This is a genomic window from Spirosoma fluviale, assembly GCF_900230225.1.
In the GTDB taxonomy this organism is placed as follows: domain Bacteria; phylum Bacteroidota; class Bacteroidia; order Cytophagales; family Spirosomataceae; genus Spirosoma; species Spirosoma fluviale.
Genome location: NZ_OCNH01000002.1, coordinates 999,573 through 1,057,243 on the forward strand (window position 1 = coordinate 999,573; position 57,671 = coordinate 1,057,243).

The 57,671-nt window shown below is 50.8% G+C and carries 45 protein-coding genes and 1 pseudogene (2 of these 46 cut by a window edge); 19 read left to right on the top strand and 27 right to left on the bottom strand.

The window, feature by feature from the left end; translation table 11 throughout:
• The 4 genes from CRO74_RS14750 to galU all read left to right on the top strand — a co-directional run.
• Positions 1-48 carry the 3' portion of a transcriptional regulator gene (locus CRO74_RS14750; RefSeq protein WP_097126797.1) on the top strand. It extends 327 nt beyond the left edge of the window, so only the last 48 of its 375 coding nucleotides appear in the window; the start codon falls outside the window, past its left edge; it ends in the stop codon at positions 46-48.
• Between the two features lie 113 nt (positions 49-161).
• Positions 162-644, top strand: a complete 483-nt coding sequence (locus CRO74_RS14755; protein WP_097126798.1) for a hypothetical protein — start codon at positions 162-164, stop codon at positions 642-644.
• 161 nt (positions 645-805) lie between these two features.
• Entirely contained in the window at positions 806-1,801 is a 996-nt protein-coding gene (locus CRO74_RS14760) for a mevalonate kinase family protein (protein WP_097127114.1), read from the top strand.
• Between the two features lie 74 nt (positions 1,802-1,875).
• On the top strand, positions 1,876-2,739 hold the full coding sequence (gene galU / locus CRO74_RS14765; RefSeq protein WP_097126799.1) for a UTP--glucose-1-phosphate uridylyltransferase GalU: 864 nt from the start codon (positions 1,876-1,878) through the stop codon (positions 2,737-2,739).
• 114 nt (positions 2,740-2,853) lie between these two features.
• Here the strand turns inward: galU and CRO74_RS14770 are convergent, their stop codons facing one another.
• The 3 genes from CRO74_RS14770 to CRO74_RS14780 all read right to left on the bottom strand — a co-directional run bounded on the left by CRO74_RS14770 (position 2,854) and on the right by CRO74_RS14780 (position 16,744).
• Positions 2,854-8,100, bottom strand: a complete 5,247-nt coding sequence (locus tag CRO74_RS14770; RefSeq protein ID WP_097126800.1) for a DUF11 domain-containing protein — start codon at positions 8,098-8,100, stop codon at positions 2,854-2,856.
• 201 nt (positions 8,101-8,301) lie between these two features.
• The gene (locus CRO74_RS14775) at positions 8,302-13,575 is read right to left on the bottom strand and encodes a DUF11 domain-containing protein (protein WP_097127115.1); all 5,274 of its coding nucleotides are present in this window, start codon (positions 13,573-13,575) and stop codon (positions 8,302-8,304) included.
• A gap of 196 nt (positions 13,576-13,771) precedes the next feature.
• A complete protein-coding gene (locus CRO74_RS14780) occupies positions 13,772-16,744 on the bottom strand; it encodes a sialate O-acetylesterase (RefSeq protein WP_097126801.1) in 2,973 nt (990 codons plus the stop codon).
• 225 nt (positions 16,745-16,969) lie between these two features.
• Between CRO74_RS14780 and CRO74_RS14785 the strand changes: the two genes are divergently transcribed.
• Positions 16,970-18,454, top strand: a complete 1,485-nt coding sequence (locus CRO74_RS14785) for a sulfatase family protein (RefSeq protein ID WP_245877848.1) — start codon at positions 16,970-16,972, stop codon at positions 18,452-18,454.
• A gap of 109 nt (positions 18,455-18,563) precedes the next feature.
• On the opposite strand, the gene aspS is transcribed toward CRO74_RS14785, so the two are convergent.
• The 4 genes from aspS to CRO74_RS14805 all read right to left on the bottom strand — a co-directional run bounded on the left by aspS (position 18,564) and on the right by CRO74_RS14805 (position 23,286).
• On the bottom strand, positions 18,564-20,333 hold the full coding sequence (gene aspS / locus CRO74_RS14790) for an aspartate--tRNA ligase (RefSeq protein ID WP_097126803.1): 1,770 nt from the start codon (positions 20,331-20,333) through the stop codon (positions 18,564-18,566).
• Between the two features lie 134 nt (positions 20,334-20,467).
• Positions 20,468-21,943, bottom strand: a complete 1,476-nt coding sequence (locus tag CRO74_RS14795; RefSeq protein ID WP_097126804.1) for an amidohydrolase — start codon at positions 21,941-21,943, stop codon at positions 20,468-20,470.
• Positions 21,944-22,277: 334 nt separating this feature from the next.
• Positions 22,278-22,619: a hypothetical protein gene (locus CRO74_RS14800; protein WP_097126805.1), complete on the bottom strand. Its 342-nt coding sequence runs from the start codon at positions 22,617-22,619 to the stop codon at positions 22,278-22,280.
• A gap of 235 nt (positions 22,620-22,854) precedes the next feature.
• A complete protein-coding gene (locus CRO74_RS14805) occupies positions 22,855-23,286 on the bottom strand; it encodes an RrF2 family transcriptional regulator (RefSeq protein ID WP_097126806.1) in 432 nt (143 codons plus the stop codon).
• A 217-nt stretch (positions 23,287-23,503) separates the two neighbouring features.
• Between CRO74_RS14805 and CRO74_RS14810 the strand changes: the two genes are divergently transcribed.
• Together CRO74_RS14810 and CRO74_RS14815 are read left to right on the top strand one after the other, a co-directional pair.
• Positions 23,504-24,940 carry an amino acid permease gene (locus tag CRO74_RS14810; protein WP_097126807.1) on the top strand — a complete coding sequence of 479 codons (1,437 nt, stop codon included), beginning with the start codon at positions 23,504-23,506 and terminating at the stop codon, positions 24,938-24,940.
• A gap of 7 nt (positions 24,941-24,947) precedes the next feature.
• Positions 24,948-26,231, top strand: coding sequence for an APC family permease (locus CRO74_RS14815; RefSeq protein ID WP_097126808.1), 1,284 nt, complete (start codon positions 24,948-24,950; stop codon positions 26,229-26,231).
• Positions 26,232-26,298: 67 nt separating this feature from the next.
• Here CRO74_RS14815 and CRO74_RS14820 read toward each other — a convergent pair whose 3' ends face one another.
• On the bottom strand, positions 26,299-29,208 hold the full coding sequence (locus tag CRO74_RS14820) for a M16 family metallopeptidase (protein WP_097126809.1): 2,910 nt from the start codon (positions 29,206-29,208) through the stop codon (positions 26,299-26,301).
• Between the two features lie 79 nt (positions 29,209-29,287).
• Here CRO74_RS14820 and CRO74_RS14825 point away from each other — a divergent pair, with 79 nt between their 5' ends.
• Entirely contained in the window at positions 29,288-30,418 is a 1,131-nt protein-coding gene (locus CRO74_RS14825) for an LLM class flavin-dependent oxidoreductase (protein ID WP_097127116.1), read from the top strand.
• Between the two features lie 88 nt (positions 30,419-30,506).
• On the opposite strand, the gene CRO74_RS14830 is transcribed toward CRO74_RS14825, so the two are convergent.
• Together CRO74_RS14830 and CRO74_RS14835 are read right to left on the bottom strand one after the other, a co-directional pair.
• A complete protein-coding gene (locus CRO74_RS14830) occupies positions 30,507-31,508 on the bottom strand; it encodes a type I glyceraldehyde-3-phosphate dehydrogenase (protein WP_097126810.1) in 1,002 nt (333 codons plus the stop codon).
• 110 nt (positions 31,509-31,618) lie between these two features.
• A complete protein-coding gene (locus CRO74_RS14835) occupies positions 31,619-32,167 on the bottom strand; it encodes an RNA polymerase sigma factor (RefSeq protein ID WP_097126811.1) in 549 nt (182 codons plus the stop codon).
• A 333-nt stretch (positions 32,168-32,500) separates the two neighbouring features.
• On the opposite strand from CRO74_RS14835, the gene CRO74_RS14840 reads away from it, so the two are divergent.
• Positions 32,501-32,908, top strand: coding sequence for a response regulator (locus CRO74_RS14840; RefSeq protein WP_097126812.1), 408 nt, complete (start codon positions 32,501-32,503; stop codon positions 32,906-32,908).
• Positions 32,909-32,998: 90 nt separating this feature from the next.
• On the opposite strand, the gene glf is transcribed toward CRO74_RS14840, so the two are convergent.
• Complete coding sequence (gene glf, locus CRO74_RS14845) at positions 32,999-34,120, bottom strand: UDP-galactopyranose mutase (RefSeq protein WP_097126813.1); 1,122 nt, start codon at positions 34,118-34,120, stop codon at positions 32,999-33,001.
• Between the two features lie 951 nt (positions 34,121-35,071).
• On the opposite strand from glf, the gene CRO74_RS14850 reads away from it, so the two are divergent.
• The 3 genes from CRO74_RS14850 (at position 35,072) to CRO74_RS14860 (ending at position 37,533) form a co-directional block, all read left to right on the top strand.
• Positions 35,072-35,515, top strand: coding sequence for a hypothetical protein (locus CRO74_RS14850; RefSeq protein ID WP_097126814.1), 444 nt, complete (start codon positions 35,072-35,074; stop codon positions 35,513-35,515).
• A 111-nt stretch (positions 35,516-35,626) separates the two neighbouring features.
• The gene (locus tag CRO74_RS14855; protein ID WP_097126815.1) at positions 35,627-35,815 is read left to right on the top strand and encodes a hypothetical protein; all 189 of its coding nucleotides are present in this window, start codon (positions 35,627-35,629) and stop codon (positions 35,813-35,815) included.
• Positions 35,816-36,177: 362 nt separating this feature from the next.
• Positions 36,178-37,533 carry a family 1 glycosylhydrolase gene (locus CRO74_RS14860; protein ID WP_097126816.1) on the top strand — a complete coding sequence of 452 codons (1,356 nt, stop codon included), beginning with the start codon at positions 36,178-36,180 and terminating at the stop codon, positions 37,531-37,533.
• Between the two features lie 98 nt (positions 37,534-37,631).
• Here the strand turns inward: CRO74_RS14860 and CRO74_RS14865 are convergent.
• The 6 genes and pseudogenes from CRO74_RS14865 to CRO74_RS31985 form a co-directional block, all read right to left on the bottom strand.
• A pseudogene (locus CRO74_RS14865) lies at positions 37,632-38,920 on the bottom strand (cytochrome c oxidase subunit I).
• Positions 38,921-38,994: 74 nt separating this feature from the next.
• Positions 38,995-39,864: a glycosyltransferase family 2 protein gene (locus CRO74_RS14870; RefSeq protein WP_097126817.1), complete on the bottom strand. Its 870-nt coding sequence runs from the start codon at positions 39,862-39,864 to the stop codon at positions 38,995-38,997.
• A gap of 28 nt (positions 39,865-39,892) precedes the next feature.
• On the bottom strand, positions 39,893-40,069 hold the full coding sequence (locus CRO74_RS31975; protein WP_245877849.1) for a hypothetical protein: 177 nt from the start codon (positions 40,067-40,069) through the stop codon (positions 39,893-39,895).
• Positions 40,066-40,308: a hypothetical protein gene (locus CRO74_RS31980; protein WP_245877850.1), complete on the bottom strand. Its 243-nt coding sequence runs from the start codon at positions 40,306-40,308 to the stop codon at positions 40,066-40,068. The genes CRO74_RS31975 and CRO74_RS31980 overlap by 4 nt, the downstream gene beginning before the upstream one ends.
• 274 nt (positions 40,309-40,582) lie before the next feature.
• Complete coding sequence (locus CRO74_RS14880; RefSeq protein WP_144035920.1) at positions 40,583-41,008, bottom strand: hypothetical protein; 426 nt, start codon at positions 41,006-41,008, stop codon at positions 40,583-40,585.
• A 75-nt stretch (positions 41,009-41,083) separates the two neighbouring features.
• Positions 41,084-41,281: a hypothetical protein gene (locus CRO74_RS31985; RefSeq protein WP_245877851.1), complete on the bottom strand. Its 198-nt coding sequence runs from the start codon at positions 41,279-41,281 to the stop codon at positions 41,084-41,086.
• Here CRO74_RS31985 and CRO74_RS31990 point away from each other — a divergent pair.
• A complete protein-coding gene (locus CRO74_RS31990; protein WP_245877873.1) occupies positions 41,259-41,366 on the top strand; it encodes a hypothetical protein in 108 nt (35 codons plus the stop codon). The genes CRO74_RS31985 and CRO74_RS31990 overlap by 23 nt on opposite strands.
• 131 nt (positions 41,367-41,497) lie before the next feature.
• Here the strand turns inward: CRO74_RS31990 and CRO74_RS14890 are convergent, their stop codons facing one another.
• The 3 genes from CRO74_RS14890 to CRO74_RS14900 form a co-directional block, all read right to left on the bottom strand.
• Positions 41,498-41,980: a response regulator gene (locus CRO74_RS14890; protein ID WP_097126819.1), complete on the bottom strand. Its 483-nt coding sequence runs from the start codon at positions 41,978-41,980 to the stop codon at positions 41,498-41,500.
• A gap of 193 nt (positions 41,981-42,173) precedes the next feature.
• Positions 42,174-42,614 (bottom strand): response regulator, encoded by a 441-nt coding sequence (locus CRO74_RS14895; RefSeq protein ID WP_097126820.1) that lies wholly within the window; start codon positions 42,612-42,614, stop codon positions 42,174-42,176.
• A gap of 454 nt (positions 42,615-43,068) precedes the next feature.
• Positions 43,069-43,308: a hypothetical protein gene (locus CRO74_RS14900; protein WP_012928631.1), complete on the bottom strand. Its 240-nt coding sequence runs from the start codon at positions 43,306-43,308 to the stop codon at positions 43,069-43,071.
• 361 nt (positions 43,309-43,669) lie between these two features.
• On the opposite strand from CRO74_RS14900, the gene CRO74_RS14905 reads away from it, so the two are divergent.
• From CRO74_RS14905 to CRO74_RS14920, 4 genes are all read left to right on the top strand, one after another.
• Complete coding sequence (locus CRO74_RS14905; RefSeq protein ID WP_245877852.1) at positions 43,670-44,299, top strand: DUF4142 domain-containing protein; 630 nt, start codon at positions 43,670-43,672, stop codon at positions 44,297-44,299.
• A 78-nt stretch (positions 44,300-44,377) separates the two neighbouring features.
• Positions 44,378-44,875, top strand: coding sequence for a DUF2231 domain-containing protein (locus CRO74_RS14910; protein ID WP_097126821.1), 498 nt, complete (start codon positions 44,378-44,380; stop codon positions 44,873-44,875).
• 1,118 nt (positions 44,876-45,993) lie between these two features.
• Complete coding sequence (locus CRO74_RS14915) at positions 45,994-46,383, top strand: LytTR family DNA-binding domain-containing protein (protein WP_097126822.1); 390 nt, start codon at positions 45,994-45,996, stop codon at positions 46,381-46,383.
• Between the two features lie 37 nt (positions 46,384-46,420).
• Complete coding sequence (locus CRO74_RS14920; protein WP_097126823.1) at positions 46,421-48,547, top strand: AAA family ATPase; 2,127 nt, start codon at positions 46,421-46,423, stop codon at positions 48,545-48,547.
• 18 nt (positions 48,548-48,565) lie between these two features.
• On the opposite strand, the gene CRO74_RS14925 is transcribed toward CRO74_RS14920, so the two are convergent.
• The 4 genes from CRO74_RS14925 to CRO74_RS14935 are packed head-to-tail and all read right to left on the bottom strand — an operon-like array spanning position 48,566 to position 53,063.
• On the bottom strand, positions 48,566-50,515 hold the full coding sequence (locus CRO74_RS14925) for a WG repeat-containing protein (RefSeq protein WP_179830199.1): 1,950 nt from the start codon (positions 50,513-50,515) through the stop codon (positions 48,566-48,568).
• Positions 50,516-50,520: 5 nt separating this feature from the next.
• The gene (locus CRO74_RS31585; protein ID WP_179830200.1) at positions 50,521-51,336 is read right to left on the bottom strand and encodes a hypothetical protein; all 816 of its coding nucleotides are present in this window, start codon (positions 51,334-51,336) and stop codon (positions 50,521-50,523) included.
• Positions 51,333-52,325, bottom strand: coding sequence for a vWA domain-containing protein (locus CRO74_RS14930; RefSeq protein WP_097126825.1), 993 nt, complete (start codon positions 52,323-52,325; stop codon positions 51,333-51,335). Before CRO74_RS14930 ends, CRO74_RS31585 begins: the two co-directional genes overlap by 4 nt.
• Before the next feature lie 27 nt (positions 52,326-52,352).
• Positions 52,353-53,063 carry a J domain-containing protein gene (locus tag CRO74_RS14935; protein WP_144035921.1) on the bottom strand — a complete coding sequence of 237 codons (711 nt, stop codon included), beginning with the start codon at positions 53,061-53,063 and terminating at the stop codon, positions 52,353-52,355.
• 193 nt (positions 53,064-53,256) lie between these two features.
• Between CRO74_RS14935 and CRO74_RS14940 the strand changes: the two genes are divergently transcribed.
• A complete protein-coding gene (locus CRO74_RS14940) occupies positions 53,257-53,913 on the top strand; it encodes a hypothetical protein (RefSeq protein ID WP_097126827.1) in 657 nt (218 codons plus the stop codon).
• Positions 53,914-54,219: 306 nt separating this feature from the next.
• Here the strand turns inward: CRO74_RS14940 and CRO74_RS14945 are convergent, their stop codons facing one another.
• Entirely contained in the window at positions 54,220-55,335 is a 1,116-nt protein-coding gene (locus CRO74_RS14945; protein WP_179830201.1) for an anthrax toxin-like adenylyl cyclase domain-containing protein, read from the bottom strand.
• 659 nt (positions 55,336-55,994) lie between these two features.
• Positions 55,995-56,765: a hypothetical protein gene (locus CRO74_RS14950; RefSeq protein WP_097126829.1), complete on the bottom strand. Its 771-nt coding sequence runs from the start codon at positions 56,763-56,765 to the stop codon at positions 55,995-55,997.
• Positions 56,766-56,886: 121 nt separating this feature from the next.
• On the opposite strand from CRO74_RS14950, the gene CRO74_RS31305 reads away from it, so the two are divergent.
• Positions 56,887-57,096: a Tn3 family transposase gene (locus CRO74_RS31305; protein WP_144035922.1), complete on the top strand. Its 210-nt coding sequence runs from the start codon at positions 56,887-56,889 to the stop codon at positions 57,094-57,096.
• Between the two features lie 114 nt (positions 57,097-57,210).
• Here the strand turns inward: CRO74_RS31305 and CRO74_RS14955 are convergent, their stop codons facing one another.
• Positions 57,211-57,671, bottom strand: partial view of a C40 family peptidase gene (locus tag CRO74_RS14955; protein WP_097126830.1) — the 3' portion only. Its footprint extends 157 nt past the window's final position; 461 of the gene's 618 nt are visible here — the last part of the coding sequence; the start codon falls outside the window, past its right edge; the stop codon is at positions 57,211-57,213.

The window sequence follows — 57,671 nt, forward strand, 5'->3', positions numbered from 1 at the left end:
CAACTGCTGGCGGAGGTTAGGAGGGGAGTGGGTGGAGTAGTGGAGTAGGTGGAGTGGCAAAGTGAAAGAACTTCTAACTACTTCACTGACTCCACCACTCCACTAACTCCAAAACAACCCGCCCCTTTTGCCGGTTATAGGGTAAACTAACACGTAACGTTATGGCAACTACATCACCATTCGACCCGGATAAACTCGACCCTGAATATTATTCAAAAGACCCTAATCAACATGGCGATTCTGACTATGGTCGGGAATCGGAAGGGGTTGGTACAAACCAGATCGGTACGACGTCGGGTATGGATATGGATACCGAAAACAGAAACATGACGCACGACACCCGCGAAGCAAATACGGGCGAAGGCCGGGTAGGCGACCCACGTGGCGAAAGCCTGGGCACGTCGCAGGAATGGGATGTCGACGCCGATGCCATTTCTGAAGCACCTAAAGGACATATGATGAGCGACGAAGCCGCGAAAAAGCTGAGCGAAGTGGCAGAAAATCCTTCCGATGATGCACTTTTTCACCGGTCCGATGCAACGTATCTGGAAGAGGGCGATGATCCAAATAAAGGCTACGATCCGCATAATGTCGGCTATACGGGCAAAGACAAGGAAAGTGTGCAGAAAGACGATGTCAAGTAGGCCGTCAGGACAGGTAACTACTATGCGTGAGCGACCGGCTAATAAACCGGTCGCTTTTTTTATTAGCCTGCGGACGGCGCTTTCTATTTTATGATGCCGATTCTTTCGTAAACTTGTCGTTTAATCTATTAGCCAGCGGAGACAAGCTTCGCTATACTATTTTGCTCATCGAAACCCGTGCCTATGCTCGGGCGGGCCTGCTTGGCAATCCGTCCGATGGATTTTTTGGTAAAACCATTGCGATCACCGTCCGAAATTTTGGCGCGTCTGTAACGCTTTACCCGTCGCCCGAACTACACATCGAACCACAGCCACAGGATACGAACGTATTCCGGAGCCTGCACCACCTGCGCGATTCGGTGAGTATGCTGGGGTATCACGGGGGAGTGCCGCTCCTGAAAGCCGCGGTTAAAAAATTTGCCGAATACTGCGAGTCGGAACACATCCGGCTTCCCAATCAGAATTTTTCGATCCGCTATAATACGTCTATACCCCGGCAGGTGGGGTTATCCGGTTCCAGCGCCATCATCGTGGCTACATTCCGGGCGTTGATGCAGTTTTACAACGTAGAGATTCCACGGCCGATATTGCCCAATCTGGTGCTGGCCACCGAAGCAGAGGAGCTGGGTATTACGGCCGGGTTGCAGGATCGCGTTATTCAGTGTTATGAAGGATGCGTGTACATGGACTTTGAGCGCGAAACCATGGAACGCCAGGGGTACGGTCAGTACGAACCCCTCGACTCCCGGCTTTTGCCAAAACTGTACATTGCCTACAACACCGATCTGGGCAAACAATCCGGACGTGTACACAACGACGTTCGGGCACGCTGGCTCAAAGGCGAACCCATTGTGGTCGACACCATGAACGCTATTGCCGACGTAGCCCGCGAAGGTCGGGAGGCCATGCTGAACCAGGATACCAAATTATTGAATGAGCTGGTAAACCGAAATTTCGATCTGCGGGCTCAGATATATTCCATCAGCGACCGAAACCAGAGTTTAATTGAAACCGCCCGCGCCTGTGGCGCATCGGCATCCTTTACGGGTTCCGGCGGTTCCATCATCGGCCTTTACCGCGACGATGCCATGCTCAACCGGCTCTTTGTCGAACTGAAGAAAATCAATGCCCGAGTTATAAAGCCATATGTAGTGTAGAGACGCAATACGTTGCGTCTCTGGCTGACGCATAGGAGACGCAACGTATTGCGTCTCTACATAAAATTTCATTTATGATCAAGAAAGCCGTTATCCCCGCTGCCGGACTTGGAACCCGGTTTCTGCCCGCCACCAAGGCTCAGCCGAAAGAAATGCTCCCGATTATCGACCGCCCTACCATCCAGTACGTTGTGCAGGAAGCCGTCGATTCGGGTATTGAAGACATTCTCATTATTACGGGTAAAGGCAAGCGGGCCATCGAAGACCACTTCGACCGCAACTACGAGCTCGAAATGCGGCTCGAAGAAAAAGAAGATCAGTTGCTGCTCGACGAGATGCGCCGTTTGTCCGACATGGCGAACCTGCACTACGTACGTCAGCGGGAGCTGAACGGCCTCGGCGACGCCATTCGGTATGCCCGTCACCACGTAGGGAATGAACCCTTTGCCGTGCTCCTTGGCGACACCATCATGGATTCGGTTATTCCGGTTACCCAGCAATTGATCGACACTTTTGCGCAGTTTGGCGGCTCGGTCATTGCCGTGGAAGAAGTCCCTCACGACAAGGTGAACCGGTACGGTATTGTAGGGGGGAAATCGTTGGGCGACCGGATTTTTGAACTCGATACGCTGGTGGAAAAACCCGCCCTTGATGAAGCACCATCGAATCTGGCCATTGCCGGTCGGTACATCCTCACCCCCGAGATTTTCGCGATGCTGGAACAAACGCCGGTTGGAAAAAACAACGAAATTCAACTGACCGATGCCCTGTTGCTGTTGCTGAAGCGGGAGAACTTATACGCACATCGCATTGAAGGCAAACGCCACGACATCGGCAATAAACTCGATTTCCTGAAAACGACCGTCGAGTTCGCCCTCAAGCGCCCCGAATTCGCCGACAAGTTTCGGGCCTTCCTCGAAGAGATTGTGAAGAAGTAAATAAAGGTTTTACAAAAACTGTTCAGAATTTCTCAAGGGCCTGTATTGTAGTAAGTGGTTGGGCGTCCAGGCTACGCCCAACCACTTACTACAATAGTCCTGATTTAAAAATTTTCACCTGACACGAAGCTGAATCGTTGCTTCGTCATCTTCCCCTTTGCTATAGCCATTGCCCGGCGTCGAGTCCGAATCGGCCTCACTTGCGTCCAGCACCTGGGCTTTCAGCGTGCCGCTGCCCGTAGCCTGCCACCTCAGCACCAGCGAAGCCGACTGACCCGCGGCCAGCTGGTTGATGTACCCCTTGTAGACTTGCCCACTCACCCCCACCCAGTTCACCTGGCTAACCGGGGAGGCCGTGCCGTTGGGCAGCACCAGCTCCACAATGACCGAAGCCACCGAGGCACCGCCCCGGTTGCTAACCGTTATGCTGGTGCTGAGGATGTCGGTGGTGGTTAGGGTGAGCTTGTCGACACGCAGGCTCAGACTCAGGTCGGCGGTGTTGGGGTCGGTGGCGGGTTGACTGGTCGAGACGACGGGCAGGGGAAGCTGGTTCGGATTGTCCGAACTGGTAAAGGCTCCCGAGCTGGTGGTGCGTAAGTCGACCATGACGGCATCATCCTGACCATCGCCGGTGCCCGAGTTGGGTTGGCTGTCGGGGTCGGGGGTCAGGCTGGCGGTGATCTGGGCCGCCGTGGCAAAGGTGCCGGGCAGGGTGGGTGTGGCCAGGAAGCTGATGGCGCTTTGGCTGTTGGCGGGGATGGTCCCCAGCGTGGCACTGACCAGGCCATTTGCCGCACTAACACCGGGTGACGAGCTACTCACAAAGGAAAGTCCGGTGGGGAGTAGGCTACTAAGCTGGATGCCCTGGGCGTTATCGGGTCCGGCGTTGGTAGCAGAAAGGGTATAGCTGATTACATCGCCCACCCTGGGGGAGCGGTTGCTGACGGCCATGTTGAGGGCTACATCGGCACTGCCGATACCGACCGAAACGCTGGCCTGCCCCGAGGTGATGCCGGTGCCACAGGCATTGATAACCGATGCCAGTTGGTAGGTGGTGTTGGTGGTGGGCGAAACGGTGATGAAGGCCGGATTCTGGTAGGTAGCTGTTATAGACTGGCCGTTGGCCAGGGAAACCGACCAAGGCGCTGGTCCTGTGAAAGCAACGGGCAGTTTGACCGACTGTCCGGCACTGATGAGGGCGTTGCCGGACAGGGTAGCGGTGGTTGCTTCCCCGATTTTTACCTCGACGGGGTCGGATTCGGCCGAGCAGGAGCCATCCTGGACGACAACGGAATAGATGCCGGATTGAGTGGCGTAGAACTGAAAGTTCCTGGCCCCGTCTATGGGTATGCCGTTACGTTTCCATTGTAGTATACCGTTGTAATAAGTAGCTGTTAGAAGTAAGCTATTGTTAGCGCACAACTGTCGATTTACTGGAGTGGTAATTCGTGGCTTGTCTGTTTGTCCATTGTTTATGTTGACATAAATTTCGTTGGAGAGGCCGGTACAACTGCCATTGGTCACCCGTACGGAATAGTTTCCCGATTGGTTGGGGTAGTAATTCGAATTCGTAGCGGTGCTGATTAGTGCCCCATTTAAATACCACCGGTACTGGTAGCCGTTCAAAGAGTAGTAATCGGGGGCTATACTAATAAAGGAACAGGCTGTTTTTGTGTAATTGTTGGAAGAGAATCTGGGCTGAATTGCATTACTAAAGGTGAGCGATACGGGTAGGGAGGTGGCTGAACAAACGCCCCGGGTTATACGAACAGTATAACTACCAGTTGCCGTTGCCGAATACCCATTGCTTGTTGCCCCTGTTATATCAACCCCATCTTTTTGCCACTGAAAACTGCCGCTAATGAAATTAGTGTATAGATAGCGGGACTCACCGGGGCAGAACGACTTGGTGTTGTAATCGTACTTAATGTCGATAGTAAGGGCGGAAGCATCAGCTATAGTTACCGCATTACTGGTTGTTTGACAAGCACCTTGTTTGAGCACATAATAATAGATACCCGGCTGATCAGCGTAATAACTTGAATTTGTGGTTGCCGGATTCGCTTCATAAAGTAATACACCATTGCGATACCATTTGAGCGAATAACCATTTGCCAGATAAGGAAGCGTTGGATAAATGAAAATCCCCGTGTTTGACGCAGTACAAATAAGGGTGTCGCCGGGTGCGTTTGTATAAGCCTTCGCAAAAAGTGACTGGCCAAATTGGAAATAGGCGGGTGATGAATTGAAAACACAAGTGCCATCGGTGATCTGAGCCGCGTATGAACCCGTTAGATTTGTCGTGTATGAGTAACTGGTTGCGCCGGTAATCGCAACTCCGTTACGTGTCCACTGGAAACTCGCCGTTTCGCCAATGTAATCTGTGGCTATTGTTAGCAGACGGTCAGCGCATTGAGGAGCTAAGCCTGTAGGGGCTAGTATTCCGGCGGAGGTAAATGAATTTATATCTAGTTGATATTGAGAGGTAACCGTACAGTTGCCTTGTTTGGCGGAAACGGTGTAATTGCCCGCTTGCCGGGCAATGTACGTCGAAGCCGTGGCACCGGTTACGAGGTTATTGTTTAAGAACCATTGATAGGAGACGTCGCCAGTTGCTGTATTACCATTCGCCAGGATGGCAAGTAATTTAGCCGAACTACCTGTACAGATAAAGCCATTACCATAATTTGAACCGACTTCTACACGCCGGTCATTCAACGAAACATAGGTCAGATTGCCAATAACCAAAGCTCCGCTCGGGCCGCTCTCTACATCAGGATTTGTCGCAACAACTTTTACCTGATAGTTTGTGCCATAGGGCAGCGCATTAGAACCATTTGGTAAAGTTGCTGTAATTGGACTTGTAGTACTACTTCCAATTTTTCGTGCGTTTGTGAAGCTTCCCATTGCGTCCGATAACCACACCTCAAAGGTATTCCCCGCAGTAAATGCCGGTCCGGCGGTACTGAACGACACTGTAAATGTATTACCTCCACAGAGTGTCATATTCGAGACATTCGTAAGGGTAATGCTGGGGAGGGTATAAGGAATGGCAAAGGCATCGGACGAGAATATTCCCCGCCCATAGGTGGCAGCCGCAACACGTCCGTCTGAGGCTCTATACCGTAATTGATTCACCCGGAATGAGCCCATACCCGTGCTCGTAAATGTCCAGCCGGGGTTTGACGTTGTGATGTCGGTAGTTGACCAAACCCCTAATTCTGTTGCCAGTAGCACCTGCCTGCGATTTTGCGGATTAAACAGCGCAGCCCGGACGGGTACATCGGGAAGGCCGTAGTTCGATTGGTCTTTACCTACCCAGCTTTGCCCGCCATCGTTCGTGTACCAGACCGACTGAACGCCGTAATTGGAGAGTGTGACCAGCAGTTCGTTGTCATTGGAGCCTATATCAATACAGGAAACACTCGTGTATTGAGGAAGTGCCCCATTATCGATATAGGTAACCGAGGGCGTACTTTCACTCAGGTTGCTTATTTTGTATAGTTTGCCCGGATAGCTGCCGGCAAATAAAACGGTTCCGGCTTTATTGAGCTTAACAAAACTGGGGGTGTTCGTCAAACCGGCTAAGGGCAATTGAGTTATGGATACATTGGTACCTATGCCGGTTACTTTTCGAATAAAGTACTGACTTGTTGGGTAATTATAATCAGCCGCATAAAGTGTATTCGTTTGGCTATCATAGTCGGCCCCTCCACTGCTTGTGTTAAGCCCGGTTATGTACTGGGTACTTGTTCCATTATACAGATAGACGCTGCCACTGGTAAGAAATACCTGCGATGAAGGGGTATCGTCATCAATGAAACTAAGCCCCATATCGTAGGAGTTCTGGTAAAAGACAGATCCTGCTGATAGGCCATTGGCCGTTAGTTTAAACGCACCATTGCGGCTGGTTCCCAGTAAGTAAGCACTGCCGGGGCTGGATTTCATGGCAACCGAATTGGTTTCGTTTATCCGATAACCATTGTTTCTGTCCAGAATCGTTGGTTGGGTTAGGCTTACGTCATTCCAGTTTGCCGACCAGAAAACGCCTTTGTCGCTACAAAGTGCCGTCGACTGTATATTTCCCGGTTGGAATACCAATGCATAAAAGTTACCATAGGCGTTAGTGAGTGGGTTACTCCAACTGCTACCCCCATCAACCGTCCGGAACCAGTTATAACCTCCAGCGTAAACTGTGTTTGCATCAGATGGATGAACGACTAAACTCAGCGCATAATAGCCGTTCCCATTTGTAAAATGACTGCCCCAGCTAAAGGTCGGAATTTGTACATCAGTCCAGGTACTACCGCCATTTATGCTCTTCTTGAACCACTTCACATCCTGCCCATAGTTTATGTTGTTATAGCCCCTTGATACGCCATAAATCACCTGACTGGCTCCGCTGGTAGAGGGTGCCAGAGCCAGCTCCGTTTGCTCCCCACCTGCTGAGCCTACGGGTGAAATTTCGATCCATGTCGAACCATCTTTGTCCGTCGATTTGAACACCCGGCTGGGGTTGAAACCAACGTAGAATATGCCATCGGTTGCCCATTCGAGGTCCGTAACCAGATCGTTGTAGTAGTTTCCCGTTGCCCCACCTGTTACGCCGATTCCCTGATTGGGCGCTAATGTGTACTGCCAGGTCGTACCGCCATCCCCTGAGCGTACGAGGCCAAGCCGTGTAGCCGCAAACACTTGTCCATTGCTAGTGACCACAATCCGTTGGATGTACCCAAAACTGTAGCTAAGGGCGGGTGGGTTGCCGCCCGGAATGGTGCTGCTCAGCCGTACCCAGCTCGTACCGCCATTGGTCGTTTTCCAGATTCCTCCCCCCGTTACGTAGCCATAAGCGTCACCGGTTCCGGCATACATTATCTGCGGATTAGATGGGTCGGCGGCAATCGACGTCACGACCATACTCTCCCAGACATCGCTGACGGGCGTCCAGACTGCACTGGCGTCGGTAATGTCGTTGGTGTACCAAAGCCCCCCGGCCAAACTACCCGCCCATACTTTCTTACGCGTCGGGTCGTTGGGGTCGAACAGTAGCGCACGGGTACGGCCCCCCACGTTGCTGGGGCCGCGCTCCTGCCAGGTCATGTTTGGGATGCCGCTTTGGGCAACCGGAGCACCGGTAGCCGTTGTGGATTGGTTGTTGAGCTGCCGCCGGGCTTCGTCGAGTCGTTCGTAAGGAACAGTGCCCGTAGCCGGGTCTATCAGTCGTCGCTGTTCCTCTTCAGCCATTCGCCGGAGGGTATCCTGTTGTGGAGCGGGGCCAGGCTGATTTTGAGCATAACTAAATAAGGGTGAGCTGAGCAGAGCCCAGCTCACCAGAAATCGGCAAAGGGTACGAATAGGCATGGAAGACAGGTTACGGATGTCCTGTCTATGTCTGTATACAGGACATCCCTAATATGAAGCAATTTTCAATATGAAGCAATTTTTTATCCTTTTTGCCTGTTTTTTGCCCACACGGGTAATGATGTCCCACTCATAGCCAGTGCCTGAGTTGGGGCGGCAGTCGGGAGACGGCCAGTCAATGATCCTGGTAACAGACGAGGGTTATTTAACCCGCAGACTTAACCGGGCCTCATCGTCTTCGCCTTTACTATAGCCGTTGCCCGGTGTCGAGTCCGAATCGGCCTCACTCACATCCAGCACCTGGGCTTTCAGCGTGCCGCTGCCCGTAGCCTGCCACCTCAGCACCAGCGTCGCCGACTGACCCGCGGCCAACTGGTTGATGTACCCCTTGTAAACTTGCCCACTCACCCCTACCCAGTTCACCTGGCTAGCCGGGGAGGCTGTGCCGTTGGGCAGCACCAGCTCCACAATGATCGAAGCCACCGAGGCACCGCCCCGGTTGCTAACCGTTATGCTGGTGCTGAGAATGTCGGTGGTGGTTAGGGTGAGCTTGTCGACACGCAGGCTCAGACTCAGGTCGGCGGTGTTGGGGTCGGTGGCGGGTTGACTGGTCGAGACGACGGGCAGGGGAAGCTGGTTCGGATTGTCCGAACTGGTAAAGGCTCCCGAGCTGGTGGTGCGCAGATCGACCATGACGGCGTCATCCTGACCATCGCCGGTGCCCGAGTTGGGCTGGCTGTCGGGGTCGGGGGTTAGGCTGGCGGTGATCTGGGCCGCCGTGGCAAAGGTGCCGGGCAGGGTGGGTGTGGCCAGGAAGCTGATGGCGCTTTGGCTGTTGGCGGGGATGGTCCCCAGTGTGGCACTGACTATCCCGTTGGTGACACTCACGCCGGGTGAGGCACTACTCACGAAGGAAAGTCCGTTGGGCAGCAGGCTACTAAGCTGGATGCCCTGGGCGTTATCGGGTCCGGCGTTGGCGGCAGAAAGGGTATAGCTGACCAGATCGCCGACCTTGGGGGAGCGGTTGCTGACGGCCATGTTGAGTGCCACATCGGCGCTGCCGGTACCGACCGAAACGCTGGCCTGCCCCGAGGTGATGCCGGTGCCACAGGCATTGATAACCGATGCCAGTTGGTAGGTGGTGTTACTGGTGGGGGCGACGGTGATGAAGGCCGGATTCTGGTAGGTAGCTGTTATAGACTGGCCGTTGGTCAGGGAAACCGACCAGGGGGCGGGTCCAGTGAAGGTAATGGGCAGTTTGGTGGCCTGTCCGGCGGTGATGAGGGCGTTGCCGGACAGGGTAGCGGTGGTTGCTTCCCCGATTTTTACCTCGACGGGGTCGGATTCGGCCGAGCAGGAGCCATCCTGGACGACAACGGAGTAGATACCGGATTGGGTAGCATAGAAAGTTTCACCTGTTGCTCCTGAAATGACAACACCATTGCGTTTCCATTGTAAACTACCGTTGTTATACTTCGCCGTTAGCTGAAATGAGTTGTTTGCGCATAACTGAGAGTTTGATCGGTTTTTAGAAATAACAGGTTTGGCTTCTTGCATAGTGCTGACATAGATATCCTTCGACATACCTGAACATGCGCCATCGGTAACTTGAACAGAGTAAACTCCGGATTGGCCAGCATAAAAATTGGAACTAGTTGCTCCGCTAATTTTCGCTCCATCTCTTATCCACTGGTATTGATAACTAGTTAATTGATATGGGTCATTGGCATAAAGAAAGGTTCCTGAACAAGATTCTGCTGAAGGGCCGTTGTAATAAACAACAGGTTGAATTGTATTGCTGAACGTAAGCGATACGGGTAGTGAAGTAGCCTGACAGTTTCCTGCTGTTTGAATTCGAACAGTGTATGATCCTGACGACTGAGCCGTGTAATAGTCGCCTGTTGCTCCTGGGATGTCTATGCCATCTTTTTGCCACTGATAACTATTATAATTATTGTTGTCTGAAACATACATGGTCCGTGTTTCACCCAGGCAGGCTGTTTTATTTATGAAAAAGTTCATGATGGTTTGTGGGGCTGGTGCGCCTTGATCAATCACTATTGTGTTACTACGTGTTACACAACTTCCTTGTTTTAATTCAAATGTGTAGGTGCCTGGTTGAAAAGCGTAGTAACCAAGATTGGTAAATCCTGTTTGTAAAACATTATCGCGATACCATTGAATACTATAGGTACCATTAGCTAGTTGATCGAATGAAATCTGCTCCGCAGTCATATATCTATAAAATGGGGGAGTAGGACACAGTAGAGAGTCAATACTGTTGAGAAGTGCCCGAGCAAAAAGTGAGCGGCCAAATGAGAGTTGCTGAGTTGAAGACGTTATGGAGCAGTCGCCATCCGTGATTTGGATGCTATAAGCACCCGACTGAGTAGTTGAAAGGGTACTGGATGTGGCTCCAATTATATTGATACCATCACGTGTCCATTGATAAGTGGCCGTTTCACCCAAATAGCTCGAATTTAACGTTTGCGGTCGATCATCGCATTGAGGTGTGTTACCCACGAGCGAGATTACATGGGCGGATGTGACATTTGAAACCGAAAGCCGATATGCATAGCTACGAACTGTGCAACCCGCCTGTTGAATAATTGCCTGGTAATCACCCGCCTGTTGCGTTGATATAGTCAGTGAGGTTTCACCTACTATAGGGGTGCCATCCAATAGCCACTGATAACTTTCGGCAGCAACTAAACTGAATCCTAAATTCAGGGGCTCAATAGTTAATAAGATTCGACTGTCAGGACAAATTGACCCGTTACTATTTCCTACTCTATCTGTAATAAAAGCATAGCCGAGATTTCCAATAATTATTGGTGCACTCAAATTACTTTCAATTTCGATACTAGGAGCCGTCACCTTAAGGCGATAATTTTTGCTATAGGGTAGGGCATCATAATACCCACTTGGTAAGGTCACCGAAATAGGGCTTGTCGTGCCACTGCCAATTTTTAGTTTGTTAGCAAAGCTGCCTGTGCTATCGGATAGCCAAACCTCAAACGTATTGCCTGTATTAAATGCGGGGCCTGCCGTACTGAACGAAATGGTAAACGTATTACCCGCGCATAGTGTAGCGTTCGAGACACCAGTCAGGGTTATAGTTGGCGTAGGTGCCCAGGCGTCTGTTGTCCAGACGCCACGTCCATGAGTGGCCACGGCAACGCGCCCATCGGCAGGGCGGTAGGTTAGTTTTTTGCAGGGAACAGCCGGTAGGTTCGTTGTTACTTTCTGCCAGAGAGGATTGTTGGCTGTAATATCGTTCGTCAGATAAACGCCCATATCCGTAGCTAGCATGACCTGACTGGGGTTTGATGGGTTGAAAATGCCCCAATTGACGGTTGTATTAGGGAGCCCATGACCTGGTTCATCCTTACTAATCCAGGTCTGTCCGCCATCTGGAGAATACCCAACGGATATAACACTCAGGCTGCTACTATAGGTGACTAACATTTTCTGATCGTTAGCTGCCAGATCAATACTGGTGACAATACCGGGGGTGTATGAAACAGGATTTGGTAGTTTACTGGATTGATTACCAGATAGCTGGGCTATATTCTGTACTTTCAATATTCCTCCAACTATAGAGCCTAGAAATAGGTCTTGCTTATTTTGGCTGAGCTTGGCGCTCGTTGGGGTTAAAAGGCCTGGTAGCAAATCGACTTGAACGTTATTGGTTACTTGTTGGCCACTCCCAACATTCGATACTACCCGAATATGATATGTGCTGTTTTGTAAGTGGAGAGTGAAAAAACGGTTGTTATCACTATCATAATCGGCGACAAAGAATGTGTTGTTTGTATCGAACCGAACGGGTCTACCACCAAGCGAAGTGGCATTATCAGTTGCATCATATAAAGAATAGCCAGCAAACCCGATGTTTGCAATCTTAAGGTTCGGCTGGTCTTGGTCAATTTGACAATAATACCCATATTGATCTGGTTCGGCTTGCTCAAGAAAATTACCGGAACCTGTAACCGATGTCTTGTACACACCGGCACTGCGAACGTCGCTAAGCATCTGCTCACTATTTTTGATGTTCTCCAGCGAGACCGTTAATACCTCGTCTACCCGTAATCCTTTATTTCGTTCGATTAATGTGGGTGAGATTTGCGTACTGATCAGCCAATCCGGCGAAAAGGTAACGCCCCTGTCATGACTAAAAACGGCCTGATTTGTTCCCGGTCTAAAGACAATTCCCTGCTGGTAGTATATAAGCGGAGAGCTGACAAAGGGAAACTGCCAACTCAGTCCACCGTCGATTGAACGCCCCCATTCATGGCCCCCTAAAAAAACGATATCTTTATTACCTGGATCGACAATCAACGATAAACTGTACCAGCCTCTATACTTAACAAATGAATTGTTAGTTGTATAGGCAGGTATTGGTAAGTCAGTCCATGTGGTCCCCCCATTTGTACTTTTCTTAAAGAGATAGACATCATACTCAGAAGCCACCGCATATACGGTTTGTGTAGTGCCCTGTGTAGAATAGGCCAAGGCTAGCTCGGTTCTGTTAGAATGACCGTCCTGACCTTGAATAAATGGTAAAAGGGTAGTCCATGAGGTTCCGGACTGGTTCGTAGACTTAAAGATCAGTCCACCCGTAAAGGCTGCATAGATAGTGCCATCATTAGCTATTTCGATATCAGAGGCATGATTCGCCTGAGAGTTATAGTCAGCCGGTTGCGTAGTGCCAATAGCTTGGCCAGGGTCTAAGACGAACGTCCAGTTACTACCTCCATCAACCGATTTGACAATCCCATATTGGGTAGCGCAAAAAATAGTGCCGGTTTGACTGACCGCTATTTTCTGTACGTACAGAAATGTGTTGCTGATGGTTTGGTCGACACCTGATGGAATGGTGCTTGACAATCGTACCCAGCTCGTACCTCCGTTCGTTGTTTTCCATATTCCTCCCCCAGGCTTCGTCATGGCAAAGTCCGTAATTTCACCAGTTCCGGCATACATCACCTGTGGGTTCGATGGGTCGGCTGCAATGGATGTTACCACCATGTTTTCCCAGGTATCGCTGACGGGCGTCCAACCCGCGTTCGCATCGGTGATGTCGTTGGTGTACCAAAGCCCCCCGGCCAAACTACCCGCCCATACTTTCTTACGCGTCGGGTCGTTGGGGTCGAACAGTAGCGCACGGGTACGGCCCCCCACGTTGCTGGGGCCTCGTTCCTGCCAGGTTACGTTGGGAATGCCGCTTTGCGCAACCGGTGCACCGTTGCTGGTTACTGACTGTTTATTGAGTTGCCGCCGGGCTTCGTCGAGTCGTTCGTAAGGAACAGTGCCCGTAGCCGGGTCCATCAGTCGTCGCTGTTCCTCTTCAGCCATTCGCCGGAGGGTGTCCTGTTGTGGAGCGGGGCCAGGCTGATTTTGAGCATAACTAAATAAGGGGGAGCTGAGCAGAGCCCAATTCACCAGAAATCGGCAAAGGGTACGAATAGGCATGGAAGACAGGTTACGAATGTCGTCTGCATTTGTATACAGAACACCCGTATTATGAAGCAATATTTGTGCCTTTTTACCTGTTTTCGTTTACCTATATTTTGTTCACTTGAGAAACGCTATCCCGCTCGTAGTCGGTGCCTGAGTTGGGGCGGCAGTCGGGCGACGGCCAGTCAATGATCCTGGTAACAGATGAGGGTTATTTAACCCGCAGACTTAACCGGGCCTCATCGTCTTCACCTTTGTTATAGCCGTTGGCCGGTGTCGAATCGGGATCAGCGGGTGAGGCACCCGCTACCTGCGCTTGCAGCGTACCGGCCTGACCTACCTTTACCGACAGCACCAGTGTCCCCGTACTGCCAACGGCAATGGACCCGATGGAACCCGTTACGGTTTGCCCATTGACCGTCAGCCCCGTTGTTGTGGTCAATTGCCAGCCCGTAGGCAAAAGGGCCTGTACCGATACGTTCGTGGCACCTGCCCCGCCCGAGTTACGGACGGCCAGGGGTATATCGATGGTCTGATTGGCAGAAACTACCAGCGTATTCGTAGCAATAGCCAGGCTCAAATCGGCCTTGGTGGCATCTGTTGGCGGCTGGCTGGATTGAACCGGGGGTAGTGGCACCTGACCGGGATTGGGGGATACACTAATGAACGTGCCGGAGTTGGGCGTGCGGAAGTCGACCGTAGCCTCGTCATCCTGCCCACTTCCCGTACCCGAATTAGGCTGGCTGTCGGGGTCGAATTGATTACTGGCGGTAATTTGGGCAGACGTAAAAAAGGTACCGGTTTTACTGGCCTTAATCCGGAAGACAAACGATTTGCTGGCTCCATTGAGCAGGTCACCGGCATTGATGGATACGGTTTTCGCGGCCGCGCTGATGGCTCCCGAGGCCGCATCCACAAAATCCATCCCATCGGGGAGTATGCTGCTTGCCTGCACATTGGTCGCATCCATCGGGCCTGCGTTGGCAAGTACCACCGTCAGCGTAACGGGCTGGCTGGTTTCCAGTGTCCGGTTACTGATAACCATGTTCATGGATAGATCGGCCCCGGCGCAAATGGAAAAGGATTGACTGGGGGCACTGGCCACTGCCGGATTACTGGCAACGACCCGAATACGGTAATTGGCTCCTGCCGGAATTGTTGGCGATAAACTAACCGAAATGGGGCTGGTTGTACCGCTGCCGATGGTAGTTTCATTGGCAAACGAGCCATTGGCAGCGGATAGTTTGACACTGAATACGTTGTCCGTTTTAACGGCACTTTCGGCTACGTCGACGGCCACGGCAAAGGAGTTAACCTGGCAGGGGGCTACCGAGTTAGTGATGGTAAGCACCGGCGGCACAGCACCGATGGGTTCCATGGGATAGTATAGAATGTTTCGGCCGTCGAGTAAGGTCGTTTCAAACCACAAGCCCGGCCCGGTACTGCCCTGCCGCCGGACTGAAAAACGATACCGACCCGGAATAACACCGCCAACACCACCCGAAATAGGCATGTAGAGCCGTATGTAATTGAAGTCGGCAAAGGGGTCATAGTCAGGTGCTTGCGAGCTGGGCGGTGCCAGGTGCCAGTTGGAATCGTTGAAGCCGCTGCCATCCAGACTTTCCAGCCGGACTTCTACCGGCGAACTAGCCTGAATCAGCCCAAAAAAGGCATGAGCACCTGATTCAAAACGGTACCCGAAACGCCTGATGGTTGTATCGGCCGTGCCTCCGCTGACCGGCAGTCGCAGCATCGGTGGCTGAGGCTGGGGGGTGGCATCCTGCTGCACCGCAAACGGTTCGCCCGGAGTGCCCAGAATAGCAGGGTGAGTAGAACGGGTACGCAGGCGATACGACCCGTTGGCCAGTGTGAAGGGTAACACAACGGGAATCGGATTATCCGTACTTGGGCTGGATTCGTACATCAGCGCCCCATCGCTGGCGCGAATAATCTGAGCCACATACTTATTGTCCGATTCATGCGCATCACTGCGGACCGAAGCTACTCCCACCGTCTCACCCGGTCGGCGGGTAAGGGGTATGGTGTAACCGCTTGTAATCAGCGATGCGGAATCGCTTGGCATAACGGGAAGTGCCGTTTGAAAAAAGGAGGCCGTCAGGCTTTCATCCCAGGCACTGGCAAAACGAAAGAGTCCATTACCGCTAAAGTGTAAGTCATCATTCCGGTTGTCGGAACCGGTGATGCCATCGGTAGCGGGTCCCGCAAAGACGTTAAACACGCTGCTGATGAGCTGGTTCTGTGCCGCGATAACAGATGGATTGGTTTGTCCGAAAAAATAGCTTACCCGTGAAACAGCCCAGGCCAGGGGTCTCCCGCCAAGCTGCTGCCGACTTTTTTCAATAACATAATTGATGTTGTTGTAATACGTTTGCATTGAGGTGTGCAGGTCACTTTCTCCCTGATGCCAGAGAACAGCACGGGCTCCTGTTCGGGTAACGTAATGGAGCAAAACGGCCCCCATTCGTCGATAAACGGCAGAATTACGACTGTTACCCATATTGCCGCCCGCTGATTGCCGCCAGTCGTTGCTGCTGGTACCACCCAGGGCAGCACCTAAAAACAGAATAGGGACGTTTAGTCGCTGGGCGAGCTTATCGCCCAGGATGCCGTAAATATGGGGTGGCTGGCTAGGCCCAATGTTAGTACCGTAACTAACGTGGCTAAATTGCAAGGGGAGCAACTGTTCGCTAAGGCTGTCCTGCCGGAAGTCGACACACATAACCCGGTCATCAGCAGCATTGGGCACCCGTTCAAACCCACCATCGGCATTTGATTGCCCGGCAATAATAAATACTTCGCCTACGCCTACGCGATTGATCTGTGTTTGGTTGAGAATGGTTGTTCCTGATCTGGACCGCACATCCAGTCGATACCAGCCTGCCGATACGGTTACCTGCCCATAAAAGGCCGTCGACTGGGGGAGAAATTTAAGGGGTGTCCAGTTCGTAACGTTTCCCTGCCCAACGGCCATTGGAACGAAACGGGCTTCGATAGTTACTGCTGACGAAGAGGAAATTCCGGTTATAGCTACATTGGCTTCATTGGCTAAATTGCGCTGGAAGACCATTCTTGGTACAGGGCTGGTAATGGTAAGTTGAGAGAAGGCCAGACCAGAGAAAAATTGTAAGACAATAACCCCAATCCATCGGAAAGGAAATGGCATAAATGGAAGTTTAACTGTTATAGAGATCGTGTAAATTGTAGCAAAAAGTCTGCCTAATATCGCTTCTGTGAAAATCCTGCTGTTGCACAGGTTAGCTTTAGTCTTTATAAATTATAATTTGGTTTATAAAAAATGATTAAACTTTCATAAATATATTAAACGATAACCTGACAGTTATTAATTATTCATTAAAGAATACATGATTGCTTTAATATGGGTACAGAATTGAAGATAGTATCAGCGAGCATTTTGCTCGTGCTTTGGGTAGGATACATAGAACCCGATCGTGTTCAATCGCATTGGTCGACCTGTGGTTCCGGGCTGGAACCAACAGTAGTCGATAGCCGCCCGAATATTGTTTTGATCGTTGCCGACGATCATGGTCGGGAGGTTGTGGGCTGCTATGGAGCGCCCGGCATTAAAACATCGCACATCGATCAGTTAGCCGCCGATGGGGTTCGCTTTTCACATGCATTTTGTACAACGGCTAGTTGCAGTCCCAGCCGGTCGGTGTTGCTGACTGGCCTTCAAAACCATACGAACGGTATGTACGGGCTTGAGCATCAGGAACATCATTTCGCATCCTTTGACACTGTTCGATCGTTGCCGGTGCTCCTCGAAAAAGCCGGATACCGTACTGCCCGCATTGGAAAACTACACGTAGCGCCGGAGAAGGTCTACCATTTTCAGCAGGTACTGAAGGGGGGCAGTGTCAATGACCCGGCCTCTGTTGGCCGCAGCCCGGTCGAAATGGCGCGCTTCTGCTACCCGTTTCTGGAGGTTAAGGCTCAGCCCTTTTTTCTGTATTTTGCTACCGACGATCCGCACCGCAGCAATACGGTAGCTCCCGATGGATCGCCGGTTTTTGATGGCACCAAACCAAATGCATTCGGGAATCGGCCGGGCGGGTATCCGCAGGTGGGCGATCATTTCTACCAGCCTCGCGACGTGCGCGTACCCGCTTACTTACCCGATACGAAAGCGTGCCGGGCCGAACTGGCACAGTACTATGAATCCATTAGTCGGCTGGATGCGGGTGTAGGTCGCCTGATGGACTACCTGAAAGACACCGGGCAGTATGATAATACCCTGATCGTGTATCTGTCAGACAACGGTGCGCCTTTTCCGGGAGCTAAAACAACCTTGTACGAACCGGGGATGCGGTTGCCGTGCATCGTTAAATTACCCAAACCCAAAAAACGGGGATTTGTCCAGGATGCCATGATTTCCTGGGCCGACGTAACGCCTACACTTTTGGACTTTGCCGGTGTATGGACCGGCAGTTCACCAAAGCACGGGCGTTCTTTTAAGGACATTATTGAGCAGGAAAATGTAACGGGTTGGGATGAAGTGTATGCCTCGCACTCGCTGCACGAGGTAACTATGTACTACCCGATGCGGGTGGTTCGGGAACGGCGGTACAAGCTGATTTATAACATTGCCCATCAGTTACCCTTTCCTATGGCGCTGGATTTATACCACTCGTTTACGTGGCAGGATATTCTGCGGACGAAGCAGAACCTATATGGTAAACGAACGGTAAAGGCCTATCTGCATCGCCCGCCGTTCGAATTATACGATCTGCAAACCGACCCCGACGAAGTAAAAAATCTGGCAACCAATCCGCGTTATCGGGACGTAGTAACCCGGATGCAAACCAAAATCAGGCAGTTTCAGCAACAAACGCATGACCCGTGGATGAATAAATAAAAGGGGTTTAACCACAGAGCGGTGCGCCGTTGCGACACAAAGGCCACAGAGGACTATTTCTCTGTGGCCTTTGTGTCGCAACGGCGCACCGCTCTGTGGTTAAAAGAAACTATTTCGCTATCGTCGCAATTTTCAGCTCGTTCAACTGCGCCTGTGAAATGGCGGAGGGCGAATCGATCATGACATCACGGCCCGAATTGTTTTTCGGGAAAGCGATAAAATCGCGGATAGAGTCGGCCCCGCCAAAGAGCGAACACAGCCGGTCGAAACCGAAGGCAATGCCGCCGTGCGGAGGAGCACCAAATTCGAAGGCGTCCATCAGGAAGCCGAACTGAGCTTTGGCCTCTTCGTCCGAGAAACCCAGAATGCTGAACATGCGGGCCTGTAAATCGCGGTTGAAAATCCGGATCGAACCACCACCCACTTCCGTACCATTGATGACCAGGTCATAAGCATTTGCCCGAACGGCACCCAGATCGGTATCCAGCAGTGGAATGTCTTCCGGCTTGGGCGATGTGAACGGGTGGTGCATGGCAAACCAGCGATTTTCCTCTTCGCCAAACTCCAGTAGTGGGAAGTCGAGTACCCATAACGTACTGAACACGTTCGGGTCGCGCAGGCCCAGGCGGCTGCCCATTTCCAGGCGCAGTTCGCTCAGTTGTTTGCGGGCTTTCGCACAATCGCCCGAAAGGATCAGCATCAGATCGCCGGGCTTCGCGCCGAAGTGAGCGGCCCAGGCTTTCAGTTCAGTCTCGGAATAGAACTTGTCGACGGACGATTTAAGAGTACCATCTTCATTATACCGAACATAGATCAGACCTTTGGCACCAATCTGCGGGCGTTTGATCCAGTCGGTGAGTTCGTCGAGTTGTTTGCGGGTGTAATACGCACAACCGGTGGCGTTGATGCCTACAACCAGTTCGGCCGAGTCAAATACGCCGAAGCCTTTGCCCGAGGTCATATCGACGGTGTCGAAAGTACCTTTCAGCTCCACGAACTCCATGCCAAAGCGCGTATCGGGCTTGTCGGAACCGTAAAACTTCATCGCGTCGGCGTAGGTCATACGAGGCACCGTGGCCATGTCTATACCCTTAACGGCTTTGAACAGGTGGCGAACCAGCCCTTCAAACATATTCAGAATATCTTCCTGCTCCACAAACGACATCTCGCAGTCGATTTGTGTGAACTCCGGCTGGCGGTCGGCGCGAAGGTCCTCGTCCCGGAAACATTTGACGATCTGGTAATAGCGGTCAAAACCCGATACCATCAGTAACTGCTTAAAGGTCTGTGGCGACTGCGGGAGGGCATAAAATTCGCCGGGGTTCATGCGGCTGGGTACCACAAAATCCCTTGCACCTTCGGGCGTCGATTTGATCAGAACGGGCGTCTCGACTTCAATGAAGTCCTGCCCATCCATGTATACCCGCGTTTGCTGGGCCATGCGGTGACGCAGTTCAAGACTCTTACGAACGGGATTCCGGCGTAGATCAAGATACCGGTATTTCATGCGAAGGTCATCGCCCCCGTCGGTCTCGTCTTCGATCAGGAAAGGCGGCAGTTTGGCAGGGTTCAATACTTCCAGCGAGGTTACCTTCAGCTCAACATCGCCGGTTGGAATATTCGGGTTCTTCGATTTTCGTTCGATAACCGTACCCGTTGCTTTCACCACAAATTCGCGGCCGAGTGAGCGGGCCGTGGTAAACAATTCAGGGGCTGTTTGTCCGTCTTCGAGCAAAAGTTGGGTAATTCCGTAACGGTCACGGAGGTCAATCCATAGAACACCGCCTTTGTCGCGGATGGTTTGAACCCAACCGCAAAGGGTTGCTGTGGTGTTGTGGTCGGTAAGGCGGAGTTCTCCGCAGGTGTGCGTCCGAAGCATGGTTTCGTAGGTAAAGGCCTGTTACACAGAGATGCACCAAGAATAAAAGAGATACACTAAGAACTCTGCGTATCTCTTTTATTCTTGGTGCATCTCTGTGTAACAGTTTTTTTATAAACCGCAAAGGTACCAACTCACTTCCGGTAATCCAATGCTGGTTTTCGATCGCCGAGCAGGGCTTCGTATTTGAAGTTGGCTCCGCGTTTCTGAATCCACTCGGCGCGGGCCTTCTCAATGAGAGCGGGCGATTTATACAAATCCAGCGCCGTTAGGGCCAGCGTTTTGGCAGCTACGATCATGCCTTTCTGGCCAATGCTCATGCCACTAGCCGCCGTCGACTGCCAGCTGTGGGCCGATGAGCCCGGCACCCAGGTGGCCGTCGAGAGGCCAACGGTTGGCACCGTCCAGCTTACATCACCCACGTCGGTAGAGCCGCCACTGGTGGCACTTTCGGATGCATCCCGAAAATCTTTCACCAGGGCCGCATTGGTAATGGGTACTTTCTGCTCGCCAAAGGTTTCGCTGATTTTTTCGGCGAAGGCGGTTTCTTCGGGTGTGTACGTGACACCGCCCACGGTTTTCAGGTTCTGGTGCATCACTTCGGCCAGCGTTACGTTGGGCAGCAGGTTAAAGACACCGCCCAGCACTTCCCACTCCACTTTGGTACCGGTGCCTTTGGCAGCCCCTTCGGCCGCATTCTCGATCCGTTTCCAGACACTTTGCAGAATGTCGCGGTCTTTATGCCGGGCGTAATAATACACTTCGGCAAAGGCGGGCACCACGTTCGGGGCGTCGCCCCCTTTGGTAATCACGTAGTGAATGCGGGTATCCTGCGGAATGTGTTCGCGCATCATGTTGACCATGTAGTTCATGGATTCGACGCCATCCAGCGCCGACCGGCCCCGTTCGGGCGAAGCAGCTGCGTGGGCGGCTATTCCCCGGAAACGGAATTTAGCGTTCTTATTCGCCAGCGATGTTCCGGCATCGGCGGCATTCTGCGAACCGGGGTGCCAGTGCAATACCACATCGACATCGTTGAACAGGCCTTCGCGCACCATGTACACCTTACCCGCACCCCCTTCTTCGGCGGGGCAACCATAAATCTTGATCGTTCCCGAATGACCGGATGACTTGAGCCAGTCTTTTATTTCGACCGCAGCGGCCATCGACGCTGTGCCGAACAGATTATGACCACAACCATGCCCGCCCCGCTGTCCCTGAATGGGGGTAAAGTCGGGTTTGGCTTCGGTGGCGAGGCCGGGCAGGGCATCATACTCACCCAGAATCCCGATAACAGGCTTGCCGGAGCCGTAAGTGGCCACAAACGCCGTTGGAATGCCGGCCACGCCCGTTTTTACGTCGAAGCCTTCTTTTACGAGTTGTTCTTCCAGTAGTTTTGAGCTTTTTTCTTCCATGTAGCCCAGCTCGGCAAAGTCCCAGATTTTTTTGGAGATGCCAGCGTATTCGGGCGAGCGCTTGTCCAGATCGGCAAGGATGGCCTGCTTGTCTTTGTCGGGTCCGGCGGCTGCGGAAGTTTTTTTGTTTCGGCCGGATTGGGCAAAAACCAGCACAGGCAGTAGCAGTGCTGCTGTAAGGAGTTGTGTTTTCATACGGGTGTATTCACTAATAGGGAGTGACAACCGATAAAAATAGGGGAAAAACACAAGTCCGGCAATCCTGCCGGGACAATGTTATACGTACCCGCTCATTAGTGCTGAATTAAGACTTCAGCAGATTGCATTTGCGAACGGCAGTGGGTAACGTACGAATGCGAAGCCGGATTCTGGGAGAGAGGTAGTAAGCAAAAAAAACGGCTATATAACAGAGTAGAATGCCTGTTTTATAACCGGAGTTCAGGAAGGTTGCCTCGTGGCAGAAGAAAAATGGAATGGCGAATGTAGACGTAACCAAATTAAACCTGATAAGCAACCACTACCAACGGGATTAACCCATTGATATGCCGAGCTTACTCAACTCATGTTGCTGGCGTATCCAGATTGTTTCCCGTTTGAGCTGGAATAATTTCGTTACTTCTGAGATCTCCTGCTCTACGCCTATCGATTTGTCAGAATTCACGAACTGGCTATACATGTGCCTGGTTTTTATTGCCTGGATTGCCTGACTTTCTGAACCATAGTGCTGCTTCCATTCCTGAACATGGCGCTGAAGCACAGTCAACCAGTCAGGGTTTTTATTGGGAGAATTTGCCTGCACAGCGGCAGTACTTGCCTCAACTACTTGCTGACGGTACTCATTAAATAACTGGTTAAAGCTTTCTCTGGTCATATACTCAGTACAGTAGATATGGATAGTAGATGAGTTTGTGTTGAAGTACAAATAAACAGGTATTTGGGCTCAATTTGTATTATTTGTATAGTAGTTTTCTATTTTGGCGCTTAGGTATCTACTAAGTGGTAAGTTAATAATACTGTTACTTATTTTCGGTAACAAATTTTTGTGATGTAAAGCGGCTTGGCAGGAAGACACCACACCCTGGTTATCCTGCCAGAGCCGTTAAGGTCTATGAGATGGGTTGTTTAGTTTTGTCCACCAGCATCTGTATCGTTGTTTTCTCATATACGGCCAAATTTGCATCACGAACCCGGAGCATGATTGGGCGAATCGAACAGGTCTCTTCATCGGTGCAATCGTCGCAACGCACGTAGAAGTTCAGAGAAACGCAGGGGGTAGGAGCAATAGGCCCATCGATGATCCGGATTACCTGAGCCAGGTTGATACGTTCCGGGTCTACCCGCAGCAAATAACCACCTCCCTTGCCTTTCTGGCTTTGCAGAATGCCATGATTACGCATTTCTAAAAGAATACCCTCCAGAAATTTGTGCGGAATGTTCTCTCGTTTGGCAATATCCGTAATCAGAATAGGGCCGGCCCCGTAAGATTCGGTCAATGCTTTGAGCGCCTTAATCGCGTACTTTGCTTTTTTTGAGATCATAGAAACGTTTATTTTTTCGGGGAAATACCCGATAGTGCAGGCCAACTAGTCCGTTTGTCCTATAAAGTTTGTGTAGTAAATTGGAAAATAAAAATTATGACCGTTATTTTACTCATCGGGTTGTCGTAAAAGTCGATTTTTGCTGAATTCAGCGTTGGTGGCTACCCCCATCGGCCCATCGACGAACGATATCGATGAGGCCTGTTAATTTTACTTTATGCGTATAAAATCCCTTGACCTTTTACGGCAGGAAGCCGCTCAAAGCGGAGAGTCAACCCTCAAACGTTCCCTTGGTGCATACAATCTGGTTGCCATTGGCATCGGTGTCATTATTGGCGCCGGTTTGTTTTCACTGACCGGGCTGGCGGCTGCCAATCATGCCGGACCGGCCGTAACTCTTTCGTTTGTGGTAGCTGCCATCGGGTGTGCGTTCAGCGCGTTATGCTATGCCGAGTTTGCGGCTATGGTGCCGGTGGCGGGCAGCGCTTACACCTACGCCTACGCTACCCTTGGCGAACTGTTTGCCTGGATCATTGGCTGGGATCTGGTGCTGGAGTATTCGGTAGGGGCGGCAACGGTGGCCATCAGCTGGTCGCAGTATTTAACCCGGTTTCTGAGCTACTTTGGGTTGCACCTGCCGCCCCGATTCATGGCGTCGCCGTTCGAAACGGTACTGGGAGCCGATGGAACTGCCGTTTCGGGCTTCGTCAACCTGCCTGCTGTCCTGATTGTGGTTCTGATCACCGGGATTATTATCCGGGGAACGTCGGGTTCCACACTGTTCAATTCCATTGTGGTAACCCTGAAAGTACTGGTGGTGCTGGTGTTTATTGCCCTTGGCTGGCAGTACATCGATCCCGCTAATTATCAGCCGTATATCCCTGAAAATACCGGCACCTTTGGCGAGTTTGGCTGGAGTGGGGTGCTGCGTGGGGCCGGGGTTGTGTTTTTCGTATTCATCGGCTTTGATATCGTGGCGACGATGGCCCAGGAGTCCCGTAATCCCCAGCGCGACATGCCCATTGGCATCATTGGGTCGCTGGTGGTTTGTACGGTGCTGTTTGTACTCTTTGGGTATGTCATGACGGGTATGGCCAATTACACCGAGTTTAAGAACAGTGCGGCCCCGGTAGCCATCGCCATTGCCAAAACGCCCTATCGCTGGCTGGGTCAGTTGATTATCGGGGCTATCCTGATCGGGTATACCTCCGTCATTCTGGTCGACTTACTAGGTCAGTCGCGGGTGTTTTTCTCGATGAGCCGCGATGGTCTGCTGCCCAAAGCGTTCTCCGAGATTCACCCCCGTTTCCGAACACCCTGGAAAGCAAACCTGCTGCTGTGCGTGTTCATTGGCCTATTTGCGGGCTTTGTACCGATCCGGGTGGTGGGCGAAATGACGAGCATCGGAACGTTGCTGGCTTTCGTGATGGTGTGTCTGGGTATACTGATTCTCCGCAAAAAACAGCCGGATGCTCCCCGATCCTTCCGGACGCCCTGGGTGCCGGTAGTCCCTATCCTGGGCATTCTTACCTGTATGGTCATGATGGTTTCCTTACCCGGAGATACGTGGCTTCGGCTGGTGGTGTGGCTGGCTATTGGCCTGGTGATTTATTATTCGTATGGCCGAAAGCGGAGTAAATTGCGGGCAAGCTGATACGCCTATGACTCCACCCGCCCCCGAAACGGGCCTAGACCGGGCTATCCGGCCGTTCGACTTTATTGCGCTAATCATCAACATCACGATTGGGGCGGGAATTCTGGGTCTACCCGCCAAAATTTATGGGTTGGTGAGCACCTGGAGTCTGTTGGCTTATGGGGTTAGTGCCGCCATTGTAACACTCATTATCCTGTGTTTTGCAGAAGTAAGCAGCCGGTTCAGTGGTACGGGTGGACCTTATCTCTACGCCCGTGTTGCGTTTGGGCCGCTGGTTGGCTTTCAGGTTGGCTGGCTGTTCTGGCTCTCCCGCATGGCGGCCTTTGCTTCCATCTGCAATTTGGTTGTGAGCTATGCCGCGCTTTTTCGCCCTCAGCTGAGTAGCGGCTGGGAACGTACCGCATTGATAACGGGCATCGTTGTCGTACTCGGCAGTATCAATTTTATCGGTGTAGAACGGTCGGCGCGGGTCAATACGGTGTTTACCGTCAGTAAGTTACTGGCCATTGGCGCGTTTGCCGTTGGCGGGCTCTTCTTCATAAATCCGGACGCCTTTGTGTTTCCGAGCTTTCCGGACTATACATCGTTTTCGCAGGCCGTTTTGTTGCTGATCTTTACCTTTTCGGGTTTCGATGTAGCGGCCATTCCGTCGGGAGAGGTGCAGCACCCCCAACGAACGGTGCCCCTGTCGTTGCTGGTATCTATTGGTACGGTGGCGGTGTTGTTCATGGCTGTGCAGGTTGTTTGCATTGGCACGTTACCTGATCTGGCGCATTCGGAGCGTCCGCTGGCCGATGCCGCCGGTCAGTTTATCGGTCCGGCCGGGGCTGTGTTTATCACGGTCGTGGCCCTGCTAACGGCCCTCGGAACACTACACGCCCTCATGCTGACCGGTCCCCGGCTGTTATTTGCCATGGCCGAGCAAAACCAACTGCCCGGCTGGCTGGCCCGAACACACCCGCGTTTTCGTACGCCCTATATCGCCATTTTCGTTACGGCTACCTTGCAGCTCCTGCTGGCCGTAACGGGCACGTTCCTCTACGCGCTCACGCTAAGCACCCTGATTCGGTTGGCGTATTTTGCCCTGACCAGCGCGGCCCTGCCCGTTCTGCGTCGGCGTACCGATGTGCCGATGGCGCAGTTCCGGGTGGTGGGTGGCGTTATCGTTGCGGGCGTTACGGTGCTGTTGTGCGTCTGGTTATTAAGCAATAGTTCGGGCCGGGAGGCCCGCGATGTGGCCATTGCAGCTGGTGTTGGGCTCCTTATCTTTCTGGGGATGAAGACTCGTTAAACTCAAGAAGGGCGTGCCACGGTTGCAACCGTAGCACGCCCTTCTTGAGTTTGTTCAATCTTACTCTTTAATTCTTCTTACCCGACGACATTTTGGCCGGGGCACCGCCTGCGGGCATGTCGGCCGGGGTGGTGGATGCTCCCATTACGTTGCCTTCTTTATCCAGTTCGATCAGTTCGTAGCCCAGTTTTTCCAGGCCGGGTTTGATGAGCTGTTTGTTGCCGACGACCGTGATGATCATGTTGTTGATCGGTAGTTGTTTTTTGGCAACAGCGTCAATTTCGGCTTTAGTGATCTTGCGGAGGATTTCGCTCTGTTGCTCCACATAATTACGTGGCAGGTTGTACTCGATGATCCGGCTTAGGAAAAAGGCTTTCTGTAGCGATGTTTCGTAACGCAGCGCATCGCTTTGTCCCAGCGAGCTCTTTACGAAGGACAGTTCCTGATCCGTAATGCCCGACTTGGCGTAGTTGGTCATTTCTTTCACAAATTCAACCACCGAGCTATCCGTTGCGGCTGCTTTCACACCTGCCTGCGCCGTAAAGGGGCCGGGGGTGTTGGTGCTCGAAAAACCGGAGCGGGCACCGTAGGTATAGCCTTTGTCTTCGCGCAGATTCATGTTGATGCGGCTGCTGAACGCCCCGCCCAGCATGTAGTTGGCTAAACTTGCTTTGTAATAGTCGCCAGTAGCATCGTAGGGCAGATTCGTGAGGTAACCGATCCGGATTTCCGACTGGGCCGCCTGCTCTTTATCAATCAGGTAAAGACGGGTTTTGTCGATTTTTTTAGGGGCTGGCGTCGTTGGTATTTTTACCGGTTTAGCGGCCCACTTCGACAAGAACGCTAGCTTAGGCATGATAGCCGCCTGTTCAATATCGCCTACAACTACCATGTTGGTTACCGATGGCGACAGGTAATTTTTGTAAAAAGCCTTCACGTCGTCCAGCGTGATGGTTTCTACGGTCTTGGTGGTTCCACTCAACGGTACCGACCGGATGTTATCCGAGCCATAAAGCAACTTGCTGTAGGCTTTATTGGCGATCACAACCGGTTGTGTGCTCTGGTTACTGATTAGCTCTAACTGTTGTTTTTTGAGCCGGTCGAAGTCATCCTGAGCAAATTTGGGGCGCAGCAGTTTCTCTTCAACCAGGGCCAGTGTCGAGTCCAGATTCTTCATCAGGGCTTCGACCGAGATGGTGATCTCTTCGGTATTGGCCCGGATGTCGATACTGCTGCCCAGCTTTTCGAGTTTCGTATTGAGCTGCTCGCTGGTGAAATTCTGCGTGTCCTCGTTCATGAGCGACGCCATCAGTTGCGCCACCCCTGCTTTCGACGGGTTATTGGCTTCCAGCAAATGCCCGCCCTTGATGGTGAACAGCATCGTTATGGCCGGGATTTCGTCGTTACGCGTGCCAATCACCTTGATGCCGTTGGGCAGTTTGTCGTTCCAGAACGGCGGTACTTTCAGGGCTGGATTGGCACCGGGACCGGGTTTGGCGCTCCGATCGAAACTATCTTTAGGCTTGGTGTAAGCGAGGCCATTGTAGCCATAATCCGGGGCCTTGTAGTTAGCCGTCGATACGGTGTAGTTATCCGGCTTCGCCACGATTTCGGGTTTGCCTTTGGGGTATACCGTCAGGATTACGGCATTTTTCCCTTTTACGTATTGGCTAAACACCCGCATCACATCGGCTTTTGTCACACTTGTGTAGCGTTTCAGCTCCTGTGGCAGGTAGTTCGGGTTGCCGAGGTAGGTTTGAAAAGCCGCCAGCTGCGATACTTTGCCGGATACGCTCGACAGGCCGTTGATCAGATCGGCTTCGCGGATGGCTCTAAACTGCGCAATGTCATCGTCGGTGGCGCCCCGGCGTTCAAATTCGGCCAGCGTCCGGCGAACAACGGCTTCGGTGCTGTCCAGACTCTTTCCGGGAAATGGCAGCACGATCATGGCCAACTGACCGGCCAGTTCGGTGGCGGGGTGTGAGGCATTGGCTTGTACGGCCAACTGCGTTTTTACCAGATTCTTGTAGAAAAGTGAGTTTTTGCCCCCGCCCAGAATTTCGGCCAGCGCGTCGAGCGGAGCTTCGTCCGGGTGGTAGTTGGGTACCGTTGGGAACACCATCTGCAGCATGGGAAACCGTACGTTATCCTCGTACGAAATGTACCGATCCTTTTCCACTACGGGTGTGGGCACCTGCGTTTTGGTCACTTCCGGTCCACGGGGAATCGAGCCAAAGTACTTTTCCGTCAGGGCAACCACCTGTTTGGCGTTTACGTCACCCCCAATTGTGAGCACGGCATTGTTGGGTCCGTACCAACGCAGGAAGAAGTTTTTGAGATCGTTGACATTCACCCGGTTCAGGTCTTCGATGTAGCCGATGGTGAGCCAGGAGTAGGGGTGCCCGTAGGCATACAGGTTTTTAGCGACGTACTCACCGGCCAGTCCGTAAGGTCGGTTATCGTAGTTCTGACCGCGTTCGTTTTTAACGGTGGCCCGCTGAATCTCGAATTTCTTCTGGGTCACGGCATCCAGCAGAAAGCCCATGCGGTCGGCTTCGAGCCAGAGTGCCCGTTCGAGCTGGTTGCTGGGCAGTGTTTCGTAGTAGTTCGTGCGGTCGCGGTTGGTCGATCCGTTGAGCGTTCCGCCCGATTCGGTCACGATTTTAAAATGCTCATCGTCGGCCACGTGGTCGGAGCCCTGAAACATCATGTGTTCGAAAAAGTGGGCAAAGCCTGACTTCCCGATCTCTTCGCGGGCCGAACCCACGTGGTACGTTACATCGACGTGAACGACGGGATCGGAGTGGTCTTCGTGAACGACCAGCGTTAAGCCATTGGGCAGTACATATTTCTCGTAGGGGATCACGAGCTCGTTACCCTTGCGGGTTACTTTTTCGACGAGTTTGGTTTGCGAATAGGCCACGCCAGCAGAAAAAAGGCCGAGCAGTGGCAACAGAATGTGCAATCGTATGTTCATGAAGAGATTTATTAAGCAGACAAAGTACGAAATAAATACTATCTTAAAATTCAGATTGCCTGATTTCCGTTACCAGAATATGCTTTCCCAACCTATTTCGACCATTTCTACCCGAACCAAAGCCCGTGTTTGTGAGGTAGCCTGGTTTTCTGATCTCTGCGGAGAAGATACCGAATTCATCAGCGTTCGTGACCCTGCCAACAGCACCTTTTCCCACTGCCGCGACATTGCGCTGACCGCTGAACGGCTCGGTTTTGCCAACTTACTTTTACCAACATCGTACATGATCGGGCAGGAGGTGATTCCCTTTGCGGCCGGTGTCGCTCCTGATCTGCACAACATTAACCTGCTCACCGCCATCCGGTGTGGGGAAATGCACCCACCCATGCTGGCCCGCTCGCTGGCCTCCCTCGATCATATGCTTCAGGGACGGCTTACGATCAACATTATCAACTCCGATTTGCCCGGTTATCGTGAAGACGCCGACTTTCGTTACCAGCGCTGTGCCGAAACCATTCAGATTTTAAAGCAGGCCTGGACGGGTGATCGCATTGAACACGATGGCCCCGTGTACGGAAAGATCAGTCTGGCCGCCGACCCGGTCAAACCCTATCAGCAAAACGGCGGTCCATTGCTGTACTTTGGAGGCACATCGGATGGAGCGCGGGACGTTTGCGCCCGGTACTGCGATGTGTTTTTGATGTGGCCCGAAACCGAAGAGCTATTGTACGCCAATATGCAGGACGTAGCCGGGCGAGCCGCCCGCTATGGCCGGCAGGTCGATTTTGGCTTGCGGATTCACGTCATTGTGCGCGAAACCGAGGCCGAAGCCCGCGCCTGGTCCCGGCACATCATGTCGAAGTTTGACCCGGTTCGCGGGGCCGCCATGAAACAGTCATCACAAAGTTCGTGGTCGCTGGGAGTGAAGCGGCAAAACGAACTGCGCGAAGCTGCCGACACCGATGGGTATGTGGAGCCGCTGCTCTGGACCGATATTGGTAAAGCCCGGTCGGGGGCGGGCGGGGCATTGGTTGGTAGTGCCGATCAGATCATCGAAAAAATTAATCGGTACATGGATATGGGCATCCGGGCGTTCATCTTCTCGGGCTATCCGCTCATGGAAGAAGCCGACTATTTTGCCCGGCTGGTATTACCCCATTTACCCCGAACGACGCTCTCTCGTTTGCAGAGAAGCGTAATGGCCGAATGAGTTGACGGGTGCATTTATAAACGCCATATTTCCAAAATATAGCGTTTATAAATGCACCTGTCAACTCATTCGGGAGGGCATAGGTTTGTTAAATCCGTTCGGCAATGAAAGCGGCTACTTCGGCTAGCCGGTTCGAAAAGCCCCATTCGTTGTCGTACCAGGCCGCTACAGACAACAGGTTACCTTCTTTAGCCGTGAGGGGTAAGTCAATAATGGACGAGTGGGGATCGGCAACAATGCGGGCCGACGACCATTCGTCTTCCAGCGTATCCATTACCCCTTTCAGTGGGCCTTCTGAGGCTGCTTTGCGAAAGGCATCATTCACTTCCTGTACCGTACAGTCTTTCTCGGTAATGAGGTTCAGTTCGGCAATGCTGCCGGTGCGCGTGGGTACCCGGTAAGCTTTGCCCGTAATTTTAAGATCGCTCCAGATAAACTGTAATGTTTTGGCGGCCCCCGACGACGATGGAATGATGTTTTCGGCTGCGGCCCACGAATCGCGCCGGTCTTTCATGGGCTGGTCCGTCAGTGATTGGGTATTGGTATACGAGTGTACCGTTGAAAAGAGGCCGTACTGAATACCGAAGTTCTCCCGAATAACCTTTACAACGGCCGCCAGGGCATTGGTCGTGCAACTCCCCATGCTGACAATATGGTGATTGGCCGGATCGAAGGTATCCAGGTTTATGCCCTTTAGCAACACCGCATCGCAGTCGTCCAGCGATTTGCTGGGGGCGCTGATGAGTACGTATTTGGCACCTTTGTCGAGGTGAGCCTGCGCACCCGCCCGGGTAGTGGCGCGGCCAGTGCAGTCAACTACGAGGTCGACGCCCAGCGCGGCCCAGTCTGGTATATCTTTAGATGAATTGATATACGGAATAGTTCGCTCACCAATGGTTAACTGGCCCTCACTCCCGGAAACGGGTTCGTGCCAGCGACCGTAGTTTGTGTCGACGGCAAAGAGAGCGGCCAGTGTGGGCTCGTCCCGGATGTCGGAAATAGAAACGGGGACAAATAAGTTATTCTGCAAGCCAACGCGCAGAAATTGTCGGCCAATGCGGCCAAATCCATGCAAAGCGATTGTTGCCATACGAAGCGGGAGTAGAGATTTGGTTCTAGCCAAACAACTACCTTGTCTGGCAGTTGTTTGGCTAAAACCAAAATCATGAATCGTACGGAAGCCTGTTCGCCTGCCTGATCTTAATAAGCAGTTTGAACGTAAAAGCGACGGACTTTTTCGCGCGAGCGTTTCAGTCGCATTTTTACGGCACTCACATTTAAGTCGAGCTCTTTGGCAATCTGATTGATATCCAGCCCCTGCTGGTACTTCATTTGCAGAAGTGTAACGTCTTCGGTTGCTATTTTACTCAATGCTTTGGCAAGGTAGTAGGCACGCTCTTCAAACTGGTCCGACTCATTCATATCCACAAACTGATGAGTTACATCTTCATCTAATGACTTGACTGGTAGTCGGTTAGACAACTTAATCTGGTCCATGCAATAGTTATAGGCAATGGAATATAGCCAGGTGGAGAAAGTTGATCGTTCCTGAAAACGATCCAGGCGGGCGAACGTCCGGATGAAAATGTCATGCGTAAAATCTTCCGCTTTTTCGGTGTCTTTTGTTATCGAAAGGCATCGATTATAGACCTTACCCACGTATCGGTTGTAGAGCGCTTCAAAACAAGCGGTTGGGTTAGTTCTAAGTTGTTGTCTGATTAATTCTTCGTCGTTGAGTTGTCTTTTCATGAATGTAGTGAACTTTGTAAGTTAACGTTTGTGGATAGCAGTTAATTTACTTTTTATTATGACACGAATTTGTGTGTAAATGTTGGCTGACGACAACAAATTTCGATGAATAGCGGTTTTTGGGCAGTTTTTGGTAATAAATCGTAAACTTATATCTCCTTTATATGTACTATGATTGCATGATATATGCATTATGAAAATATAAAAGGTTACTGGTCAGGTAATTTGTTAAAGAAATGACTTAATGACCATAATCTAATTTATATGCTAAATTATAAGACTAATCTAAGTGCTTAGGGTTTAATTGAACGGATTGGGTTTATTGAAAAATACATGCATAGGCGGGCTGAACGAGAGCTGGTTATTTTCATCGTTACGGATTCGGATGATGAATTTTATTTTTACCGACAGGCATTTGCGGAAGTTTGCCCGGTAGCCATCCTCTACTTCTTCACGCGGAAGGGGGACTTACTTGATGCCCTTAAAGCGGGTATTTATCCCAAACCTGTATTAATTCTGATGGACTGGAACATGGCTGCCCGCAAAGGCTACGTGGCGCTCTCCTGGTTAGCGCAATCCCCTGTCTGGCAAACGGTGCCGGTTGTGATCATGACCAGTGCGCTCAAACCGGTCGACGAAGCAAAATGTACCCAATTAGACTACGAACTGGTTCTGCCCAAAGAAACTACGTACGCTAAACAACTCCAGCAATTACGGGGGCTTGTCCGGGCCTTTGTTTAATGAAGTTCTGGTAGAGTGGTAACATAATAAAGGGGTGAAGTAAGGCCATTTGACCACTCCACCCCTTTATTATGTTACCACTCTACCCCCTTAGGAGTTTATGGCCTCCTGTAACGAATCGGCACCCACTAACTTCTTATACAGTGTAAGCGCCTGAGCCACTACCTGATCCATGTTATAATAGCGATAGGTACCCAGTCGTCCAACAAAATGAACAGATTTCTGCTCGTCGGCCAATTGTTTGTACTGGCGGTACAGGGCCGCGTTTTCGGGTCTTGGAACCGGATAGTACGGATCGCCCTCATCCTGCGGATATTCGAACGTGATGCTTGTCTTTGGATGCTCCTGCCCGGTTAGCTTTTTATACTCCGTAATACGGGTATAGGCATGATCGTTTGGGTAGTTAACCACCGAAACTGGCTGGTAATCTTCCACATCGATCGTCTGGTGATCGAAACGCAGCGAGCGGTACGGAAGTTTGCCAAAACAGTAATCGAAATACTCATCGACCGGACCGGTATAAATCAGTTCATCGTACGAAAGCTCATCTTTCACTTCTTTGAAGTCGGTGCCGAGCATCAGCTGGATGTTGGGATGCGCTACCATTTTCTCGAACATCTTGGTGTAGCCATGTAAAGGCATACACTGGAACTGATCCGTAAAATAGCGGTCGTCCTGGTTGGTTCGGGTAGGAATGCGGGAGGTTACCATCTTATCGAGTTCGGATGGATCGACGCCCCATTGCTTGCGGGTATAGCCCCGGAAAAACTTCTCGTACAAGTCGCGCCCTACCTGACTGACAACCACATCTTCGGAGGTTCGGATATCCTTTACGGGTTCACCTACCGATGCAAAATAGTCGGCCAGTTCCTCAGAAGTAAATGAAAAACCATATAGTTTATTAACGGTATCGAGGTTGATCGGAATGGGCAACAGCTGTCCATCTACTGAGGCCAGCACCCGGTGTTCGTAAGGCCGCCACTCGGTAAACTGCGACAGGTAAGTAACAACCTCGGGGGAGTTGGTATGGAAAATGTGCGGCCCATACTGGTGAATAAGAATGCCATCTTCATTCAGGCAATCATAGGCATTACCACCGATGTGCGGACGCTTGTCAATAATCAGGATTTTTTTGTCAGCCTGCGTTGCCAGGCGTTCGGCCAACACGCTACCGGCAAAGCCAGCACCAACAATGACATAATCGAAATGCATATAGTATAAACGTAAAGCGTTAAGTGAAACATAGCGTAAAGCAACCGGGCACTTTACGTACACTACCTGGCTGATGATCGTCTGTCAGACAAGCTGAAACGTGAAAGTTGATTGCTGCGTACCCGTATCAATGACAAAAAAGTCAGTGGATACTCGTATCGAAATGGTACAGGTACAATAAAGTAGAGGTTGTAGAGGCAGGTACAAAAATGGGTAGCTTTGCTCGGATAACCAAACCAAATGACAGACAGATGTTACTGTCCAATTGGTAAATGGTTGCTTCACTAACCGAGTTTTGTAACTGAAAGGAGATGCCGCAGAACGAATTGAGACCAGCATGACAACGTTTATAGGTAATTGCGCGCTGTGGCATCCATTCTGTTTTATCTCTGGCTTACAAACACACTATTTATACTAACTAACAAAAGGTATAATGTGGCTTAGGCATCTCCGGAAAAAATAAGGCAACGGTCCCGTCTTACTAAGCGGCTTTATGGTATGTAACTGATTAATTGGTTGTTAAGAGATTTTTTTCTATACGGCAAACGGTTCATTGTATACGGCTTACATTCCGTTTGTTTTTGGCTTGTTTATCGGTCAAAGCACTATCCAGGCACCGGTTAAACGGATCGGGCTCTTCGAATAGAGAGCGGGTAAAGTTGACTTTGTACATACCGCCCCCATATTTGGCTACCGGCTTCCGTTGCCACATCAGGTAGTCGAGCCTGGCATCGGGTGGATAGGGGAGGTCCGCAGCACCATGTACTTTGTTTGCATTTGGTACAATCGGATTAGTTAGAAACGTAACGCCCTGCCGGATTTACACAGGCTTTTTTGCCACAAAATGAAGCTGTACCGTTACCTCATTTATTACGCTCACCAGTAGGCTCCTCTTCCCCTATTGGGCGTTAAGACCCTGTTCATTAACAACGTTATAAATCAGTTTGACCAATGAAAAAGATCGTAATGATGGGGGCCATGTTACTGACAGTAGCAGCCTTTAGCGCACAGGCGCAGACAACGAATTCAGGAAGCAGCTCATCGAATGGCACGACTACCAATACGGGTTCGGGCACATCAGGCACGAGCGGCACGAGTGGGTCAACAACGGGCTCCGGCACAACTGGCTCTGGTACCACCGGCAGCGGTTCAACGATGGGCACGGGTACTACGGGTAGCGGTTCAACGGTGGGCACAGGCACTACGGGTAGCGGGTCGAGTACATACGGTACCGGTAATCAGGGTAGCAGTTCGGTCTCTACGCAGTCTGGCTCAACCACGCAGGGCTCATCCCAGAACCAGGGCCGGAGCGGTCGGAAAGCAAAACGGAATAGCAATAACCAGAGTGTTAGTGGCAGCTCTTCGTCGTCCACCAGCACTCCTCCGGAAAAATAAGTGAATGCCGGTTAAGTTGAAGCAACGTCCCCCGGTTGGATCACCCGATACCCGTGTGTGATTCAACCGGGGGACGTTGGCTGAAACCCGGTCTGTTGAACGAATAAGGCCATGCAAACACGAATCAGAACCTATTTTCCTGTCGACTGGGGTGGTGTCGACGAGGGTACTCACATAATCGACGCGGCTGGTGCCGATGAGGATTTCGATACGAATAATGATTTGGACGACGATGATGCAGACGATGCTGCGGGCTCGGATGAAATGGGACCAGCGACCGTATCGGGCGGTAACGCGTAACGAATCGATCTCGATTCCAGCCGGGCAGGTGCATGAGAGACTTGTGGAGGTGGCCAGTTAGTGATAGTACGATTAATTGGCCACCTCGTCTTAAAAACACCTGCCAGATTGGGAAAGGTACTGGGTAGGGTGATGCCAAAAACAAAATGGCTTCATCGTGGCTTTAAGAACCATGCGGTCAGGTACATAAGGCTTTTTACTGCCCGGAAGACTTGAAGTAATTAATAACGCCTGGCTGTTTCGTGAAGCCATTTCCTCACAAGACACATGGACGAACAGATGTACGCAGACGAGCGGTGTTTAGAAAACCAAACCAAGGGGCGGGCAGTAGGCTCTAGCGAGCAGCCGCTGGCCAATAGCTGATGAGCAACCAAAAACAAAACAAATGGACGCCGAACGAACCTCTACTAAACAAACTGGCCTTATGGGGCGGTCTGGAATGTACTGTTAACCGGGTAGGTGAAGAGTATCAGGATCAGACGGTGCGCAGTGGTCACCATGATCGACTGCACGATCTGGATTTAATTGCCGACCTGGGCATCAGTGCCCTGCGTTACCCTGTTTTGTGGGAGCGTACAGCACCCGATCACCCCGATGAACTGAACTGGACCTGGCCTGATGAACGGCTCAACCGGTTGCGTCAGTTAGGCATCCGGCCTATTGTCGGGCTGGTGCACCACGGCTGCGGCCCCCGTTACGCTACGTACAATGAACCGGCCTTTGAACACGGGCTGGCCCGCTATGCCCGGCAGGTGGCTGAACGATACCCCTGGGTCGATGCCTATACGCCCATCAATGAACCCCTGACCACCGCCCGTTTTGGAGGACTCTACGGACTCTGGTATCCGCACGGTCGGTCGAATCGGGCTTTTGTCGATCTGTTGCTGCGCGAGTGCCGGGCCACCATCCGGGTCATGGCCGAAATCAGGGCCGTACAACCCAACGCCCAGCTTATCCAGACCGATGACCTGGGCAAAACCCACAGTACACCGCTCCTCAGCTACCAGGCAGAGCTGGAGAACGAGCGTCGGTGGCTGGGTTGGGATTTACTCTGCGGACGGGTAACGCCCCACCATCCACTATGGGCGTATTTACGGGAGTCGGGCGCTTCGGAAGCAGATTTATGGTTTCTGGTTGAACATGCCTGCCCACCCTCGATAATCGGGGTCAATCATTACGTTACCAGCGAGCGGTACATCGACCATCGGATTCATCAGTATCCGGCTCATCTGCACGGGGGCAACGGTTGCCATCGGTATGCCGATACAGAGGTGGTACGCGCGGCTCCCGCGCAACGCAGCGGTCTGGCTCACTTACTGCTGGAGGCCTGGGATCGGTATGCCATACCCATGGTCGTAACGGAGGCTCACCTGGGCGACCGGCCGGAACAACAGATGCGGTGGCTGGGCGAACTCTGGCAGCACGCGCAGCAGGCACAGGCCGCCGGTGCTGATGTCCGGGCCGTGTCGGTCTGGGCAATTTTGGGTATGTATGACTGGCACTGCCTGCTCACCCGGCTCGAAAACCGGTATGAACCGGGGGTATTCAACGTTAGCAGCGGCAGTCCGGAACCCACCGAGATGGTGCCTATGCTGAAACGGTTAGCCGCCGGTGAACCAATAGCGTCGTTAATACCGCCCGGACCGGGGTGGTGGCAAACCCCCGAAGCTCAAATCTACTGCATTCCCGAGCCTTTAGTCAGCACTCCAGTTGAGTAAAGAGTCGGACCCAAACAGAATTTTACTGAACACTGAGACAGACCGTCTCAGTGTTCAGTAAGTGCCTATTAAACGGTGATTCATTCCTTAGGCTTGGCTTAGTGATGCTGCGCAAGCTGGTCGTTTAAGTTTTGGGCTTCGATCGCTTTTTCCAGCGGTACCTGCTCCTGTTCGTGAGTCAGGTTCGATTCAGGGGTCATGGAATACGGCACATTCTGCGGAATGAAATCTTCTTTCGCCCCGGGCTTGCTGTAGTCGTATGGCCAGCGATAGACGGCCGGCATATCGCCCGGCCAGTTGCCATGCCCCGGATGGATGGGGGCCGTCCATTCCAGTGTATTCGACCGCCAGGGGTTTTGTACGGCTTTGCGGCCTCTGAACAGACTATACACAAAATTATAGATGAACACTCACTGAGCCGCGAACGTAATAATGGCGGCCAGGGTAATAAACGCGTCCATATCGGCAAATACATTCTTACTGAAATCATAACTGGTAAAGGCATAATAACGGCGAGGAAAGCCCGCAATACCTACGTAATGCATGGGAAAGAAAACCAGGTAAATACCCACGAAGGTTAGCCAGAAGTGAACATAACCCAGCCGTTCGATATCCAGCGCTGAGTTACCCAGAATAATACCCGTCAACCCGCCGGAGATAAAAAAGGAAACAAGACCAATGGAGAACAGCATGGCCGGGGTAAACCGAATATTTCCCCGCCAGAGGGCGGTGATGTAGTTGAAGGCTTTCACCGCCGAGGGCATTGCAATGATCAGGGTCAGGAACACGAAAATTGACCCCAGAAACGGATTCATTCCCGATACGAACATGTGGTGCGCCCAGACGATAAAGGATAAAAAGGCAATACCCATTATCGACGCGATCACGGCCCGATACCCGAAAATAGGCTTACGGGCATTGGTGGCAATGATCTCGGAGGTAATGCCCAGCGCGGGCAGAATAACGATGTACACTTCCGGGTGGCCCAGGAACCAGAACAGATGCTGAAACAGAATAGGACTTCCGCCCATATTAGGGAGTGCCTCCCCTTTTATATAAATCTCGGACAGGTAAAAGCTGGGTCGATCTTTCCCGCCTGATTGATCCAGCTACCCAGCAGAGGCCGCAGAAAGCTAAGGTCCATTTGACCAAACCCCAACTGAAGCCGGAAGATAATGGACAGACTCAGGCCAATAATTGCCCAGAAAATACCCGTAATCAGGTACTGCCGGGCAATGGTCTTGTGATCCTCGGAAAAGAGGTATTGGCGTAGTTTGCTTTGCGGTTCGTGTTCGGCATGAAGCGCGTGATGGGCTTTGGTTCCGGTGGCAATGGCGTCGGTTCGCTGGCTGGCCCGACTGGCTTTCGGCCTGGCGCTCCCGGCCATTAACCAGCTGAGAAGAAGGGCTGTAACGATAATGATCGCTGTGGTTACCATAGCAGTAGAGAAGTAAATAGCCTTCAATAAAAACTTTCGATGCGCAGGATCTGCTCTTCGACCGGCGGAGGCACAACCTCCCGATCCAGCAGAATTTGGGGAGCGGCTTTTATCGCTTCCAGGAAACCTTGTCGCACGTTGATGTCTTTTTGTATTTGTTTGAAAATGAGCATCGTGTGCCGCATGGCGTAATAGGCGGGGCGACGAAGCCAGTAGTACCAGAGGGTATCGCGGGTGATGTGCCGGGTCCGCTGGGCCAGATTGCGCAACTGAGACGGGTAATGATGCGCTACCACATCATCGGCATAGGCCAGACTCCAGCCTTTGGTGCGCATATCGACCGAAAACATTCGCTCTTCGCCCGCAATGGCAAATCGGTGGTCAAAGCCGCCGACACTCAGGTACGCTTCTTTCCGAACCACGGCGGCACAACAAACAAAACCCAGCACCGCTGGGCCGGGCAGCGGACGAGGGTCCGTAACAGGGCTGTTGAGCATGGCATCGCAGACGGAGTCGACCTCTTCTGAATCGCCGATGAGGATTTTACCGGCCAGCACGCCCAGGTGGGGGTATTTGCTAAAATAGGTAGCTGACCGACCCAGTGCGGGTGGTTGCCAGAACGAATCATCGTCACAAAAAGCGACCAGGCACGTTTGCGCCAGTTCAACCCCGTCATTGCGGGCAGCGCACCACTTGTTTTGTTCAAGCGGTAATACCGTTACCATCGGGAAAGTTGTTCTCACGCGGTCCGGCGTACCATCGGTAGAAGCATTGTCGACAACAATAATGGGTGGACGTTGGGGTAGGCTGGTCAATTTGCCCAGTGTCCGGAGTAGAGTTTCTACGCGGTTTCGGGTAACGATAACAATGGTAATGTCTTGTACGGACAGCATATAGTTGGTTTGGTTTCTGATCACGTCCTTATTGTCTGGTAAATATGTTCTGATAGTCGGTGCTGGGCTGATGGCAGTCTGCCTGCACATACTGACGACGCAGCCACCGGCTCAGCCCATCCAAACCGGGAAACAGCACGCGTTCGTTGATGTTGGCCTGATCGAGTTTGTCGCGTATTTCCCATTTAAGGCGGTGGTCGATCACGTATTTTCGGTACAGATCGGGGCATGGAGGGCATATTTCTTGAAGTTTAGCAGTAAATGCCGTTCGCTTTTCTGGCAGCCTTCTCCCAGACGCATCAGCGACGTATCCAGCGAAAAGGCCACATCGGCCATTCCCCGAAAAGCAAACGGCGGGCGAAATCGTCTGAGCGATGGCGTCCAGGCATCTTCGTACAGGAAGTCCATCAATTGATTCCAGGTTGTCGCCCGTTCGTCAATCATATACTCGATCAATTTATGTTACTGAAAACATTGGGTCAGTTTTGGAGCGGTGGGTTGCTGACACCCTGAACGTAACCTGCTAACCGAGTCAGGGTCCAGCCGAAATCCGGACGTGTGAGGGAACGGGGTCAGTCAACAACTGCCCCGGAGATTCGGGTATAGTAAATGGGCTCAGGCGTAAACGAAGCTGTAAGGAATTGGTACTGGTAAGCAACTGGTACTGGTGAGCAAACGGAGGTTTGCTCACTTTTTTTGAATAGAGATAGTAAACACCTTAATCATCCAGCCTCATAACGGCGGCATCATACTCGTTGGTGCGCTCGCCATCGCCCGATAGGCCACCGGCTAAGCCGCCCGCGCCCAGAATGGTCGAATCGCCCTCTTCGTCTTTGGCGTCCGTTTGCGTGCTCGTCAGGCGCTCGGCATCTGCCTTACCTTCTTCGCCGGTTATGTTTATACCCCCAGCTACGTCGATTGTGTGCTCGCTGGCCGATGGTCCCTGCCCTGATGAATCCTCCGCCTGGTTCGTGTACTGTCTAATCTGTCTGTTCATGATTCGAGTCGTTTTGTTGGCAAATACTCTGTTTGTCGGTATAACTGACAGCAACATGGATCGGTCGGATGTGTGGCCCGAAAGTGAGGATTTGACCGGAATCTCCAGCGCCATTTCCTCAATTGAGTTTCGGAATCGTAGTCGCATGGTATTCACCGACGTTGAGTATATATAGCAACATGCACAACTCACCTGGGTTATACCGGTATTCACTCGACGACTTCACGTATGTACACAATTGCCATACATGGCGGTTCGGGAGCGATTAACCGAACAGAAATCACACCCGAACAGGAAAAAGCCTTTCGGCAGGGGCGGGAGGCCGTTCTGGATGCCGGGTACACGATCCTGAACCGGGGGCAGTGCCCTCAATGCGGTAGAACAGGCCGTTCGAAGTCTGGAAGAAAACGAACTTTTCAATGCAGGGAGAGGGTCGGTGTTTGCAGCGGAGGCTCAGCTGCAAGTCGAGGTTAACGCGTTGGTGGGCCACCAAATGGAGCCGTGATGAGTAAGGCAGCGGTTGCGAATAAGAAGAGCCGTTACCTTACTCATCGTCTGTCGGGCAGGGAGATGGCCGACAGTGAAGCTAGTTATTTTTGACTGTTTGCGAACAGTTAATTAGTACTATATAGTTACTTATACGGTGAACTGTAAGGGCGGTAACGTAGTGGTTTCCCACCAGTAAGCCCGCAATTCCTGAAAGTAAGCCAGCCATTCGTCGTAGCTACCGGGCTTTACCAGATAAGAGGAAACACCAAGTTGATAGGCCTCTAAAATGTCATAATTATCTGTCGATGAGCTAAGCATTACAATCGGAATTTGATTCAACGGAGCGGGCATGGCCTTAATCTGCTGTAATATTCCCCAGCCATCCTTCCGGTCGGGCAGGTACAAATCCAGTAGTATCTGTTTAGGTAGTTCCCACTCCTGAGTTTCCCATTCTTTTAAAAGCGTGAGCGCCTGCTGCGGGCTAGCCGCTCTGACTGATGCCACTTCGGGAAGGCACGTTTTCAGCGCTTTTTGGATTAGATGCCAGTGATCATCGCTATCATCAATAACGAGCACTTTGGCCAGATTGAAGTTAGCTTTAATTTTTACTTGTTCATTGTTGCTTTTCATACGTATAAGGGAGATAGTAATCGATTACCAATGTAACAACCTACTGATGTAATCGATTAAAAACTTTTCACTCCGCTTCATACCCTGCTGTCCGGGATTCTTCTAAAATAAACGTTCAAACCTATTAAGCCGACTCGCTAACCCAGCCCTAAAGACGTGGTTGCTAAGCCACTTAATGCAGCTATGATGGCGGTTAAACCGGCGGAATCGTCAGGCTTTCAGCCCAGTATCGATCTATACTGGCCAGAAAAGAATCCCAGTCCGCGTAGGAAATCGGTTTTGTCAGGAAGCTGCTTCCCCGCTGGGTTATCTGCTGACGATCGCGGGGGTCTGTTGAGGAACTCATCACAACAACCGGTAAATGGTGGTAAGCAGACGTAGGCTCTTTAAGCGTATGGAGCAGTTGCAGGCCGTCTTCCAGAGTCGGCATGTACAAATCCATCAGGATCATGCGGGGTAGGGGCCGACGTTCTACCAGACAGCCCTGCAGATAACTCAAGGCCGTGGGGCCATTACCGGCGTCGACTGTCAGCACATGCGGCAACGTTCGCCGTAGGGCACCCTTCAGCAATCGCCATGCATCTACCTGATCTTCGACCACCATCATCCAGTTTTTTTGTTGATCCTGACTCATCGACACACGTACATAAAGAAATTGTTTCGTGGCATTAATAGGTTTAGGCTTAAAGATGTGTGTCGACAAGTAAATAAGTAAGGTAACGGTCCTCTGCTGACTAGCTATTGGTCTGATTAGGGCATGTTTGACAGCGCCCAAACTTAATAAGGGTCTCTACACTAATGAGTACCAATGCCCGGGTACGTCGTATGCTGTTCTGGAAAGAGCTGCCAAAAGTAGTGTCGGCCAGGGCGGGAAGGGACCCGAAAGGATGCGATTAGTTACGACCAGTCCGGCAGTCTCCTTGTGCGAAATTCCCGTAATAGACCACCAGGAGTTTCGGTACAGTGTTCCGTTTTTCAACTAATCTATACTGGGTATTTTTTACCAGCGATGCCTATTAGCGGAACTTACGGATAGGTATAAAAAAAGGCGTCTTCCTGCGAAAACGCCTTTCGGTTGAGTAGGTTGCTTAACTATAAGGAGGCTTGCCAATGTCCACCTTACCATCGGCATTTCGATTAGGATGTGTGGTGGCCACGTCATCGTCCTCTTCGGGATCAGATGGGCTTATGTCCATGCCACTGAGTGGCGTGTCTTCGGGTGAGTCATTACCAGGTAATGTCGTCGATTTATCGGAACGGTCACCCAAACCGGCGGGCGAAACGGCCTGTTTAGCCCGGATGATGGCTTCTTTATCTTCGTCTTCCATAGCGCTTTACGTTGATCGGTTTAGTCGTTGTTTGCCTCATTTAACCATCCCGTAACCGGAAAGTTTAAGGCATATTTAGCCTGAAAGGAGGAATTTTCTACCTCACTTGATACTTAAGTACTTTATTGTCAGTTAGTAAGGTTTATTTCTAAACGCTTCTAATTAATTGATCAGTGTATGACTGACAAAATGGCTCTACTTATCTATCTCATAAGTTAGTGGAATGTCATTTTTGAATACATAAAGCCAATGTCCATCATCCCCGTTACCTTATTATCCTTTAAAGCCATAAACAGATGGTGTAAACGGGTCGTTGCGGAATAGAAAACTGAGTCATTCAGCCTTACAACAAACAAACGTTATGAACACCAAATCAATGGCAATGGGCCTGCTTATGGTCCTGGCACTTACCAACGCATCGTTGGCACAACAAACAAATTCGACGATGAGCAGCGGGTCAACCAGCAAGGTTGGCAACGAAAGCATGTCGGCATTCGACAGTCAGAATAAGAAGGGAGCAGCCGCCGTTGCCGCTGTAACCCCGAACTCTGCTAAGCTCTCTACGGCCGACCAGGATCTGATGATGCAGGTAGCCAAAGGAGGTATGATGCAGCTTGAAGCTAGCCGACTGGCGGTACAGAACGCAACCAACGACCAGGTGAAGGCACTGGCGCAGGCGGAAGTTGACGAACAAACGGGCTTGTCGGCTAAACTTCAGGAGATTGCCTCGGCCAAAGGCGTTACGCTGCCCACCTCGCCCGACGCGGAAACACAGGCTGTACTGACCAAGCTGCAAAGCGCAACGGGTATGTCGTTCGACCGCCTGTACCTGACCGAAAGCGGTGTTAAAGGCCACGAGAAACTCGACAGTGTCATGTCGATGGTGGAGTCGAAAGCAACGGACCCCAGCATGAAAAACCTCGCCAAAGCAGCTCATCCGCTGGTGAAGACCCATTTGAAAGTAGCGCGTCAAATCATGAACGCTATGTAAGTGATCGGATTACCTACTGGCTGTACCAGACAACAGAACGCCGTCTGGTACAGCCAGTAACCCATAAAAATGATACTCATGGAAAGCAGAGCAAAAGTGGCCGGGCATCCGGCTCATCCAATTTTAGTGGTTTTTCCGCTGGGTCTACTACTAACATCGGTCTCTTTTGACATCATTTTTCTGTTTAACGATAACTCAACCATGGCCGTGGTGGCTTACTGGATGATAACCGCCGGTTTGCTATGGGGCGTCATTGCGGCCGTTCCGGGCCTGATCGACTGGATGGCTATTCCAGCCGCAACCCGTGCCAAACGAATCGGGCTGTTTCATGCTTTGGGAAACGTAGCCGTCATCCTTCTCTTTGGCCTGAGCTGGTGGCTCCGCACCGACGAGCCCGGCCATCAACCGCCAACCCTGGCCCTGATCTGCTCATTTGCTGCGTTTGCTGTGGGCGGACTTAGTGGCTGGCTGGGTGGCGAACTGGTCGATCGGTTAGGCGTAGGGGTTGATCCAGACGCACATCTGAACGCGCCGAGCTCACTGTCTGGCCGACCCGCCGGAGAGATGAGTCGATAGTCCCGTATCGGGCATTTTCGGTACCTTGTGCTTCTGCTTTCCTCTGGCTAATTCCTTCACTTCAGTCAAGTTTGCCCTTCTGAATGGGCAAATCAATTTCTTTCTTGTCGTTTCTCCTGTCTTTCCGAAGAACGATTCTGTCTTGCATTGACATGCCAGACGTTAGGAAGGACCATCTTCTCCTGCTTTGGTCAGCCAGCCCGAAGATATACCAATAAATCTGTGTGTAAGAAGTTATTAACCTATTTTAATGAAGTAGGATGAACGACTTATTGAGTAGTAATTGAAGTATGTGCTCCTTAATTTTTGAGTACAAATTCTTTTATACACTTCTCGTTTTAAACATATAAAGTCATCGCAAGCAGCGAAATGACTGCCGATTTTTATATAATACTGCTTTATCCATACGAAAGACAATCCTTTACTATAAAAGAGGTCGTTACCCCTATATAGCTGCGTCTGCCAAAATATAGGAGGGGGCTTCTGGCAGATCGCTTTTTTGGTGGTGAACTGCTGTCTACTCTGCTATCTAAAAATAGACTATAACATCGAACCTAATCGAGAGAGATTTTTGGTCAATTTTATGTAACCGTAATTAATTTTTGTATTACTTTTTTAGCCACTTTCTTCTGTCTACACAAGTAGTCTACAGGCGGTCTTGGCCATCAAAAGCATTCACCAGCGGTGGGCAGTTAGAATCATAACTGTACGAGACTGCCCCAGTATTTTAGATAGTCGATTCTCCTATCCAAATGAGTTACATAACTAACACTGTGGGGCTTCTTCTAGCGAGTCAGGTGTGCGGTGAATGTAGAGTGTGCATTCTCATTAGAAGCAGTTTTCTTGAAATCGTTCTATCTGTTCACGTAGCGTATTGTTGAGAATTAGAGTTTTTTTCTTGACAGCCCATTGTTCTATACCAATGGGATTATTCAGTGTAACAATCGATTTAAGATATTTTTTTAAGGTCTGAAAAGACAGATTTCGGTATGTACCCTTTACGAAGGTACTTGTTCATAGAGGTTATATTTTTGTACTATTAGCTAATTAATTCTAATGATAGGTTACTTGAGCGATATATTTAAGCATAGTATCCACATTAATTTATTATTCCAACTATGATTAACCATATTGAAAAAAGTTACATCGATGTTTTAACCAATCGGGAAAGAGTTAGTTTTCTTCGGGTCAACGACACCAAGTTAGGCTGGCAAACCCGATCGATTAAAGACCTGGTCCTTATTAAAGGCGTACGTGGTTATAGCTGGTTGCAATGGGCCGATGGCAGTAGACAAATGATGGCCTACACCATCAAATATTATGTCAATAAGCTACCTGATAGTGACTTTATCCGGGTACACCAAAACTGTATAGTAAACCGAAACCTCATTCAAAAAATCTTGATAACCCACCGGGGGCCGTTCGTACGTTTGACCAATGGCGACGAAATCGTAATTTCCCGCCGACGGTGGATGGTAATAAAGCGCGATTTGTTGAAACAGTCGTAAAAGATAGTTTACTTTTAGGGTCTAACTCAGCTGATTAATGCCCTTCTTCTTGCAATCGTTCCGGGTTACCAACTTCAGATCAATCGTTGACTCGGGCGAGATAAATATTAACGATTGTACCTGTTTGGTTGGCACCAACGAGTCGGGAAAAACGAACTTGTTGATAGCCCTTCAAAAGCTGAATCCATCGAACGGCGAGTTGATCGTTCCGTTGACTGATTACCCCCGGAAGCAATACGTAACCTTCGATACCAGCTCGGGGAAAGAGCCCTTTATTCGGGCGACATTCAAGCTGGATGAGTCCGTTACGGCTCAAATGGGGGCAAAGCTGGGGTATAGCAACGAACTTCTGTCGGTTGTGGAGGTGGCCCGGTACTACAACGGGCGGTATGAGGTGAACTTCCCGGGTTCGTTTTTAGGGCAGTACCCCAATAAATATATTCATTCTCTATTAACTAACTTTTACGAACAATACCTGACGAGCGACCTCATTACGCGGGATAAGGAGGAAATCTCGCAGGACCTTCGGGAGTTTATCGAGCGATTGATTGCGCTTCTGCCGGAGTCGGGCAGTTTAGGCGAGTACGATGTGTACAACCTGATTTCTCAGCTGGACGAGTTCATAACCGTTAAATACTCCCGGCGGCAAACGTTCCGGCTTTTTGTTGACGAACAACTAAAAACACCCCTCGAAAATATTGCCCGGCTGCTTACTCATAAACGTATTGTGCTGACCCCGAATCAGCAACAACTGTTTATCGATCAGCTGCCGAGGTTCGTTTATTACACGGATTACGGCAATCTGGACGCCGAAATTTACCTGCCTCACGTTATTCAGAACAGTACCCGACAGGACCTGGGCTTTAAGGAACGGGCCAGAGTCAGAACGTTGAAGGTGCTGTTCGATTTTGTTCAGCTCAAACCCGAAGAAATTCTGGAGTTAGGCTCGGAGATAAGTCAGACAAAGGTCATTACCCGCGATTCGTACGGGCGCATCGACAGTACAGTCGTTGAAACGGCACTCGAAAACACAGTCGATCAGGAACGGGAGAATAAAAAGAAACGGGAGGTTATTCTTCAGGCCGCTTCGGCTCAGCTCACGAAAGCCTTTCAGGACTGGTGGCGGCAGGGAAACTACCGCTTCCGGTTCCAGGCCGATGGCAATCATTTCAGGATCTGGGTGAGCGACGAAAAACGCACCGAAGAGATCGAGCTGGATGGCCGCAGTAAAGGGCTGCAATGGTTCTTTAGCTTCTTCTTGACCTTCCGGGCCGAGCAGGCAAACGGTCATTCTAACTGTATTCTATTGCTCGATGAGCCGGGTTTATCGCTTCACCCGATTGCGCAGCAGGACCTGCTGACCTTTCTGCATTCACTTTCCCGAAATAACCAGCTCATTTATACCACGCACTCGCCTTTCCTGATTGGCAGCCAGGAGTTGAGTAACCTTAAAATGCTGTACGTTGGGACAGACGGTAACTCGGTCGTATCCGACGATTACCGGGCAACGGCACAGGAAGCAGAGGAGTCGTTTTACCCCATCCGGGCCGCGCTGAATCTGCGGGCATCCGAACAACTCCTGACTTCCTGTTTGCCCGTACTCGTCAACGACGTTGCCAGCCAGATTTATCTGCAACTCATAAAATCATACCTATTGCAAACGGGGGCGCATCCGGCCACAAAAGACCTGTTGTTCATACCCGTGGGCGGGATAGAGGGCGTTGAGCCCCTTACGCGGATGCTGGGCCAGCAGGTGGGCACGTTGCCCTACGTGCTGCTCGATGGAAACGCTACTGGGCACGCCCTGGCCAATGCCTTAGTGAATACGTCGTACACCAGCTCTCCATCGCACGTAATTATACTGAGCGAGTCCGAGTCAGACGAACGGGTGCTGGAAGATTTTCTGCCCGCGAATGACCTCGCCCGGCATTTTTCGCGGATGTATCGCGGAAGACAAACCGATGATTTTGATTACATACTACTTCCTGACCAATCCATTGTACGCCAGATGGAGCAGTTTGCACACGACAACGGCTATACGTTGGCCCTCAACTGGCGATTGACCCTGGCTGGGCAAGTGGCTAAAACGTTCGACAAACTGGTGCCCCGCCTTCAACCCGAAACGGTTAAGGGATGGGTTGCTCTGTTTAATAAACTGGCTTGAATAAGATGAGTAATGGGATTAATCTGAGTAAACGAAGCCGGTTTGGTCAATGTAGACCAGCCGGTTGTTTCGTCGAACCAGCGCCAACCCTTTATGGAAACGATAGGTATGGCTGAATGCATACGGAATAACGAGTTCGCCGGTTTGGTTAATATACCCCCATTGATCCCCCATCTGAACGGCGGCCAGCCCTTCCGAAAAGTTATCAGCATTGGTAAATTGATACGGAATAACCAGTTGTCCCTGCTTATTGATGTAGCCGAATAGATTGCCTTTTCGAACCAGCGCCAGTCCTTCGCTGAACGGAAATACCGCATTGAGCATAATCTCGTCAAATTCGCATGGAATGACGAGTGCCCCCTGGTGATTGATGAAGCCTATTCTTCTCGCTTTTTTCACCGAGGCCAGCCCATCGACGAAACTTCCGGCCAAATCGAACTGGTACGGAATAACCAGGCTGCCTTCCTGATCGATGAAACCATACTGACCCTCTTTTTCGACAACGGCCAGCCCCTCCGAAAAACCAAGTGCAAATGGTAATTCGCAGGGGATACGCAATGTTCCCGTTACATCAATAAACCCGTGGAGACCACCCAGTTTAACGTTGGCCAGGCCTTCGGAAAAATGCCCGGCGAAGTCGAACTGCGGAGGAATGACAAGTGTACCCTGTTCATCAATGAAGCCGTATACTGCGTTTTGACGGACACAAGCTCTGCCCTCAACAAAATGCCCTACTTCGTCGTAAATACAGGGAATGCGTGACTGTCCTTCCGTGTTGATAAAGCCGTATTTGCCCAATTGCCGAACCACGGCTAAGCCCGACCGGAATTCCCGCACTTCATCAAACTGGCAATCAATGGCTAGTGTACCCCACAGGTTGCAAAAGCCCCATCGTCCCTGTTTCCGAACGGGAGCGAGTCCATCAGAAAACAAACCTACGCTTTCCCATTCGCCCGGCCCGATCTGTTCGCCCGCCTGATTGACAAATCCCCACTGTCTCTTTTGGAGATAGGGAATAAGGGTATCCGATGGTGCGGTTAACCGGGCAGCTACTGCCACCGGTGCCGATTTTAGCGTAGGCAATAGCTCCATAAGACCCGTAATTTGTCCGGGCGGGCAATGAATGGCGTATTCTAAAAGACCAGCCCTGGCAGAAACCGGGGCAGAGGCTAACGTCCGAAACAGATTCCATTGCTCTGCCAGAAACGGCTCCTGAACGAGATCCAGCGTGAGGAGTAAGGTGTCGGTGTCGGTGCGCAATTCCGGCAACCGGCTCAGGGCGTGGAGTTCCAGCGAAAGGGCCAGCAAGCTGAAATCGTCCAGGTTGCGGTCGAAGTGGGCGGACGTGCGGGCCGGGTGCCGGTAGGGGAGGGTGCCGGTTTCGGTCGCTTTCTGTCCGGCCAGCTCGGGCACAAAGCAACCGTCGTAATCGATCAACACCAGTTGGCCATCGGGTCGGATCAGGATATTGTCTGCTTTTAAATCGCCGTGGGCAAACGGTTGATTGAGCAACCAGCGAACCAGCTCGTCGAACCGATGGGCAAGCTGCTCAAGCTTTTGTGACTGCTGGTTGCGGCAACAGTCGGCCACATACTGGCTCAGGGTTTGCCCGTCGACCCAGGGCATCAACACCACATCAAATTCATGTTCCTGACCAAAGCGGGTATCGACCCAGAGTTCATTGGGGTAAAGCGTAAATGGAATCAGGTAGGCCGATGGGTTCTCGGTCAGGTAGCGGCCAATGGCCCGAATCCGCTCCCGACGTCCGGCCACATCCCGCAAAAAACAGCGCAGAGCCATCTGTTTCCCCGTTTGTAGGTCGTTCATGCGAAAGACAACGGCAAAGTTTCCACTGCTGAAGTAAAGCTGGCCATCGGCTTTCCGAACCGGAACCAGGTAATTCAGCCGACTGAGCGTTTCGGTGGACAGTTCGATGGATTGTATGTATTCGCTGATGGAAGGAAACATGGATGCTAGGATGCAATCAAGATACAGGTGTAATCGTCGACGCCAAGCAGCTGACTGGCGCGTAAAGACTGGGTATGTTGGAGGAACGCATCGGGCGAGGCCATCGCCTGCCAGAGCGGTTCCCATACCTGATCCAGGAAACTACCGGCTACGGGTTGCCAGAACGTTTGGTGCGCCTGCGCCCGGTTGCCCAGGGCCGTTGGCAACCGCCCTAGGGTTACCAGTTCATGACCGTCGCCCGCTAACGCCTGATACGCCATGAGCAGATATTGCCCCAGGGTATCGGTACAGAGCGCAAACTGAAGGCCGGACTCATGGGGCCAGCGGCCACTTCGAAAGCCCTCGGCCGGACACGGAAGCAGCCAGTTCAGCAAATAAGGGGCTTCGGCAAACTGACTCAGTGCCGGATTTGATGCCCTTAACTGCCCCGTGGCCGGGTTGAAGCACAGCACGAGGGCATCGCCATAGACTGACCAATGCAGCCATGTTTCCCGTTGATGCAGCGTTGCCAGCGTAGCGCCGGACCCTTCGTTCATAAACTTCAACTCCGTCAGGTAGTTGGCTGCGGCCCGCGCCTGATACTGATCGAAGAAACGGCCCCAGTGCGTATTCAGCCAGTCGGCCACCTCCTCAACCACGCTGAACGGCTGAGCGGGAACCTGACCGACCAAAAACCTCGCCCATTCGCCCGCGTAAATCCCCGTACCGCCCGCGCCATCCGCAACCGCCCAGATGCCGCCCTCCGTATCAACCCGCCAGGCGTCTTCGTTTTCGGTAAAAAGGGGAAACTCTTTACCTACCGATGCGTATCTGACCGTCATGAGTCGGGCCGCAGCTGGTGCGAAAAGTGCTGATTACTTTGGGTGGGGGTGCCTATGTTCATGAACTTGACCAGTGCATCCATATTGGCGTTACTGCACATGCCCACGTAGACCGGGCGCTGGTCGAGGTCGAACAGGGAGGCTATGTCGGTATGATACGGTGGCGGCATCTCACTCGACATATCGTAAAGCAGCCGGGCGTAGGGATCGTTGCCGAGTTCACTGGCATTGGACGGAAACAGCACTGCTTTCCCGCGTTCGGGGGCAATGTGAATGTTCATGAGCAGCACATGACCATCGGGCGTGTGTAGTTGCCGGACGCGCTCGCTGCACGCCAGCAGATCCTCGTCGGTACCATCGGTGGCTACACCGTCGGTGATGTTTATGATCGTGGGCGGATATACATCTTTTCCCGCCTGGGCTGCCAGCCATTGCTGCACCAGCGATTCGGCCAGTACGAGGGCGCTTTTCATGGGTGTGCGGTGCCGGTGTACCGGCTCGATCCAGACCGGCCGTTTTTCGGTAACGGCAATGGTCCGGCCACGGATGGTCCGCTCCGTGGCGAGTTCCTCGACCCGGATGGTCGCCTGCGCCAGTTCGGCAGGACTAAGGAATGTTTTCCCGGTCATGGCTCCTGACCAGAGCAGGTTAGCTTGTTCGCTGCTTTGTCCGCCGTAACCAATGAGGGCTACATCGTAATAGTGCCGGATTTCGTCGCCCTTCTGGCAGCGGAGGAGCAGTTCAAACAGGGTTTGATTGATAATTTGGGCCACCGCCACGGCCTTGCTCACCGGTTGCTCCTGGTAGGTAGTCAGTTCATCCATCGAACCCGACTGGTCAATCAGGAACAGAAATGCCGTCGGATTTTGCCGCATGATCTGGGCCGTGTACGGGCGGTCTTTCATGGGCCGTTTAAGGGCCTGCTGCAAGGTTGCCTGTAGCGCAGGGAGTGGCAAGGTATACGGAACGGTGGGTAACAGATTCGACATAAGGGCCGGGGCAATGAATAGCCAAAGCTACGGTCTATCCAGGGACTGAGCCAATATAGCAAGGTGTTCCTGCAAGTTTTTTTGCAGCCGGTCGAAGTGAGCAGCCTGCTCTGTCGGGCTTTGCGACATAATGACGTAGCCTTCCTGCTGCCGGAGGGTCTGGATGTCGGTTTCAAGTGCCTGTTTACGTTGGGTAAGCCGCTCTACTGCCTGTTGAAGCGCTTCGGGGTCATTGTGCAGGGTGGTTTCGTCCAGAAAGAGCAGGCCGTCCTGAAGTTGCTGCGCCAGTTGGCGCACGCCCATCAAATCCTTGCGACCATAAGCCTCGTTGAGTTGGGCTATAAAGGCCGTAGCCCGTTCTTGTTTGTCCGGCTCAGTAAAGAACAGATCGGGGTGAGCCTGGGCAACGGCCTGCCGGTAGAGTTTCCTGAGTTCGGTTTCATCGCCAACTGCATCCGGCTCAGTGGGGGTATGCGCCAGAGCTTCCTGCACCCTGTGCTGTGTTTGCTCAAAGCAGGCGCGGGCCTGGTGGGCCGCTTCTACATCGCTCCGTCGTCGGGTCTGCCCGGCTCGTCGGGTAGCAAGTTGCTCCTGTAGCTGAATGATCTGGGTGAGCAACTCGCCGAGTTGGTGGTGCAAACGCCGGTAGTACGAGTCAACGAGGGATTGAAGACGCTTCTTTTCGGCTTCGAGGGTTGCGAGTTGGGTGAGGAGGTTACTGATCGTCTGAGTATGCATGAATTTCAGGTTCGTCGTGAGAACCAACCGGGGCCTTACGACGAACATTTTGTCTAATTCTTCTTTGTTATAGATGACTTAAGTAGACCCTTCTTCAAATTAGGCAATAAAAGTAAACCAGCTATTTGAAAAATATAGATGACTAGTGCAAAGGATTTACTTTTGATAATCACTAAACACGACGATTTCAGTCATGAAAAAAAGAAGTATATTAAGTCTATTATATTACGAGTTTTTGCCGGTGCTCCTGTTGCTCTTGACAACGGTATGTAACGCCCAGAGTTTAACAATACCGAAAGGATTTACACTTCAAAAAAGCATTAAAGGTTCGGATAATCTGATACAAAAAGATTTCGATGGAGACGGTCATCCTGATTACTTTGGCGTAATAGAGCGGGGCGAAACAGAGGTTAAATTAATTTCACAATTAAGTACGCTCAAAAATAAAATCCTCCTCAGCGAATCTATCGAATTGTACAGGTGCTGTGCTTCGATGGTTCTCAAAAAAGACGTCATACAAATCACCACTGATTTCACGCCAACATTTGCTCACTACAAGTTTCGGTACGATGGCCGCTCATCTAATTTCCAGTTAATCGGATATGATGCCATAGAGGGTGGGACAACCGAGGGCGGAAGTTCCAGTTTTAATTTACTTACGAATACATACGAGAATAATTTTTCGTATTACGACCACAAGAAACAACAAGTAGTGAGTTGTCCGGCGGTTAAAGCCAAGCTAACTATTCAGAAAATCTTATTGACTGATTTTGGTCAAAAGGCCGAGCGGATGCTGAAGGGAATTAATGAGAAATATATTCCGAGAAAGGCAGATAAATCATCAATTTAAGGTTATTACATCGAGTGTTTGCATCAATGATAATAAGTATCTAAGCAGAATTGTACTACTTAAAAGCCATTTTTTTAAAGGTAGTTTACCATGGTGGTTCGCCAATAGGATTGCTTGCTTGAAGGACATAAACGAATTGTTCAGGCAGTACGTTTCTGAAGGACCTAGACTGCCGGGAAGATCGGATTAGCCTGATTAAGCCAGACGACGTTAGTTGAATTCAGAATCAACTTAATCACAGGCTTCACCAAGCATCAGGCTTTTAAAGCTCCTGCCCAATTCACTAAAAAAACAAGTCATCACCTATCAAAACCGACGCCTTATTATCTCAAGCTTTCTGCTCAGTTCCGCGTGTAATGCATTGGCTGCATTAATGTCTGAACCAAAAACCAATTGTTTCATCCAGCCAGGACTGAAAACGGGCGCGAACTCACCATTCAGTTCCGCAGTAATGAATTGACGAAGATCAGGCACAGTTTCAATTGCGAAGCACTGGCTTCGTCCTGGAACCACGGCAAAAATGGGTAAATCAATATCCCTAACAAACGGTCGACCACCCTCATCACTGTGGTGTACCATGTTACCTCCCATATAGCCCGCTCCTTGAAATCCTTGATTCAGTAGATTGCGTATCTGATGCAAACGCAGTGTCATGTTACCTAAATGTGCATCTTCCCCAGTATTCATCACTCTATTTCTGATGTTATCTTCTAATACCGTATGTGAAACCATGCGTCTGTCTAATATATCAGGGTTATAGTTGGCTCGTCGCGCCCAAAGCGCAAACAAGTCATAGTCTCCAGTGGTGGCTGCCCGATAATTGTCTGCAGGGATTGCGCACATTGGGTCACGCATTGCCATAACTGGCGTCCACTCGGCAACTGCCGCACCTGCGCGTACACTACAACGATCTGCAGATTTGTAAAGTACGGCCCACATTTTTTCATTAGCACCTGACGGTCTCTCTCTCTTAAGTTTAAAGTCTAAAGATAAGCCCCATGGAGACACTCCTCGGTATGTGTAACTATCTATATCTCGATCAATAAAGGTGATGAGCCGCTGCGCTGCCAACCACTTACGCCTGTCTTCAGATATGTATAAGGGCACCTCAATGGCATTGTAATCATTAATTGCGTGCTTTAGGGCGTTGGCTTGCTCTCTTCTACCATCTTCAGTACCACCAACTTTGGTAAAGCGAGGGTCATCGAGCACAAAACCTGCCATTGGCCCCCAATTACATGACTTTGCTTTATTGTGAAAACCTTTAGAAGCGTATCCCTCAAGAATAAGCCCGGTAGCGTAAATGCCAACTGCACGAGAGCTTATAACATTACCTGTTAAGTCAGCTACAGATTGAAATACTTTTGCATGTAATTCTGGAATACCAGTCAAATCACATGCGGCTCTGCCATACTTAATCACGATTGTAAATAAATTAAATTTTAATGTTTTTTTTGAAATTTTATTGCGTAATAATGTCGCTGAGAATATAAATGAAACTGACTTTGTAGCCGTGATCGACGGGAGTATGAGCCTGTTTAAAAATGGAATAAAGGCTCATGAAAAATAGAATCATCCTATTTTCGAGGATGAGACGACCAAAGCTGTACCCTTCCGACCTGACTGATTCCGCCTAGAAAGTTATTGAACAAATTCTGGCTGACAAGCGAAAACGAAAATATTCACTGCGTAGCATTTTTGATGCCCTGCTGTATATTACCAAAACTGGTGGTTAATGGCGGCAAATGCCCAATGATTTACCGCCTTGACCATTGTGCTACTATTACTTCTGGAAGTGGCGTAATGACGGTACTTGGGAAAAGCTCAACAAAGCTCTAGTGGAACGAAGGCGCAAGAAAGCGAATCGCGAAGCATCGCCTAGTGTGGGAGTAATTGATTACCAGATCATTAAATGTAGCGAATAGGGAGTCCTGTCTCAGCCAATAACTTGGTCATTCTTAAATAAACGACGCTCCCTTTTATTGAACAGCGTACGTTAGTGGGCGACAAAATTTATGCTTCTGGGTCTATTAATGCCCAATTGGCTCCCCAAGGGGTCGAAATTATGACCCCGGTCAAACTCAAAAAGGGCCAAAACTGTTTTGTTGCATCGCTTTAATTTGATTTTCAAGCTCAATGCGTTTAATTTGATTATCCAATTCATCATACGCTTTAATATGTTGATTAAACTTTATTTTTAAATCGTCAGGTATTTGCTGAATATTCCTTGTGTGTTGCGTCAACATCTCATTGAATGGCCCTACAAATTCCTCGATGTACATGAGCGCAGCAGACACCTTATTAACATAATGCATGACTTCATTATATTTTTCTGCACATTCAAATAAAGCTTCATTATATTCATTCAAATAAATCGGCAAGTTTGCTACTTTTTCATTTGCTTTATTACATTCTTCAATAGCGCGACTAAATTTTATTAGATTTCGCTCTAAGTACTCCAAAATTTGGGGCATTTTTTGTGAATTGCTATTACATAATTCCGAAACATCTTGTAGTAATCTTTCTCCTTTTGTATATTTCTTTAAACTTTCATTCAATTTGTTATCTAGGCGTTTATTTTCTACATAATTTACAAGGGCCTTAGCACCTAAACCAACGGCTATCCCAATTATTGTGCCTACTACAGGAACGCTTTCTACTATTTTTTTTCCAAGCTTTACACCTACATAGGCAGCAATTTTAGAAATACTACCCTCTAGTGCTAACCGGTATACCTTAGTATTATACGCTATATTTCGAGACTTATTATATAGTCTCACTGTAATCTTTTTATGACTATTGATTACCTGCATTCTAGCCTTCTCTTGTAATTCATCAAAGTCGCGTATCATAATGTTTTTTTATTACTTTTTAAATGTTGTGTCTTAACTATGGACATTTAACTTAAAGAACAGACGGCTACTTAACAGCTTAACTACGGTATTATGCATCAAAACCGACGTTGAAAATCAAATGGTCCGGCAGGCTAGCCGCTTAATCAATGCTCCTACTCAGGGTCGTATAGCCTATGAGCATTTAGTTAGTCAGTGGGACGATATCCTGCCCCTGGTCGTAACAATCAAGTTAGGTTATGCGAAAGCATCGACGCGGTTCCGGCGGCTGAACATGTATGCTCGACGGAACCCACTTATCAGGGGTGAAAGACTTGGGCCGACTGTATAAACCCAGTTTATTCTACACTATATCGCCGAATTCAGTTTACGTGAAGCTACTCGCTTTCGATGAATCATCGCATTGAAGGTAATGCGCAGTTGTAACGGACTAACTAGCATCTGGTTAACGAGGTAGTAAATGCCCTATGTATGTAAACTGCTGCGGCATCCCTCTTAACATTCTGGCTAGTTTAGCCGGGTTGACATTTCCTGCGTTTAATTGGAATACGGGTGGCGCATGTTGATTTAGTTGATAGGATACGAACTGATATATATAAACCACGAATTGCGAACAGAAAAATTGATTTCCCCTGTGGCCAAGTACTTCAGTTAACAAATCGTCCATATCTTCGGGCGATTGAGCCGCTTTGTGCCGCCGGAAAAGTGATTTTACCGCCCCCGGCACACTGTAGTTCATCGTCCTGTGCGTCTTGTGAATATCGAAAAACACCTTGGCGCATGTACCAGTCCCATCGGCCAAATCAGCGTTTACTGATCGAAAAACATGGTATGAGTAGGCTCTATTACCTGTCAGGAGATGATTGGCAGCAACGCCACCCCCTGAAGACTCAATAATGTGCATTT

Excerpts from the sequence above, each read along its gene's own strand:
- CRO74_RS14755 (WP_097126798.1), top strand. The coding sequence starts at position 162 with ATGGCAACTACATCACCATTCGACCCGGATAAACTCGACCCTGAATAT.
- galU (WP_097126799.1), top strand. The coding sequence starts at position 1,876 with ATGATCAAGAAAGCCGTTATCCCCGCTGCCGGACTTGGAACCCGGTTT.
- CRO74_RS14770 (WP_097126800.1), bottom strand. The coding sequence starts at position 8,100 with ATGCCTATTCGTACCCTTTGCCGATTTCTGGTGAGCTGGGCTCTGCTC.
- CRO74_RS14775 (WP_097127115.1), bottom strand. The coding sequence starts at position 13,575 with ATGCCTATTCGTACCCTTTGCCGATTTCTGGTGAATTGGGCTCTGCTC.
- CRO74_RS14780 (WP_097126801.1), bottom strand. The coding sequence starts at position 16,744 with ATGCCATTTCCTTTCCGATGGATTGGGGTTATTGTCTTACAATTTTTC.
- aspS (WP_097126803.1), bottom strand. The coding sequence starts at position 20,333 with ATGCTTCGGACGCACACCTGCGGAGAACTCCGCCTTACCGACCACAAC.
- CRO74_RS14795 (WP_097126804.1), bottom strand. The coding sequence starts at position 21,943 with ATGAAAACACAACTCCTTACAGCAGCACTGCTACTGCCTGTGCTGGTT.
- CRO74_RS14800 (WP_097126805.1), bottom strand. The coding sequence starts at position 22,619 with ATGACCAGAGAAAGCTTTAACCAGTTATTTAATGAGTACCGTCAGCAA.
- CRO74_RS14805 (WP_097126806.1), bottom strand. The coding sequence starts at position 23,286 with ATGATCTCAAAAAAAGCAAAGTACGCGATTAAGGCGCTCAAAGCATTG.
- CRO74_RS14810 (WP_097126807.1), top strand. The coding sequence starts at position 23,504 with ATGCGTATAAAATCCCTTGACCTTTTACGGCAGGAAGCCGCTCAAAGC.
- CRO74_RS14815 (WP_097126808.1), top strand. The coding sequence starts at position 24,948 with ATGACTCCACCCGCCCCCGAAACGGGCCTAGACCGGGCTATCCGGCCG.
- CRO74_RS14820 (WP_097126809.1), bottom strand. The coding sequence starts at position 29,208 with ATGAACATACGATTGCACATTCTGTTGCCACTGCTCGGCCTTTTTTCT.
- CRO74_RS14825 (WP_097127116.1), top strand. The coding sequence starts at position 29,288 with ATGCTTTCCCAACCTATTTCGACCATTTCTACCCGAACCAAAGCCCGT.
- CRO74_RS14830 (WP_097126810.1), bottom strand. The coding sequence starts at position 31,508 with ATGGCAACAATCGCTTTGCATGGATTTGGCCGCATTGGCCGACAATTT.
- CRO74_RS14835 (WP_097126811.1), bottom strand. The coding sequence starts at position 32,167 with ATGAAAAGACAACTCAACGACGAAGAATTAATCAGACAACAACTTAGA.
- CRO74_RS14840 (WP_097126812.1), top strand. The coding sequence starts at position 32,501 with ATGCATAGGCGGGCTGAACGAGAGCTGGTTATTTTCATCGTTACGGAT.
- glf (WP_097126813.1), bottom strand. The coding sequence starts at position 34,120 with ATGCATTTCGATTATGTCATTGTTGGTGCTGGCTTTGCCGGTAGCGTG.
- CRO74_RS14850 (WP_097126814.1), top strand. The coding sequence starts at position 35,072 with ATGAAAAAGATCGTAATGATGGGGGCCATGTTACTGACAGTAGCAGCC.
- CRO74_RS14855 (WP_097126815.1), top strand. The coding sequence starts at position 35,627 with ATGCAAACACGAATCAGAACCTATTTTCCTGTCGACTGGGGTGGTGTC.
- CRO74_RS14860 (WP_097126816.1), top strand. The coding sequence starts at position 36,178 with ATGAGCAACCAAAAACAAAACAAATGGACGCCGAACGAACCTCTACTA.
- CRO74_RS14870 (WP_097126817.1), bottom strand. The coding sequence starts at position 39,864 with ATGCTGTCCGTACAAGACATTACCATTGTTATCGTTACCCGAAACCGC.
- CRO74_RS31980 (WP_245877850.1), bottom strand. The coding sequence starts at position 40,308 with ATGATTGACGAACGGGCGACAACCTGGAATCAATTGATGGACTTCCTG.
- CRO74_RS14880 (WP_144035920.1), bottom strand. The coding sequence starts at position 41,008 with ATGCGACTACGATTCCGAAACTCAATTGAGGAAATGGCGCTGGAGATT.
- CRO74_RS14890 (WP_097126819.1), bottom strand. The coding sequence starts at position 41,980 with ATGAAAAGCAACAATGAACAAGTAAAAATTAAAGCTAACTTCAATCTG.
- CRO74_RS14895 (WP_097126820.1), bottom strand. The coding sequence starts at position 42,614 with ATGAGTCAGGATCAACAAAAAAACTGGATGATGGTGGTCGAAGATCAG.
- CRO74_RS14900 (WP_012928631.1), bottom strand. The coding sequence starts at position 43,308 with ATGGAAGACGAAGATAAAGAAGCCATCATCCGGGCTAAACAGGCCGTT.
- CRO74_RS14905 (WP_245877852.1), top strand. The coding sequence starts at position 43,670 with ATGAACACCAAATCAATGGCAATGGGCCTGCTTATGGTCCTGGCACTT.
- CRO74_RS14910 (WP_097126821.1), top strand. The coding sequence starts at position 44,378 with ATGGAAAGCAGAGCAAAAGTGGCCGGGCATCCGGCTCATCCAATTTTA.
- CRO74_RS14915 (WP_097126822.1), top strand. The coding sequence starts at position 45,994 with ATGATTAACCATATTGAAAAAAGTTACATCGATGTTTTAACCAATCGG.
- CRO74_RS14920 (WP_097126823.1), top strand. The coding sequence starts at position 46,421 with ATGCCCTTCTTCTTGCAATCGTTCCGGGTTACCAACTTCAGATCAATC.
- CRO74_RS14925 (WP_179830199.1), bottom strand. The coding sequence starts at position 50,515 with ATGTTTCCTTCCATCAGCGAATACATACAATCCATCGAACTGTCCACC.
- CRO74_RS31585 (WP_179830200.1), bottom strand. The coding sequence starts at position 51,336 with ATGACGGTCAGATACGCATCGGTAGGTAAAGAGTTTCCCCTTTTTACC.
- CRO74_RS14930 (WP_097126825.1), bottom strand. The coding sequence starts at position 52,325 with ATGTCGAATCTGTTACCCACCGTTCCGTATACCTTGCCACTCCCTGCG.
- CRO74_RS14935 (WP_144035921.1), bottom strand. The coding sequence starts at position 53,063 with ATGCATACTCAGACGATCAGTAACCTCCTCACCCAACTCGCAACCCTC.
- CRO74_RS14940 (WP_097126827.1), top strand. The coding sequence starts at position 53,257 with ATGAAAAAAAGAAGTATATTAAGTCTATTATATTACGAGTTTTTGCCG.
- CRO74_RS14950 (WP_097126829.1), bottom strand. The coding sequence starts at position 56,765 with ATGATACGCGACTTTGATGAATTACAAGAGAAGGCTAGAATGCAGGTA.
- CRO74_RS31305 (WP_144035922.1), top strand. The coding sequence starts at position 56,887 with ATGGTCCGGCAGGCTAGCCGCTTAATCAATGCTCCTACTCAGGGTCGT.